Annotated in this window: 53 protein-coding genes and 1 pseudogene (2 of these 54 only partly in view); 19 read left to right on the forward strand and 35 right to left on the reverse strand. The window is 63.1% G+C overall.

From position 1 onward, the window contains the following. From EQZ23_RS06830 to EQZ23_RS06850, 5 genes are all read left to right on the forward strand, one after another. Positions 1-825, forward strand: the 3' portion of a protein-coding gene (locus tag EQZ23_RS06830; RefSeq protein ID WP_128453733.1) for a hypothetical protein. Its footprint begins 156 nt before the window's first position; only the last 825 of its 981 coding nucleotides appear in the window; its start codon lies off the left edge, out of view; it ends in the stop codon at positions 823-825. A 197-nt stretch (positions 826-1,022) separates the two neighbouring features. Next, positions 1,023-2,183, forward strand: coding sequence for a hypothetical protein (locus EQZ23_RS06835; RefSeq protein ID WP_128453734.1), 1,161 nt, complete (start codon positions 1,023-1,025; stop codon positions 2,181-2,183). 594 nt (positions 2,184-2,777) lie between these two features. Continuing rightward, positions 2,778-4,076 (forward strand): hypothetical protein, encoded by a 1,299-nt coding sequence (locus tag EQZ23_RS06840; RefSeq protein WP_128453735.1) that lies wholly within the window; start codon positions 2,778-2,780, stop codon positions 4,074-4,076. A 1-nt stretch (position 4,077) separates the two neighbouring features. Next, positions 4,078-6,480, forward strand: a complete 2,403-nt coding sequence (locus tag EQZ23_RS06845; protein ID WP_128453736.1) for a hypothetical protein — start codon at positions 4,078-4,080, stop codon at positions 6,478-6,480. Next, positions 6,477-7,088 (forward strand): hypothetical protein, encoded by a 612-nt coding sequence (locus EQZ23_RS06850; RefSeq protein ID WP_128453737.1) that lies wholly within the window; start codon positions 6,477-6,479, stop codon positions 7,086-7,088. Before EQZ23_RS06845 ends, EQZ23_RS06850 begins: the two co-directional genes overlap by 4 nt. Positions 7,089-7,112: 24 nt before the next feature. Here the strand turns inward: EQZ23_RS06850 and EQZ23_RS06855 are convergent, their stop codons facing one another. Next, positions 7,113-7,583 (reverse strand): hypothetical protein, encoded by a 471-nt coding sequence (locus EQZ23_RS06855; protein ID WP_164913402.1) that lies wholly within the window; start codon positions 7,581-7,583, stop codon positions 7,113-7,115. On the opposite strand from EQZ23_RS06855, the gene EQZ23_RS06860 reads away from it, so the two are divergent. From EQZ23_RS06860 to EQZ23_RS06870, 3 genes are all read left to right on the forward strand, one after another. Beyond that, positions 7,582-7,923, forward strand: a complete 342-nt coding sequence (locus tag EQZ23_RS06860; protein ID WP_128453739.1) for a hypothetical protein — start codon at positions 7,582-7,584, stop codon at positions 7,921-7,923. The genes EQZ23_RS06855 and EQZ23_RS06860 overlap by 2 nt on opposite strands. A gap of 192 nt (positions 7,924-8,115) precedes the next feature. Continuing rightward, a complete protein-coding gene (locus EQZ23_RS06865; protein ID WP_128453740.1) occupies positions 8,116-8,718 on the forward strand; it encodes a hypothetical protein in 603 nt (200 codons plus the stop codon). Between the two features lie 78 nt (positions 8,719-8,796). Next, positions 8,797-9,450 carry a hypothetical protein gene (locus tag EQZ23_RS06870; RefSeq protein WP_128453741.1) on the forward strand — a complete coding sequence of 218 codons (654 nt, stop codon included), beginning with the start codon at positions 8,797-8,799 and terminating at the stop codon, positions 9,448-9,450. Here EQZ23_RS06870 and EQZ23_RS06875 read toward each other — a convergent pair. The 7 genes from EQZ23_RS06875 to EQZ23_RS06905 form a co-directional block, all read right to left on the reverse strand. Beyond that, positions 9,447-10,166, reverse strand: coding sequence for a hypothetical protein (locus EQZ23_RS06875; RefSeq protein WP_128453742.1), 720 nt, complete (start codon positions 10,164-10,166; stop codon positions 9,447-9,449). The two genes, EQZ23_RS06870 and EQZ23_RS06875, sit on opposite strands and share 4 nt — an antisense overlap. Beyond that, positions 10,163-10,903: a hypothetical protein gene (locus tag EQZ23_RS06880; RefSeq protein WP_128453743.1), complete on the reverse strand. Its 741-nt coding sequence runs from the start codon at positions 10,901-10,903 to the stop codon at positions 10,163-10,165. Before EQZ23_RS06880 ends, EQZ23_RS06875 begins: the two co-directional genes overlap by 4 nt. Before the next feature lie 26 nt (positions 10,904-10,929). Beyond that, a complete protein-coding gene (locus EQZ23_RS06885) occupies positions 10,930-11,622 on the reverse strand; it encodes a hypothetical protein (RefSeq protein ID WP_128453744.1) in 693 nt (230 codons plus the stop codon). Beyond that, the gene (locus EQZ23_RS06890) at positions 11,622-12,395 is read right to left on the reverse strand and encodes a hypothetical protein (protein WP_128453745.1); all 774 of its coding nucleotides are present in this window, start codon (positions 12,393-12,395) and stop codon (positions 11,622-11,624) included. Before EQZ23_RS06890 ends, EQZ23_RS06885 begins: the two co-directional genes overlap by 1 nt. A gap of 2 nt (positions 12,396-12,397) precedes the next feature. After that, positions 12,398-13,204, reverse strand: a complete 807-nt coding sequence (locus tag EQZ23_RS06895) for a hypothetical protein (protein WP_128453746.1) — start codon at positions 13,202-13,204, stop codon at positions 12,398-12,400. Positions 13,205-13,453: 249 nt separating this feature from the next. Then, positions 13,454-14,335, reverse strand: coding sequence for a 3'-5' exonuclease (locus tag EQZ23_RS06900; protein ID WP_128453747.1), 882 nt, complete (start codon positions 14,333-14,335; stop codon positions 13,454-13,456). 64 nt (positions 14,336-14,399) lie between these two features. Then, complete coding sequence (locus EQZ23_RS06905) at positions 14,400-15,164, reverse strand: hypothetical protein (RefSeq protein ID WP_240663392.1); 765 nt, start codon at positions 15,162-15,164, stop codon at positions 14,400-14,402. A gap of 629 nt (positions 15,165-15,793) precedes the next feature. Here EQZ23_RS06905 and EQZ23_RS06910 point away from each other — a divergent pair. The 7 genes from EQZ23_RS06910 (at position 15,794) to EQZ23_RS06940 (ending at position 26,352) form a co-directional block, all read left to right on the forward strand. Continuing rightward, the gene (locus EQZ23_RS06910) at positions 15,794-16,072 is read left to right on the forward strand and encodes a metalloregulator ArsR/SmtB family transcription factor (RefSeq protein WP_128453748.1); all 279 of its coding nucleotides are present in this window, start codon (positions 15,794-15,796) and stop codon (positions 16,070-16,072) included. 340 nt (positions 16,073-16,412) lie between these two features. Continuing rightward, positions 16,413-18,254 (forward strand): hypothetical protein, encoded by a 1,842-nt coding sequence (locus tag EQZ23_RS06915; protein ID WP_128453749.1) that lies wholly within the window; start codon positions 16,413-16,415, stop codon positions 18,252-18,254. Between the two features lie 649 nt (positions 18,255-18,903). Beyond that, positions 18,904-19,638 (forward strand): hypothetical protein, encoded by a 735-nt coding sequence (locus tag EQZ23_RS06920; protein ID WP_128453750.1) that lies wholly within the window; start codon positions 18,904-18,906, stop codon positions 19,636-19,638. A gap of 822 nt (positions 19,639-20,460) precedes the next feature. Then, a complete protein-coding gene (locus tag EQZ23_RS06925) occupies positions 20,461-22,698 on the forward strand; it encodes a TonB-dependent receptor plug domain-containing protein (protein WP_128453751.1) in 2,238 nt (745 codons plus the stop codon). A gap of 17 nt (positions 22,699-22,715) precedes the next feature. Then, positions 22,716-23,993 carry an MFS transporter gene (locus tag EQZ23_RS06930; protein WP_240663394.1) on the forward strand — a complete coding sequence of 426 codons (1,278 nt, stop codon included), beginning with the start codon at positions 22,716-22,718 and terminating at the stop codon, positions 23,991-23,993. Position 23,994: 1 nt separating this feature from the next. Beyond that, on the forward strand, positions 23,995-25,617 hold the full coding sequence (locus EQZ23_RS06935; RefSeq protein ID WP_128453753.1) for an AMP-binding protein: 1,623 nt from the start codon (positions 23,995-23,997) through the stop codon (positions 25,615-25,617). Between the two features lie 27 nt (positions 25,618-25,644). Further along, positions 25,645-26,352: a TetR family transcriptional regulator gene (locus EQZ23_RS06940; protein ID WP_240663396.1), complete on the forward strand. Its 708-nt coding sequence runs from the start codon at positions 25,645-25,647 to the stop codon at positions 26,350-26,352. Between the two features lie 285 nt (positions 26,353-26,637). Here EQZ23_RS06940 and EQZ23_RS06945 read toward each other — a convergent pair whose 3' ends face one another. The 11 genes and pseudogenes from EQZ23_RS06945 to EQZ23_RS06990 all read right to left on the reverse strand — a co-directional run bounded on the left by EQZ23_RS06945 (position 26,638) and on the right by EQZ23_RS06990 (position 38,537). Continuing rightward, the gene (locus EQZ23_RS06945) at positions 26,638-27,804 is read right to left on the reverse strand and encodes a DUF3089 domain-containing protein (protein WP_128453754.1); all 1,167 of its coding nucleotides are present in this window, start codon (positions 27,802-27,804) and stop codon (positions 26,638-26,640) included. Beyond that, positions 27,801-29,114, reverse strand: a complete 1,314-nt coding sequence (locus tag EQZ23_RS06950) for a family 1 glycosylhydrolase (protein WP_128453755.1) — start codon at positions 29,112-29,114, stop codon at positions 27,801-27,803. Before EQZ23_RS06950 ends, EQZ23_RS06945 begins: the two co-directional genes overlap by 4 nt. A gap of 41 nt (positions 29,115-29,155) precedes the next feature. Next, a complete protein-coding gene (locus tag EQZ23_RS06955) occupies positions 29,156-30,682 on the reverse strand; it encodes a carboxylesterase family protein (protein ID WP_164913403.1) in 1,527 nt (508 codons plus the stop codon). Between the two features lie 377 nt (positions 30,683-31,059). Then, positions 31,060-33,360, reverse strand: a complete 2,301-nt coding sequence (locus EQZ23_RS06960) for a TonB-dependent receptor (protein ID WP_128453757.1) — start codon at positions 33,358-33,360, stop codon at positions 31,060-31,062. Positions 33,361-34,056: 696 nt separating this feature from the next. Further along, a complete protein-coding gene (locus tag EQZ23_RS06965) occupies positions 34,057-34,254 on the reverse strand; it encodes a hypothetical protein (RefSeq protein WP_128453758.1) in 198 nt (65 codons plus the stop codon). Positions 34,255-34,550: 296 nt separating this feature from the next. Beyond that, positions 34,551-34,816: pseudogene (locus tag EQZ23_RS20230) on the reverse strand (DDE-type integrase/transposase/recombinase); the annotation flags it as partial. Continuing rightward, positions 34,779-34,949, reverse strand: coding sequence for a hypothetical protein (locus tag EQZ23_RS06970; RefSeq protein ID WP_206364200.1), 171 nt, complete (start codon positions 34,947-34,949; stop codon positions 34,779-34,781). The pseudogene EQZ23_RS20230 and the gene EQZ23_RS06970, both read right to left, overlap by 38 nt. 42 nt (positions 34,950-34,991) lie before the next feature. Further along, complete coding sequence (locus tag EQZ23_RS06975; protein WP_128453759.1) at positions 34,992-35,363, reverse strand: hypothetical protein; 372 nt, start codon at positions 35,361-35,363, stop codon at positions 34,992-34,994. Continuing rightward, positions 35,360-36,175 carry a hypothetical protein gene (locus EQZ23_RS06980; RefSeq protein ID WP_128453760.1) on the reverse strand — a complete coding sequence of 272 codons (816 nt, stop codon included), beginning with the start codon at positions 36,173-36,175 and terminating at the stop codon, positions 35,360-35,362. The genes EQZ23_RS06975 and EQZ23_RS06980 overlap by 4 nt, the downstream gene beginning before the upstream one ends. A 68-nt stretch (positions 36,176-36,243) precedes the next feature. Next, positions 36,244-36,972 (reverse strand): DNA/RNA non-specific endonuclease, encoded by a 729-nt coding sequence (locus tag EQZ23_RS06985; protein ID WP_128453761.1) that lies wholly within the window; start codon positions 36,970-36,972, stop codon positions 36,244-36,246. An 83-nt stretch (positions 36,973-37,055) separates the two neighbouring features. Beyond that, positions 37,056-38,537: a DUF2235 domain-containing protein gene (locus tag EQZ23_RS06990; RefSeq protein ID WP_206364201.1), complete on the reverse strand. Its 1,482-nt coding sequence runs from the start codon at positions 38,535-38,537 to the stop codon at positions 37,056-37,058. 317 nt (positions 38,538-38,854) lie between these two features. Here EQZ23_RS06990 and EQZ23_RS06995 point away from each other — a divergent pair, with 317 nt between their 5' ends. Both EQZ23_RS06995 and EQZ23_RS07000 read left to right on the forward strand, forming a co-directional pair. Beyond that, positions 38,855-39,793 carry a hypothetical protein gene (locus tag EQZ23_RS06995; RefSeq protein WP_128453762.1) on the forward strand — a complete coding sequence of 313 codons (939 nt, stop codon included), beginning with the start codon at positions 38,855-38,857 and terminating at the stop codon, positions 39,791-39,793. 442 nt (positions 39,794-40,235) lie between these two features. Then, complete coding sequence (locus tag EQZ23_RS07000) at positions 40,236-40,511, forward strand: hypothetical protein (RefSeq protein ID WP_128453763.1); 276 nt, start codon at positions 40,236-40,238, stop codon at positions 40,509-40,511. A gap of 222 nt (positions 40,512-40,733) precedes the next feature. Here EQZ23_RS07000 and EQZ23_RS07005 read toward each other — a convergent pair whose 3' ends face one another. The 13 genes from EQZ23_RS07005 to EQZ23_RS07065 form a co-directional block, all read right to left on the reverse strand. After that, entirely contained in the window at positions 40,734-41,705 is a 972-nt protein-coding gene (locus EQZ23_RS07005; protein WP_128453764.1) for a caspase family protein, read from the reverse strand. A 43-nt stretch (positions 41,706-41,748) separates the two neighbouring features. After that, on the reverse strand, positions 41,749-43,158 hold the full coding sequence (locus EQZ23_RS07010; protein ID WP_128453765.1) for an alkaline phosphatase family protein: 1,410 nt from the start codon (positions 43,156-43,158) through the stop codon (positions 41,749-41,751). A 191-nt stretch (positions 43,159-43,349) separates the two neighbouring features. After that, entirely contained in the window at positions 43,350-43,832 is a 483-nt protein-coding gene (locus EQZ23_RS07015) for a toll/interleukin-1 receptor domain-containing protein (RefSeq protein ID WP_128453766.1), read from the reverse strand. Positions 43,833-44,214: 382 nt separating this feature from the next. Then, complete coding sequence (locus EQZ23_RS07020) at positions 44,215-45,369, reverse strand: CHAT domain-containing protein (protein WP_128453767.1); 1,155 nt, start codon at positions 45,367-45,369, stop codon at positions 44,215-44,217. 43 nt (positions 45,370-45,412) lie between these two features. Continuing rightward, entirely contained in the window at positions 45,413-46,579 is a 1,167-nt protein-coding gene (locus EQZ23_RS07025) for a S8 family serine peptidase (RefSeq protein WP_164913404.1), read from the reverse strand. A 99-nt stretch (positions 46,580-46,678) separates the two neighbouring features. Beyond that, a complete protein-coding gene (locus EQZ23_RS07030; protein WP_128453768.1) occupies positions 46,679-47,068 on the reverse strand; it encodes a TIR domain-containing protein in 390 nt (129 codons plus the stop codon). Positions 47,069-47,206: 138 nt separating this feature from the next. Continuing rightward, positions 47,207-48,190, reverse strand: a complete 984-nt coding sequence (locus tag EQZ23_RS07035; protein ID WP_128453769.1) for a caspase family protein — start codon at positions 48,188-48,190, stop codon at positions 47,207-47,209. Positions 48,191-48,192: 2 nt separating this feature from the next. After that, the gene (locus EQZ23_RS07040; protein WP_128453770.1) at positions 48,193-48,564 is read right to left on the reverse strand and encodes a TIR domain-containing protein; all 372 of its coding nucleotides are present in this window, start codon (positions 48,562-48,564) and stop codon (positions 48,193-48,195) included. 101 nt (positions 48,565-48,665) lie between these two features. Next, positions 48,666-49,793, reverse strand: a complete 1,128-nt coding sequence (locus EQZ23_RS07045) for an MBL fold metallo-hydrolase (RefSeq protein ID WP_128453771.1) — start codon at positions 49,791-49,793, stop codon at positions 48,666-48,668. Positions 49,794-49,848: 55 nt separating this feature from the next. Next, positions 49,849-50,304, reverse strand: a complete 456-nt coding sequence (locus tag EQZ23_RS07050; protein ID WP_128453772.1) for a hypothetical protein — start codon at positions 50,302-50,304, stop codon at positions 49,849-49,851. Continuing rightward, entirely contained in the window at positions 50,282-50,719 is a 438-nt protein-coding gene (locus tag EQZ23_RS07055; RefSeq protein ID WP_128453773.1) for a hypothetical protein, read from the reverse strand. Before EQZ23_RS07055 ends, EQZ23_RS07050 begins: the two co-directional genes overlap by 23 nt. A gap of 44 nt (positions 50,720-50,763) precedes the next feature. Then, the gene (locus EQZ23_RS07060; RefSeq protein WP_128453774.1) at positions 50,764-51,135 is read right to left on the reverse strand and encodes a hypothetical protein; all 372 of its coding nucleotides are present in this window, start codon (positions 51,133-51,135) and stop codon (positions 50,764-50,766) included. A gap of 21 nt (positions 51,136-51,156) precedes the next feature. Continuing rightward, positions 51,157-51,630 (reverse strand): helix-turn-helix transcriptional regulator, encoded by a 474-nt coding sequence (locus EQZ23_RS07065; RefSeq protein WP_128453775.1) that lies wholly within the window; start codon positions 51,628-51,630, stop codon positions 51,157-51,159. Positions 51,631-51,835: 205 nt separating this feature from the next. Here EQZ23_RS07065 and EQZ23_RS07070 point away from each other — a divergent pair, with 205 nt between their 5' ends. Next, a complete protein-coding gene (locus EQZ23_RS07070; protein WP_164913405.1) occupies positions 51,836-52,648 on the forward strand; it encodes a C1 family peptidase in 813 nt (270 codons plus the stop codon). A 290-nt stretch (positions 52,649-52,938) separates the two neighbouring features. On the opposite strand, the gene EQZ23_RS07075 is transcribed toward EQZ23_RS07070, so the two are convergent. Continuing rightward, positions 52,939-55,326: a S8 family peptidase gene (locus EQZ23_RS07075; RefSeq protein WP_128453777.1), complete on the reverse strand. Its 2,388-nt coding sequence runs from the start codon at positions 55,324-55,326 to the stop codon at positions 52,939-52,941. Positions 55,327-55,382: 56 nt separating this feature from the next. Continuing rightward, complete coding sequence (locus EQZ23_RS07080; RefSeq protein WP_128453778.1) at positions 55,383-56,372, reverse strand: ATP-binding protein; 990 nt, start codon at positions 56,370-56,372, stop codon at positions 55,383-55,385. A gap of 119 nt (positions 56,373-56,491) precedes the next feature. On the opposite strand from EQZ23_RS07080, the gene EQZ23_RS07085 reads away from it, so the two are divergent. Further along, complete coding sequence (locus EQZ23_RS07085) at positions 56,492-56,749, forward strand: DUF6471 domain-containing protein (protein WP_128453779.1); 258 nt, start codon at positions 56,492-56,494, stop codon at positions 56,747-56,749. Positions 56,750-56,985: 236 nt separating this feature from the next. Here the strand turns inward: EQZ23_RS07085 and EQZ23_RS07090 are convergent, their stop codons facing one another. Next, on the reverse strand, positions 56,986-57,256 hold the 3' portion of the coding sequence (locus tag EQZ23_RS07090) for a hypothetical protein (RefSeq protein ID WP_128453780.1). The gene runs 56 nt beyond the window's last position; the window shows 271 of its 327 coding nt (coding positions 57-327); its start codon lies beyond the right edge, outside the window; it ends in the stop codon at positions 56,986-56,988.

A 57,256-nucleotide genomic window follows, 5' to 3' on the forward strand; every position in this document is an offset into this window, starting at 1 on the left:
CATATCCGTGCGGTCCCACTCTCCGAAGCCGACAAGTGCGAATTCAGGTTCGACATGCCGTTGCAATACAACACGCGTGAACCAGTCAGCATCTGGGTGGAACGTCTGCTGGAAGCCGCGGCTGCGTTCCGCGACCTCACTCAGCGGGAAGAATGGTCGCGATCTCTACGGCGACTGATCGACGACGCGATCGCGCCGGTCGCCGACGGGCTTCATCCCGCCCGCCTAATCGCGATCGGATTGAAAGTGTCCGACGTCTCTCCCGGCTACCAGATGCTGGCCGATATCGAGACGCTCGGCGAACATCTGAGGATGGGCATTCATCGCCATCGCGTCGACGACATTGGCGTGTTCGGGTCCGAGTTGGCGGATCTGGTCGCCGATCACGCGGAGCGCAAGCGACTGCGCATGCTCGCGGACGTCTGCGGGGCGATCGGCTGGATAGATGACGTTGCTTTGAACCTGGTTGACGCTTCGTCGATGTCGCGATCCGATCTTGTCGCTCGCCTCAACGATCGGCCGGCCATCGATTTCCACTTCGGTGGCGACGACGACGATGACTATGTTGGCGAGCTCGTCTGGGACGAAGGTGTGATCAGATGTCTCGTCGGCGAGTGGACAGCGGGATGGACCTTCGACCGTTCCGAATTCGTCCTGAGCGAGTGCGTGCTGCCGGAGACGCTGCTCGTCGCCTGGCATGGGCGTCGCTTCGGCGACCTGATCGAGCACCCGCTCATTCCGGGCGACGCGGTCGTCGTCCGTGCAGAGCTTACGGACGGTACGCTGCACGTCGACCTGGAGCTCGCTGAGCGGCTGTTGAAATGACGCGTCCATCGCGTGGACGGTATTCTCGCGCTCAGGCGCCGGCTTCGGCCACCATGCTGAAACCAGATATTTAGCGTCACGAGACTATGCCGCTTCTTCTCCCGGCAGTCCGCCACGCGGACACCACAGGCGCTTCGTCACCGAAATGATTTTGGCTTCGCGGGAAGTTCGGAACGACCTCAGGATAGGAAAATTGAATGGATTTCCAGAACGACATCGCAGCCGCAGCAGGCAAAGCGAACGACGCGCATGGACAGGCCGCCGACAGCGGATCGCGCGAAGCGACGCATACGGCGGAACATGCCGCCAATGGCGGTGAAGAGGCGAAGGAGTCGAACGGCGGGATCCTGAATGGCTTCACGAACCGGCAGTTCGTCGCTCTCGTCCGCGAGGAGCTTGCCGCGATTGGAAGGCCGGACATAGCGATCGAACGGTCCTGGATCGATGAGGACACGGAGGGCTGTCCCTTCCTTCTTCGCGTACCGGTCGGCACCGAACTCAATCTGCCGTTGAAGCCGATGGAAGGCTTCTTTCACACCCGTACTGCCGAAGACCGGGTCTGGCATGCGCGAGAGTTCGCCACGGCGTTGGCCAATCTGAAAACGGCCGAGAAAACGCTCGAAAAGTACGTCCGGGACATCCGGCGCTCCGCGAACGCGGCAGTCGCGAAGGTGCGTGCCGATGGCCTCGACATTTCGTTGGACGACGTCGGTCTCAAGGAGACATATGCGCACCACTTGACGGATCGCTCGTGGAAGGAGGCGGCTCTTCACGTCCTGGCGTGCGTATCGATCCGTCATACGTCGTTCTTCCTGCGAACCACGACATCCAGTTTCACCGTCGAAGAGCCTGGTCACGTCGAGGACGAACTCGCGCCGTTCGTCGAGGAGCAGCGTGAGTTCCAGGACCTGATCGCCGATATGGAGGCCAAGGGAGCCGATCTGGAAGTGGATGCGATCACGCTCGACCTGCTGGCGGTGCACGGTCTGGATGCTGCCAAGGTTCTGGAGCAGGTCTGGAAGACCCAGTGCGTGAACCTCAAAGTTCAGCACCTTGGCCGCGAAACGTCATTTTCACTGATCAGCTCGCGGGGTCGCGTCACTGCTTCCATCGCGCTGGATGGGGCCTACTGGAACGGCGAGTATCTCTGGTTCCAAGGTGAAGAGAGCACCAAGAGTCACGTGGATCTCGTCGGCAAGTCGCTCGGCGATCTCGTCTCGCACCCGACGTTCGCAGCGCGTCCGATCGTCGGGGTCGAGAACAGGCACATCGATCACATCGTCTTCGACCTGTCCGAAAAGATGCTGTTCGACGCAGACACCGGGCGGATCTGGCGTGACGAGCGCGACGCCGCTTGAGGTTTCAGCATAAGGGTGAATGCCACGACGCCAGCGGTGCCGACTGGCCGGTGTGGATTGGTGGTGGATCTGCGCTGGCTCGTTCGGACCGTCGCCGCTCGTTCGACGGCGGACAAGTCGCGGTCTATCCTGCGTGCCCGAACTATCAGCCTCACGAAGGCCATACGAATGGGCATCGCGTCTTGTCGGCGGGTTTTAGAATATGTCGCGGCGGGTAGACCCTCGGTTGTAAAATCAGCTGGAGGCGGCCGCGGGCCCCGGGGCGAAGAGCTATCTGGATGGTCCCGGCCCATAATTTCGGGGCCTGAAACGGGTCTCGAAAAGCAACAGTGACGGGGTTGCGACCCCGCCATGAGCGGGCCTCTCAAGCCGGGCCAGCCAGCTAAATGCGCTTCCGCACAATCATAAACTAAAATGCGGAAGCGTCTCTAGATCAATTCCGCTTAGTAAGCTGCGAGCCTCCAGTGGGTACGCAACCCCGCATGCTTCGTCGAGATGGAAATCTCGAATTTACACAATCCCGGTCCGACGGGCTCTTGCCATGAAAGCCTCAACCTCATACATGATGCGCTCATATCAAATTTCGGAATTCTTATGTACGAGGTCCATCACAAGCATCGGTATGATCGTAAGCCGATCGTCACGTTGAACCAGCGCTATCACGAGGCTTTGACGACCGCTGCCGCAATCGTGCTCGAGCCGTACGAGGACAGTACTGTCGAACAGACTCTGCCGGCGATAGAGGGCTGTCTCAACCTGTTCTTCGATCCCATGCCATTCAGCACGAACCCGATCGTCATGACCGACCTCGAACTCGGGACCCGGCTGATCAGGGAGAAGATCAAGTCGATCAAGGGAAAGCTCGCGCGGAAGGCCGTGATCGGGATGGGATCGACCATCTCCTTCGATGACGACCGAGCTAAAGCCCGACAGGTCGATCGGCTCATCGCGATCGGTCGCATGTTGATCGACGGAGTGCCGGCCAACGCGCGGTGCCACAACCCGTTCGTGCGCGAGGGTTACGTGCCGCAGCGTAGTTCAGCCGTAAAAAATGCCAGCGGGCGTATCGTATCCGATACCGGACGGCTCTATTCGGTTTCAATGCCGGCCTATGAGATCAACGTCTCCGGCGACCCCCATCTGGCGGAGAAGATAGACAAGGCGTTCAAGAGGTATTCGGACAAGCGCAGCGTGCACTTCGCTTGGAAGGCGAAACAGAGTCTCATCAGTCGGGGACGGGAGGCTTTCGAGGCCTCCATGCGCAGCCTCTACGAAGGCGCCATCAAGGCCGGCGAAGAGTGCTTTGGACGGGTCTGGCTGCTGCCCGACAAGCCGACGGGTGCGAAGGAACTCGTAAAACTGGCCGCCCTCACCGCAGATTTCACACCGTCCTTCTACGGCGACTACATGGACGGGATACGCAAAGAGATGGACCCGAACGGCTGGGGCCTGAAGGACTACGAGCGTGAATGCTGGGCGGGCAACGAAGAAGCCCTGAATGCGCCAATCTTCCTCAACACCTACGGCCGCCGGTTGACGATCGGCACGGGCACCGACGAGTTCAGGCGTGTTGTCCGCAAGGCCAAGATCAAATGCGGTGACCGCTACGCATGGATGCACCTCGGTCGGCACGACGTCGTGGTCACTGCGCTCGACGAGATCGAGGCCCTGGAACTGCCGGAATACCTGAAGGAGCAGCTGCGCGACGACCTCGCAACGTACATGGGGTGGCGCTCCGGACAGGACATGCTGAAAATATACGGCGCACGTCACTTCGCGGCCAGGGAGGCAGCCACGACAATGGCGTGGCAGGACGCCCGCCCGCAGAGCGGCGCACCGACCGCTTCGTTCGACATCGCGCCGGAACTCTCCGCGGCGTTCGCGGGTCGCTGAGATGTCGGGCAAGGCAAAAGGGGTCGTTCCCCCCAGGGCGCCGGACGGCCTGCCGGACATTCCGCACGCGCTTCTCGATCGTGCGTACGACGCGTCCAATTGGACGGATACGCTCCGACAACCCCCACCGGAGTGGAACCCGCTTCCCGATCGCGCGGTGTTCGAGGAAAGTGCGCGAGGGTTCGCCGGACGGTCCGGTCGGCCCGCGCAGGCAGTCTACGCCGCCATTCTCTTCGGCTTCATCAGCGGATACGTTCGGCTTGACCCGGGCAGGGACCGCCTTGCGTGGACGGTCCGGCTTTCCAACGCCGACGAGACAATGGACGATGTGATGTCACGTCTCGACGCGCTAAAGCCGGCCTTGCCGACGGTAGCGCTGCGGCGCTGGTACAACGATGCCCGGAAGAGCGCCGGGCATGCCAGCAAGCCGGTGCCGATGCACTGGATCGAAAGTTTGGCCGCCCAGCCCGAGTTCGACGGTGATACGGCGGACGGCGAGATCACCGCCTTGATCAGGTGCGACCCAGACGAGCCCTACCGGGTTAGCGCGCTGATGGACGAAATTCGCACCGGCCTCGTCCGGGGAGCGAAGGTCGATGCCGTCCAAGGCGACGTCCGCGCAGCGCTGCGACGTGCACTTGATACCACGGTCCCCACATTGAGGGACACCTTCGTCGACCCGCTGTCTGGCGACGAGTTCGAGGCTCCCACGGCGCAGCTCGCGGGGCGACTTCTTGCCATCGACGCAAATCACAGGTCGCTGGCAATAGCAGTCATGGCGGACGCGATGGCGAACGCCGAGCTCGCCTTCTACAGCCGTATCCCGCTCGCAATGCACAGGTTGTCAATCGTGCTCGAGCGGGTCCAGAAGGGTGACATCAGGGAGGTTCGCCGCCGCGTCAGGGCTTATCTCGACGGCCGCATCCTGCCCAAGGTGAGCCCCTCGTGCAGGGTTCGCGACATCTCCGAGCTAATGGCCGCAGAGCGCCGGATCGGCGAATGGATTGCAGAGCCGTCCACTTCGCCCGAGCTGAAGGAATGGCTGCGGGCCAACCGGCCGGACGTACCGAGGGACCGAACGTTTTTCAAAGCGTTGCTCAAGTTGCGGACTAGCCTCGATGCGTCCGGGCTGAAGCGCCGGCGCGAGCGCGCCGACGTCATCGCCGACAACTTCGATGGCATGCTCGTCGAGATCGCCGCTGTCACCGCGGACGCGAAGGAGATCTGGGAGACGGCTGAGAGCGCACACAAGAAAGCAGATCATGCAGACGAGCCGTTCTCGGTGGAGCTTAAACAACGCGATGCCGGATTTGGCGACACCGGCGACACCTTCTGCCTCGATTTGAATACCATGAACGTCCGGCGCCAGATCGAACTACTCAATGCTGTCGCGGTCCAGAAAAAAGAGGGTGAGGTCAAGAATTTCCTGCAGGCTGCGCTGAAGGGCAAGACGCGCTACGGCGACGGGTCTTTCCTTGAGCAGAGAGTGGTCATCGTCGATAGGACCAAACTCATGGTGGCCATAGAGGAGCACCAACAACTCGCGTTCCTCGAACCCTACGTATACGGATGCACCCTCCGCCCGCGGTTCCTGCCGGACCAGATGTTGCAGGAGAGGCGCGACTACATGGTGGCGACCGGCTTGCCCGGCCCGCGGCTGGCTCCCAACAACGTCATCGTCGGGGACTCGGGCGAAATGCGCAAACTCATGATCTGGTCGCTGGCGCTTAGAAACGAGGTCGTACTGCCGGTGACGTCGCTCTATCGCGGAATGGCTATCGCCAATTTCAACTACCGGCTGATGGCAGTCGGTCATATGCGCATCTCCACCGCCAGACAGGCGATCGACGACCAGTCGCGGGGTTGGACCACGGTCGGCGGGCGATCAGCGATGATCGGTATACCCAAGCTGCCGCACGAAGTGCGGATACTCCCCAGAAGCCGCAAGATCAGAGAGTTTCCCGTCGACGCGGCGACGATCACCGCATTCGTCGATGCCGTCGCGATCACGGTCCACGTCGAAGGCGGCGACACCGCCCATCCCAAGCGCGTGCGGATAGCACGGGTTCCGATCTACTATTTCATGCCTAAGGAATGCGGCGACGACCGCTACGTCTCGCAGTTCAATGGCCGCCTCATGGGCGTCTCCCACATCCGCTACTGCATCTCCTTCGCGTTCGGACGCCAAGTCCAGCCGCACGACCCCCGCCACGGTGGCGCGACGAAACGAGCCGACGAGGGGCACAAGCTCGAGGATATCGGGAACGCGATTGGCACCCGCTCGCACGTTCTCAAGCGGTACACGACGAGGGGCAAAGGCTCAGGCGGACCCGGGACGACCGACCGTTGGCTGCGAACGCGCGATGGGATGGCACAGCTCGGATCGGATAGGACGCGCAAGTGAGAAGAAAGACGACGGCAGAGGCGCCCGAACCGAAGCAACGACGTGGGCTTGACGTGTCGCGGTTCGGGGAAAGGCCGCCGCTGAAGGACAGGTCGGCTGGGAGCACCCGCAGCCAGCGCCATGACGCCTGGCGATCGTTCCGCATTGTCGTCGTCGCGACGCGGACACTCCTCCACTTCGGCCTGCCGGTCACGTCGCGGTCGATCGCTGCGGCAACCAGACTGCTCGCCGCCGACCGCAATGAACTCGAAAAGCACTTTCACGCACAGGGCAGGACCATGCTCGCGGTGGTCCCGGTGTCGGAGAAGACGGTGCTGCAGAACGACATGTGCGCGTGCGTGCTCGCAGCCTTCACGACCAGCGAGGCGCGCGTCCTGTCCCGGGCGAGACCGAGGGGCCACATTCCGAAGGGCTGGTACAAACGTCCCCGCATGTGGCTGATGGAGAAACTCGCGCAGACAACCGCCGAACGGGACGACTACAAGCGCCGCTACGAGGCGGCGGTACAGGCGCAGGTGCCTGTACCCGATGAGGATTCCCTCCTTGCGCGTCTCAGGCAGTATGCGGAGGCCGAGGCGTCCGCCAAGGGCATCATTCTACCCTCGTAGAGACAACGAACGAAAGGGTAGGCATCATTCACCTTTGCCCGCCCATGGCGTCCTACTTGCAGCGCCCGAGGCAACGGCAACGTCCAGCGCGGACGCCACACGAGCCGCGCCGTCCAGGTCGAGCACGCCGTCCGCCACTGCGGACCGCAGCCGATCTTTGAATTCATTGGAGGCCACGAGCCGCCGCCGCCGTTCTTCGATCCTGCGTGACCAGGCAGTCTGCACCTTGCGTGGCAACGGGGTTGACGAGCTCCAATCCTCGATGCCCCTGCGGCCGGTGAAGACGTGGCCGCACGACCGATGCGCCGCATCGAGCATCTCGACCCGCACCGCGCCGTCCATGGAGCGAACCAGCACCCCAAGCGCGGCATCGCGCGCAGCGACGACGCCGCCTGGCGGCTCCATCCACCGGATGATGCGCGCCTCGCCGGCTTGCTCAATCCAGTGGAGGCGATAGCTTAGTGGCTTAGACTTGGGCATGGTGGGGTACTCCATGATTGACGGGACTAACGAGCGCCGGGCGAGGGTCGTCGCTTGGCAATGCGAGGCGCTGAGAAACTTCGTCGCGGCGCTCGCCGCGGAACCGGCGGGCCCCCCGTCGCCCTGGCTGCGGGAACAGTTCTGGATGCTCGAGCCCGGGACACGCCATCCGGTTATCGACGATAACGAGGCTGGCGCGCTCTTCCTCGATCTCATCCACCCGCTCTCCATCGCGCACGGCGGACCACGCACAGCCGCGTCCGGGTCCGATGCGATCGTCGCGTCGGCCGCGATCGGCGGCGGCGACGGGGCACGCTTGGCACGACTGCTCGAGCTGATCGACATGATGGACTAGGCGAACTCCGCGCGTCTGGGGATCGACCGTCCCGTGCCACCGCAATGGACCAACAGAACGTTCCAGGCAGAGCATCTTCCTGAAATGGCAGGGCATCTTCCCGATCCCGCATGGAACACGGTCCGTCCAAGCCGCGAGTGCGGCGGGCGCTGCGGGATTCACAACTGACTGATCGCGTGGTAGCCCGATGCCGTGAGCCTGGAACCCCATCTGACCAAGCCGATCGGCCTGGACCATGACGACGCGAACGCGCTGTTTTCCCATATCTTCGGGATAGGGAAGGCGGAAGGGTCGCCGGTCGCCTTCCGGCTCAAGTATCTCCAGAAGATCGGCTTCGCGCTGGAGCAACGCAGCGGCCGCGGTCGACGCACCGTCCACGCGCTGCCCGCCGTGCTCAAGCTCGCGTTCGCGCTCGCGCTCATCGACCTCGAAGTGCCCGCCGGCCGGGCGGCGGCCACCGTCGACGCGAACTGGGCGGCGATCTCGGCGGTGCTCGACGGTGCCTGGAGCATGGTGCGAGCAGCCGGGCGGCCTGACGGTCCGGCCCAGACAGTGTTCGGCTTCACCGCACGCGGCCTGGCGACCGACGAGGGGCCGCTCTCGATGGCGTTGACCTCGGGGGCGGATCTGACGGCCGCGCTGATGGCGGCCGACCCGCGCAGTGCGCCCCGGTTGATCATGAATCCCGTCTGGCTCGTCATCAAGGTGGTCGACGGGCTGAAGGTCGCGAACCGCTACCGCGACGACGAGATCGGAGCGGCGTTCGACGCGCTTGCCGCTGGATTGAAGAAGTAGGGCCGGACCACGTCGGCCCGTCGCGAAGGCGCGAAGCGAGGGGAAAAGGGTTCCCCCGCGTGCCCGCGGAGAAGACCAGTGGAGATCATCATAAGCGCCGCCGACCCGGCGGCAACCGCCGAGCTCGTTGCGCGCGCGACTTACGGGAAGTCGTTCGCGCCGCCATGCCGCCGCCATCCCGGTCGCTGGCGCGGAGGTCCCGGCAACGGCATCAGCATCGTCGCCGTGGGCCCGGAGATGCCGCCCGAAGGTGTCTATCTGGCATTGCCCGAAGGCCGCCTGGCCCGGCTGCCAGAACTGTCGCCGGTCGGGGACGGTACATGGCGAGTCCTCGTCGCCGGTACCTCCATTCCCTGCGCGCCCAGCCTCCCGGACGTCCGATTGCGAGCCGACGCGGGTAAGGAATACTACGTCGAGCCGCTGCTCGAGCAACGAGCGGCCAGGATCAGGGACGTCATGGAGCGGCTCGGCGTCGCAAACGCACGCGCCGTCGGACCGGCCTTCGTCAACGAGTTCATCGACGCGTCCCGACGCACCGACCACGGCTTCCTTCTGGTAGTCGACGGGCACGAAGACACGGACCTGCGCACGCTCGACGTGATCCTCGCCGAAGGCGACGCCGGCGACCGCATGCGCGCGCGGCTGTCGCATGGAATGGACGATCGAGCGATCGCCGCCATGGAACAGGACGCCTGGTGGCTCGACGAGGTGCTGACCGGGCAAGGGCGCTAGATCCCGGCGGCCCGGGCTATCTCGAGTCCCTGCCGGGCGATCGGTCGCAGATGATTGCCGCCACCGCTGGGGGATAGCAGGAATGCCGCCAAGTCACGCCAGCACAGGGCAAGCCATTGCGAATCGCGCCGGCGCAGCGCCTCCAGGTGCAGGAACGCGAGGGCGGTGCGTACGACGTCGAACGAGCCCTTCACCTCGAGCGGGTCGATCCGACGCCCACGCCCGCCAGGCTGCAGCCCGGCGACGATGCCGAGAGAGGCGCTGAGGTCGGTGAGCGATGGACCGATCGGCGAACCGCGCCTGGCCGTCCGCAGCATCGTGTCGACGTGGCGTTCGCGGCCAATGTCCTGCCAGCGCTGGATTTCAGGGCAGTCGTGCATCCACCGCGCCATGCAGCGCCGAAGGCACAGCGGCAGGTCATGCGACACGCCATTGTGCGTCACGAGCAGGCCGCACTCGCCAAGGTCGGTGAGGGCCGCTTCGATCAGCGACAGGATCGAGCGTTCGTCATCGGTGGTCAGACCGACCAGTGAAGCGTCGGAGATCCCACCGTCACCTAGCGAGAAGCCGAGCAGCGATACCGAGGCGATCTCCTGCAGCAGGGCACGTTCGATCGACGCGCCGCCCCTGTTGTCCGGCAGAAGCGCGAGCGCCTCTCGGGACAGCCGGGACTCGAGGTCCAGAACGAGTACGCGAATCGCGGACCCGTCCGTCACAGCGCGAACTCCCGCAGCGCGCGCACGACCGCATGCAGATGCTCCGCGCTTTCGCTCGCCCATTCAAGCGGAGTCAGATCGTCGAGGGTCGAGGAGGGGCGGATAAGCCACGCGACGACCGCGGGCCAGGTGCGGTGCCGGTCGGACAGGAGGTCGAGCATCTCGACCGTCAGGCGCGCACGATCGTGCTGCGCCGGCGTCATGCTTCCGGCCGGCCGGCCGGTGCGGTAGATGAGCCATTGGCCGATATTCAGCCCCAGAAGGCCCTCGACCTCGCCACCAAGCAGCCCGGCATCGTCGACGTGGGACATGAGCCGGTCGACAACGAGCTTGATGTCGGTCGCCGCCGCCATCTTCCCGGAGTCGTCGGGCGACGGAGTACTCGAGATGCTGACACGTTGGCCGGGAGACCCACCGTCAGCGGCAAGCGTCACGATGCTTTCGTACTCCGACGTCCTGTCGCGGGAGCCGGCGTCGCCCACTCCCTCACGCCAAGGCCCATCGCCCGGCGATCCAACGCATTCGACGGAGTGGTCGTAGTCGCCGGCATGGGAGCTGCGATCACTAAGCGAGCATGGCCGGTCCGACATTAGGGACGACTTGTCGTTTCCGTAGACGCTGACTTCCCGGCCGGCGATAGAAGCGCCGTCGTGGATGCGCGGTACGGCGGGCACGTGCTTGGTCCCGGTCATGCCGACGACGATTTTCGGTGCGGCGCAGTTGGGTTTGCGAACCATAGTCTCTCTCCTTCAGTAGCGGGGGTCTAGAAGTTGTCGACGGAGCGGGACGCGGCCGGCGCTCCGAGCCCACCTTCGAACCGGGGCAGTTCGAACCTGACGAGTGGAACCCGGAACGACAGGATCGAGGATCCGGCCTGCGCGTCGGAGTCGACACGCAACACCCGGCACGGATATTCGGTAAACAGGGGGTGGTCGATGAGCTTGCGAAGGGGGCGCCCGGGCATGGCGATCGCCAGCGTCTCCGGAAGCGGTTCGCGCAGCGTCAGCGTCGCGGTCGTCCCGAACGCACTGAGCAGACAGGGGCCGATCGCCGCGGTGAAAGCCAACATCCCGGAGAACGGACGAACTGCGAAACCCCCAAGGGGATCGTCGACCGGGCGGATGATCACGCCGGGATCGCAGAATGCGCGGCGGAAGCGCCGTTCCTCGTGAAGGTTGGTCGAGCCCCTACGGATCGGGCGAAGTTGCGATACCCGCAGACGGTTCGGGGGGAAGTCGTAGAGCGGCGTGCGGGGCCAGCTCTCGGGCGGACGGGCCTGCGAAACAGCCGCGGCGATGGATATGCCTTCCATGGCCGCCAGGCCCAGCAGAAGCGGAGACGCACGTCGGACAGTGGCGTGCAGATGCTGAAGGAAAAGGTGGGTTCGCTCCGCCTCAACCCTTTCGATGAACTCGGCGATGCGGCCGTCAATCGCCACGGCATCGACCGGCGCCATCACCGCACCGCCTTGGCAGTCATGAGGGCGAGGAAGTGCTGGGTAAGGGCGGGCGCCCCCCTCGAGTAGGCGAGCGCACCCCAGTCGTCCCAACGATCGACGTGCTCGGCCAGCCAGCCGAAGAAGTCGTCGCGGTCGTGATCGTCTGCGAACGACTGCGACCACGTGACCCGGCGCGTGGGCATGCGTGCGCCGAGCCCGAGACCGGTCAACGTGACGAGATGCAGCTGCTGCACCTGCTCTCGCGCGAACACATGGCGGCGATGGGCCACACCGCGTTCCAAAGCCGCGAGCGACACCTGCCGGGCGTCGTCCGATGCCCGGAGCTCCGGATGTCTGATCGCTTCGATGATCGACCGCAGTGGCATGTCGATCCAGCCCGGCTCGCTGGTCGCCTGCAACATCAGCATGACGGAGCGACCAAGATCGGACAGCGGCGCCTCCAACGGCGTTGCGCCGGTCCCATCTTTGGTCATTCCGATGGAGGACAGCCAGCACATGTAGAAACGCCAGAACTCCATGTCTCCGGCGAACAGATCGAGCCTGTTTTCCGTGCCGCTAGACCAGCGCTGGTCGACAGCCGTCAGCACACGGAGCAGCAGCTCGTGCTGCTCCTGGAAGAAGTGGATCTCGGGAAAGCGCATCGCGCCCTGCCAGAAGGCATCGCGGACGCTACGCCACTGGCGGCCATCCTCGTCCTCGAGAACGCGACCGTTCGCGCGTAGCCACCAGCCCCAGGGAGCGGACGCGCCGCGATTCGTGCGCCACGGCATGATCAGCTCGCCCGGTCAGGGTCGAGACCGATCGGCGGCAGCGGCGGCCCCTGACGTCCCGGGATCGACACCCCGTCCTCGATCGCACGGAGCTGGGCCGCAAGATTCAGGATCTCGTTGCAGACATATCCGTCGTCCCGGTACTCGCCGCCAACTTCGTGGGCGAGGAACCGGCCGGTACGGGCATTGCGTCCCGGAACGACGTCGTACGCATGGTTACACTCGAACCCGAACCACCAGGCGTGAGGTTCCTCGACGCGGTACCCCGTCGCGTGGACCGTCGGCTCGTGCCGCGCGACCCGGGCCACGTGGCAGATGCGGTGCGCCTCGACCTCGATGCGTCGTTCGGGGGAGGGGCCGTCTTGGCAGATCCGCGCGTAGGTCAGGCCGCCATGCACCTCGATGCCGATGTCTGGTGGCACGGCCTTCGCATCGAAGCCATGGAGCGGATGCGACGGCGGCACGCCAACATATCCGTCAAGATATCCGCCTTCGGTCGCGCGCATCATTATGCACTCGTAACCCGACGCCTCGTCGCGCCACGCGACCTTGTCAGCTTCGGCGAGCCACGGCCCTTCGCCTTTCGGCTTGGCACCCTCTACGAAGTAGATCTCGTCGGCCTGAATGACGCGATCACGCGTCATGTACGGCTGGTCGACCACGAGGGTCGTTCCCCGATCGCGGTAGACGCGGATGTCCGGTCTGGCCATCCTGGCGATCTGACCGGCGCTCGGGACGACGGCTACGCGCCCGCTCGCCGTTTCGACGGTGATCTCCTGTGGCGTGGTGTAGGTTGGTTTTCGGGCCATGGACGCTCTCCTTCGGGGCTGGGGATTCGATTTCCTCGTCCGATGGGGAGGGGCGGCGTCGTTCCAGCCGCCACCTCGCCATCGGATCCGTCATGATCGCCGCGCCCCAGCGTCGCCGAGGCGCGGCGTCATAATGTCCCGCCCGTCGTCTCGATCGTCTTCCTCCGCATGTCCGTCCTCCTTTCCGTCAGTTGATGTTCGGTGTGTCGGTGTCGGCGACGCGACGACGCGGAGCCGTTGCGGATACCGTCACAGGAAGCGCGTGCGTGCGGTCACCCGTTCGAGATCCGGGCATATCGCCTTCGGATTGGCGTCCATCGAGTAGACGTGGCCTGCGAGCCAGAACTGCTCCTCCACGAGGCGGGCGTCCTCGATCTCGCGCCACCACACCTTGTCGTCGGAGGACCAGCGGTAGCCGCGCCCCTTGAGCAGATCCTTGACGCCGAAGTCGGCCCCTTTGGCTCGGACGATCCAGCCCGGCTGCGCACCGCGTTCGATCATCTCGGCGAGCGCGGTGCGATCGTCGGAATCACGATGGCGAAGGATCTGGATCATCGCATCGACGTCGGCGGACGCGCGGTGACCGCAGTGATAGTAGCCGGCCTGGACAAGCAGGTATCCGAGGACCTTGCCGTCGAAGCTCCTGGCCTTCCAATCGACCTGGGACATCGAGCAGCACCAGTTCAGGCCGCGAGCGCCGGGCAGGCGGTTTTCCACCCAGCGGCGATCAAAAAGGCTGTTGTGCGCCACGACGAAGCTGGCTGAGCGGAGCAGTCGGGTCGCCGCCTCCTCGTCGATCTCGCGCCCCTCGAGAACGGCGCCGGTGATCCCGGTGAGTGCCTGGATCTCGGGCGTGAGCGGCTCGCCCGGATCCTCGTGCCACTCGTGCGCCTCGTCGATGTCCGTGATGACACCGTTGCGGTCGTACCGGAAACGCCGAAGCGCCAGTTCGATGATCTTGCCCGTGTTCGCGTCGAGGCCCGTCGTCTCGACGTCGATGGCGACGCCCACGTAAGAGCCCGGGCCGTCGCCCTCGCCAGTCGAACCCTCCCGCATCCGTAGCGGATGCAGTACGCGCACGACTCCGTCTTCGACCGCGGCGTCGCGGTCGACTGCAAGCTGATTGCTCATCTGATGTTCCTTCAGCGGTCCAGTCGGCCAGTGTTTCCGGCGGCGGACCTGCTCGAGAGTGGCGTCAGGCCTGGATGCTCTGGTGGATGTTGACCTCGAAGGTCTTGGCGCCCGGCGATGCGCAGTCGCGCTGCATCTGGCGGATCACCTCGATGACCGCCGCCGGCACCAGTGCGATCACGAGCGGCGAAGCCTCGTGGAGTCCGAGACGGATCTCCGCCACTTCCGCCAACTCGGCACCGAGGCTGCGCGATAGCCGCTTACGCACCTCGACCGCACTGCGCGCGACCGATGCGTGGAACGCCTGGAACATGGTGTTGTCCCGCGTGTCGCAGATCGTCGCCGTGTACAGACGCAACCTGGTCGCGCGACTGGCGCGGCCACGGGCCGGGTTGCCGATGCCTCGCGGTCGATCGCCGTACAGATATTCAGCCTCGCGCTCGTCGAAGTCGTCGTCATCCTCCGCCATCAGCGCGTCGATCGCCGCGCGCTCCACGTCCAAGCCGAGACCGAGACCGTGTACCAGGATGCCGCGCAGGCAGGCATCGCGACTGAGGCACGCGTCGATCGCGGTGGCGCCGTCGAACACCTGTCTCGGCGCCAGCATCCACGACATGGGATCATGCTTCACGGACTCCCGCTCGAACCGGCCAGCGGTCTCCGATGCCACCAGCGCCACGCGACAGATCGCGCGACGGGTTGTCACGACGATCTGATCGTCAGGGGAGTCCGCGTCGAGCGGATCGAGCAGGGCGGCGGTCCGCCCCTCCTCGAACTGCGTGGCGCCGAGCTTTGTCGACGGTACGGTCTGGGCAACGATCACGTTCATAACAGTGCTCCACTACCGCCACGTTCCCTCTTGCCGTCACAGGCGGATTTGCGCCGGCAACAGTCATATAGACCACATCGATCGTCATTACAACACTTCGCGAAGCGTTGTAGCGTATTCGTGTCGCTCGTTCTGCCGCCAATGCGTGTAAGCAGTCCGGCGGCGTGGGATTTCGGGCGGACGGCCGACGTGATTTCGAACCGGGCGAAGTCGGTATTGGATCGGAGGGACAGATGGGGGGAACGAAGCTGTCCCGCTCATACCGCTCGGTCCGCCTTGCGACAGTGTACCGTCGCAGCCGGGACGGGCGATCCCAACAGACCTGACCTGAGAACCCTCCCGTCCATTCGATCTGCTACGGTACGGCGCATACCCGCCAGTCTTCTATGGTGTGGACGGGAGGAGACAACCTCCCTCGTTCTAAGGCTCCGATCGGCATATCGTCCCCATCGACCGCCTCGTCCCCACCGGGGGTGTGAAGGTGCAGGCAGCAGAGATCATGATGCATGGGAAGGAACCTAATTGCGATGATTCGCGAAACTATGTAGTGTTACCACTTCGGTAAGGACGTCTGCGTGAACCCTCTTGAAGGGGGAGCCAGTTCGCTTATCAGTGAAGGAGTGGAAAATATGAAGGCCATGCAGGTGATGTCCGCGCTCTCCCAGGCGACGCGCTTCGACGTCTACACCAGGCTGGTCGAAGCATTGCCCGCAGGCGTAGCATCCGGGGACCTCGCCGCCACGACGAAGTCCGCGCCAAGCGCAATGAGTGCGCACCTGGCGATCCTCTCGCGCGCAGGGCTCGTCGCGTCCGAGAAGATCGGCAAGACGGTGATCTACAGCGCCGTCACCGCCCCGGTGGCCGAACTTTCCGATCTGCTGGTCTCCAAATTCACGCGAAACAGTTGAGCACGATGGTGTATGACTGGACCGGGATCGGAGCGGAGGACGAACCATCCTTCAAGATGAACGAAACCGTTCGGGTGGTCGTGGCGCGCCCTTGACCGGTCGCAGGATCGATCGCGGGCGGTTCCCATGCCTTCGGAGGCCGGGATAGCGGCAAATGGAACCATTGGAGTCCACGCCCCCTGACCGGCGGCAGAAACCGTCGGGTTGCGCCGAACCTCGTCCGAGGTCGGAAGCGGATCCCGCCGGTCCCCCCGGACCAAACCCTCTGGGCTACGCGGACCACTCCGCGTTCGCCGCGTTCGGCGCGGAGCTGGTGTACGGCGAACGGGCGGATGGGACCTTGGCGCACATCGGGGCGGTGGCAAGCGGCCTCGCCTGCGCCTGCAAGTGTCCGGCGTGCGGTCGCACCCTGATCGCGAAGAAAGGCAGGAGGACCGCTGCACATTTCAGCCATCACGGGAACGCGAGTGGTTGCGGGAACAACGCTGAAACCAATGCGCACATCTGGGCGAAGGACGTCTTGAACCGAGAGAAGCGGATCCTGCTCCCCGCGGTCCGCGCGTCCGTCGGCAAGGAAGTTCTCCAGACCTACGGGGAGCGCGTATTCCAATTCGAACATGCCGAACTCGAGAAGGGTCTCGGTGACATCGTCCCGGACGTGATCCTCACGACGAAGGACGGTAGGCAGGTGCTAATAGAGGTGATGGTGACGCATGCCTGCGGTCCGGAAAAGATCGCCAAGCTGCGTGACAGAGGGCTCGCGACCCTTGAGATCGACCTTTCCCGATGGCGCAAAAGCAGCGACAGACACGAAATCGAACAGGCGCTCATGAAGGGCGCGCCGCGCGAGTGGCTCTTCAACCGAAAGGCGGACGAGGCCCAGGCTCGTCTCGCGACCACGATCGCGGAACGGGCGGCAGGCGCGGCGAAGAAGGCGATCGAGGCGAAGGCCCGGGCGGAGGCTGCAGACAAGCTGCGCGAGGCGCAGGCACAGCGCAGACGCGAGGATGAGGCCGATCTGATCGTCCAGCTTGTCGAAGGCATTCAAAAAGGTGATGCCGCAAGCGGCGACCACGACGCGATCGCCAGGCGGGGACTGCTCGGTCTTCTGGTCGAGGACCAGAACGCCATGGGTTTCACCGTCGTCAACGAGCACTGGCAGGCCGCGATCATCGAGCGGATGATCGAGGTTCCCGTCGACGAGTTCGAACTGCCGGAGTTCGACGTGTCGAGCGTCCTGAGAAGCATCGACGACTGCATCGCGCCGGACATGCCGGAAGGCCTGGCGCTCGACGTCCGGGCCGCGCTGCCCCTGGAACTGCGCAGCCTCGACCTACCGAAGAACGCCGTTCAGTCCTTCCTCGATCATCTCTGCGATCACGACATGCTGCGATCCGGCCGGCGCGGCATGTTCATGCTTCCGGAGGCCCGGATCGCAGCGGTCGAGAAGGCCAATGCTGCATGGCAGATCAAGGACCGTCGCCGCCGTTCGTCTAAAGCCTCGATCGACGTTATCGTGGACGCCATTCCAGTCGAGGAGCACGGAGAGTTCTCTCTCGCATCATGGTGGACGGCACCCGTTCCAGGCTTCGATCTTACTCTCGAAGAGCTGATCGAAAGCGACCAGTCGACCTGGGAACCGTTCGAGACCGCTCTGTCTGCGATCCGCGGCATGGTCGAAGGCGGAACCTGGGTCCGCCAGACGCTGGGTCTGCCCCTTCAAGGCGAGCTCGGTCGAGCAGGACACCGCGTAGCGCAACAGAAGGAGCGCGAGGCAGAAGAACGCGAGGCGTCCATCACCCGTTCTGCCACCGCGTTGCTGGGGACGGATGGACCAGCCTGGGCGACCACGCCGGGCGCGGCGGGCAGCACGCCGACCCAACTGGCACGCGACGGCGCAGCCGGCCTGACCGAGGCGCTCCGCGTCCTCGACCTTCATCACTTCGCGCTCGCGGCGGCGGCTGCCGCGGACACACTAGCGACCGGCTATCGGCAGCAACTCTTGGCCGATGCCGAGAAGGGACTGGATCAGGCCACGGCGAAATCGTTCATGACGTATCACGACGTCGCGCTCGGAATGTCTCCCTGGGCGATCTGCAGAGACGCGGCTGGCCTTCGCAGAGCGCGTATCGAGCTCGCCAAATGGGTCGGCCGTGAACGGAAGAAGCACAATCGTCGCTGATCGGTGTCGCAGACGGCGACTGCTCGCGGTTTCCGACGTTCGGCTGCGCTAGCGACCGCGAGCCGAACCCATCGAGGGCAGCCGGAACGTCTTCCCTTCTACAGGGTGCCTGTCCATTCGCACGTCGTCCCACGGTTGCGCGGCGATAGCTTAGGCAGGACATGTCCTTATCGATGAGCCGGGCCTGGATCGCGTCACAGGACGATGATGGATGGATCGGGGATGCAGCGGCGCACATTGCCCTTATGCTCCCCCTCTTCAGGCCACTCCGTCCTAAAAGGACGAGCGTGGAGGACGAGAGTAGACACAGGCTGCCTGCAAGTTTATGGGGATATTCCGGCCTGGCGACTCGCGACGTCAACACCAAGAGACCGCCAGGTCCGGATTGTTAGACAGGCTACCTGTCCGGAGCGGATATGTATCGGCTCCACGCTTACGCGTGGATTCGTTTTAACACACCTGTCTCCGGGCATCAAGCCGATCCTTGGAGGCACTATGTCTAAGAGAAAAGGCGGGCCGGACATACGACGGTTCCCGCAAACCAGCGTCGTAAAGCGCAAGGGACTTCAGCGTCCACCAAAGCGTAACTGAAATACGGTCGTCGCCCTCGTGTTCGGGGGCGGCGGCCATTTCCGGAGATCCATGAACGATGACGAAGATCGATATCCTCGGGACGACGCCGTTGGTGTCCCTGGCGAGGGCTTTCGCGGCGGCGACCTCGGTTCCTGCCGGAAAGAGCATGTCCCGTGATGAAATCGCCGTCGCAATCGGTGCAAGACCTGGAACGGGAGCCGCGAACAACCGAGTGGTCGCGGCGCGCAAGTTCGGGCTCGTCGCGCGGGAACGCGGCGGCAAATACTTCCTTACTCCACTCGGCAAGCGTCTGTCGCAATCGCCCGACAGTGTGGAGCTGATGGTCGAAGCAATACGGAAAGTGCCAGTCTTCGAGGCACTTATGGATCGGCACCCGGAAAACCTGCATGCAGTCAAAGATGAGGAGCTGGTCCAGGACGCGATGTCGTTGGGGGCAACCCCCGAAGTCGCCGCACGGATCGTCAGGCTACTGAAAAGCTCCCTGGTATTCGCTTCGGGGGGCGAGCCAACCCCGTCGACGTCCACCGAGAACACCGGGGCGGCGAAGGAGGCCTCAATTAGCGATACTGTGGACGAAGGACAGGTGGGGCCGGCCAATGAGAAAACGTCCACGCTGCATGGAACGGGCGAGCACGATCGAAGCAGGACCGGACTCGCAGGTCACCCCCTCATCGAAGCCTTGTTGTCGCAGGCTCCGGCCCCGGGGTCGGATTGGGAAAAGGACGCTCGCGGTGACTGGATCGTCGCCTTGGACGCCATGCTGGCACTCATCTATCCTCCTCGACGGTGAAGCTGAAAAGGCAGTGCAGGCTCGTGTCAGGTGACCACATTCTGCTTCGTCAGATTGGCCAATGCTTGGGGACGGACAATTTCCGCACCCGGCGGAATGCTGGGTCAGGCCTCAAACCCACCTGCCTTGCGTAGTCCCGCGCCGACATCCCCGCCGGAGCTGCTGCGACCGACGGGGCGGGTTCAGCCAAGATGTCCAAATATCTTTCCGTGCGACGGCGTGACTGCACGGGCGCCTGACGTATTGATCTGGCCGAGATTGGGAGCCCCGAGCCTTCGTCGATACGTCTGGAAACGTGTCGACGTCTTGGAAGCCCCCGGGGCGAACGCGATCGGAACGACGCACAGTGCGACGTTGACCCCGAGCACCGTATCTCAATCCAGCTTTTCCAGTATCCGATCCACTAGCGACTTCGCCGCGATCCGGTTGGCCGAACACTGGTAGGTGGTCGATCATCTCCTGAGAGATGGCACGCCTTTCGTCAGGCAGGCGATCAAGGGGCGAGGGCGGTTGTTCGGTGCCCCTCCTGGCCATTTCTTAGAGTCAGGAGACAGTGTTTGCATCGGCGCCCGGCAAGTCCGCATCGCGCGCCCGGCAATGTGTCGATAAATTGCTTCATTTTCAGCACCTTGCCCGATGGCTTCATAAGGCTGAAAAACTCTCCCGCGGAATGCCCGAAAAACGGGGTTGGCGTCATTCTGCAACCTCTCAGCACGTCAGACCTGCATTAATTAATACTCTAATGAGTTTGACATCGGCGCGACGGGCATAGCATATGCTCGCTGACGCGACGCAGAGCGCGACCAGCAGAGAGGGTGACGAATGCGCAAGTTCCTACTGTCGGCGTCGGTGTGCGCCATGATGAGTGCCGGTACGGTCCACGCTCAGGATATCCCCGCGACGTCCGGCCAGACCACCGACCCTGCGGCTGCGGCTGAATCCAGCGATCAAGACCCTACCGATGGTGACATCGTCGTCACCGCCGAGCGTCGCTCGACAAGCCTGCAGCGCACGCCCGTCGCCGCTTCGGTGCTGACCGGTGAGGATTTGGTGCGCAAAGGCATTAACGGCGTCGAGCAGCTCCAGTTCGCGACGCCGTCGCTGACGGTCAACACGGCGGGGCAGGGCAACGCCTTCAACATCCGGGGCATCGGCAAGACCGAACAGTCGAGCTCGATCGGTGTTGGCGTCATCACCTATCGCGATGGCGTTGCCACGCTGCCCGGCTATTTCCAAACCGAGCCCTATTACGACATCGCAAGCGTCGAAGTGCTGCGCGGGCCGCAAGGGACCTTCGCCGGTGGCAACGCGACGGGGGGCGCGGTGTTCATCACCGAACAGAACCCGATGACCGATGCGGTAGGTGGCTACGCGCTGGCGCAATACGGCAACTACAACAACATCAAGCTGCAGGGCGCGCTGAATATCCCGAGCGGCGATACACTCGCGATCCGCTTCGCCGGCAACCTGGAACACCGCGATACGTTCTACAACGTGTCCGGCCCTTGGACGGGCAATCCGGGGGACCGCCGCGACTATAGCGCGCGCGCGAGCATCCTGTGGCAGCCGACATCGCAACTGCGCGTGCTGCTGAAGGGCGACTACAACAATATCAACTATGGCGGCATCCCCGCAGGTCGAGCGACCGACACTGGCGATCCACTCGACGTCGCGAACAACGCGCCGCTAGCCGGTGGGGACGAGTTCGGCCGCGTCGTGCTGAACGCCAGCTACACCACCGACGGTGGCGTCGTACTGCGCTCGATCAGCGGGTTCCAGCGCGGGACCACGCACGTGTCATCCGACGCCGACGGCACCGCAGCGTCCGGCACGCCGGCCAACCCCGCAGTCAACTTCCGCGCGAACATTACGGAAGAGATCTGGAGCCAGGAGCTCAATATCGTTTCGCCTGATACCGGCCCCTTCACTTGGGTGCTGGGCGGCTTCTATCAGCACGACAATATCGTCATTCCGGCCAATGGCGGCTATATCGTCGACAACACTCCCAATGCGATCAATCCGCTGGTGTTCGACACCACGCTCGAAGGCAGGAACCCCAAGACCGCGCTCGCCGGGTTCGGCCAGGTGGGCTACGAGATCACCCACGGCCTTCAGATCCAAGCCGGTGCGCGCTGGTCGCGGACGACGTCCGCGAACGATGCCGTCGCGCGGGCGACACTGCCGTTCCTCGCCAATCCGATCCTGACGTTGGTGCAGAACGATAAGACAATCGACAAGAAGGTGAACGGCAAGGTCGCGCTCAACTGGACGGTCGACCGCAACAATTTCTTATATGCCTTTGTCGCCACCGGCGCCAAGGCGGGCGGGCTCAACGGTCCGAACGTCAATGGCATCACGCCGCGCGCGTTCGATGCGGAGGACGTCACCGACTATGAGGTCGGCTACAAGGGCACTTTCCTCGATGGGCGGCTACGTACGCAGCTCGGTGCCTATTACAGCGAGTACGAGAAGTATCAGATCAGCATCGTCGATCCGGCGACACCGAGCATCTCTTCGATTTTCAACGTGCCCGGCAAGACAAAGCTGTATGGTGTCGAGCTGTCAGCGCAGGGCAGCTTCGGTCCGATCCGCGTCGATCTTGCGACATCGGTGTCGAACTCGAAGCTCGGGACCTTCTACGCGATTGATCCACGGCTCGGTACCGGGGCGGCGCTCGTCTGCAACCCCGCGATGGGACCCGCCTCGGCACGATGCATCGAGCTGACGGGCAGCGAGCAGGCCTATGCGCCCAAGTTCACCCTCAGCGCTGGCGCGCAATATGCGATCCCCCTAGGCGAAAGGGTGACGCTGACCCCCCGCGCCGATTATGCGCACATCGCATCGACCTTCGGTTCGCTATTCCAGAACACGGCTCTCGGTGACCGGCTCGAAGCTCGCAACATCGTCAACGCGCAACTGACGCTCGCGACTGGCGACTGGTCGGTCGCGGGCTTCTCGACCAACCTTGGCGACCAACATTATGTCGCCGCGATCAACGGCGTACGCCGCCTGGCCGGTGCGCCGCGTCAGTACGGCATCCGCGTCAGCCGGTCGTTCTGATGGCGGGGGAGGTCGAGATGGCCGCACGGCCGAGCCGCTACGCTTGGTTGGTGCTTGGCCTCCTGTGCTTCGTATATGTGCTGAACTTCCTCGACCGCCAGCTGCTGTCGATCCTGGCCAAGCCGATCCAAGACGAGTTGCATATCACTGACGGGCAGCTTGGCCGATTGGGCGGCCTGTATTTCGCCCTGTTCTACTGCATCCTCGGCGTGCCCGTGGCGTGGCTCGCCGATCGCGGCAACCGCGTGCGCGTGCTGACGATCGCTTGCGCGCTGTGGAGCGCGGCGACGATCGCCTGTGGCGTGTCGGTCAATTACGGCCAGCTGGCAGCGGCTCGAATGAGCGTCGGCATCGGCGAGGCGGGCGGTGTGCCGCCGTCCTATTCGGTGATCTCGGACTATTTTCCGCCACACCGGCGCGGACTGGCATTAGGACTGTTCAATCTCGGTCCGCCGCTCGGTCAGGCGCTGGGCGTCGCGTTCGGTGCCAAGATCGCGGCAGCGTATGACTGGCGCCTCGCCTTCATTCTGCTCGGCGCGGCCGGGCTGATCGCGGCGGCTGCGGTTTGGGCTTTCGTCCGTGAGCCGAAGCGCGGCGCGACCGATCTGCCCCGGCAGGTCGTCCAGGACGGCGAGGTGCCGACCTTCGGTTCGACGCTGAAGCTCTTTTCCACTCGCCCCACCCTCACTCTGGTTTCGCTCGCGGCGGGCGCCACGCAGTTCGTCACCTATGCCACGCTCGGTTTCACGACGCTGTTCCTGATGCGCGAGAAGGGCATGACGCTCGACCAGATCGCGATCTGGTACGCGCTCGTGCTGGCGATCGGGGTCAGTGCAGGCATCTATTTGTCGGCGCGACTCATCGATCGCCATGCCGCGGCTCAGCCGGAGATCTACGGCACGATGCCGGGCTATGCGCTGCTGCTCGCGGTGCCGTTCTTCGTCGGTTTCGTATGGGCTCCGAACTGGCCGCTAGCGATGGCGTGCCTGATCGGCCCGACCTTCCTCAACTATTTCTACCTGACCCCGGCGGTCGCGCTAGTCCAGAACGCAGTTGCGCCGCGGCAGCGCACGCTTGCGGGGGCGGTACTGCTGCTGATCATGAACCTGATCGGCCTTGGACTCGGACCTACATGGCTGGGCGCCGCGAGCGACTGGTTCAAGGCCAGCAACCCGGGCCATTCGCTTCAACTGGCCTTCTACACGCTGGTGCCGTTCTACTTCATCGCCATCGCGCTGCATTTCGCGCTCGCGCGTGCGCTGAAGCGTGAACGCATCCTAAACCCGACGGAATGACATGACCCCTGGATCGATGCAGCCATATGCGCTGACGCTCGACAAGTTCCTCGACCACGCCGCCAAATGGCATGGGTGTGCCGAGGTCGTGACCGGCGGCGACGGGACGTCCGAACGGGTCGACTATGCGGTTCTTCGGGCCCGCGCGAACCGGCTGTCGGGCGCATTCGCCGCGCTGGGTCTGCGACGGGGGGACAACCTCGCGACGCTCGCGTGGAACAGCCAGGCGCATATGGAATGCTGGTACGGCGCGGTCGGCATCGGCGTTGTCTGCCACACGCTGAACCCTCGGCTGTCGGCCGCGCATCTCGCCGGCATGATCCATCAGGCGCAGAACCGCGTGATTGCGGTCAGCCCAGGCCTAGCCCCGCTGGTCGAGGACCTCGTCGCCGCCTGCCCGACGCTCGCGCACGTCGTGTTGCTCGGCGAACCCGGCGCCGATCATCCGTCGCCGTCCTTAGATGGAGTCCGCATCTGGCGCTTGAACGAGTTGCTTGATACTCACGGCGCACCAATGCTTTGGGGCGACTTTGAAGAGACCGTGCCGGCCGGCCTCTGCTTCACCTCTGGGACCACTGGCGCACCTAAGGGCGTGACCTATACGCATCGCTCCAACTACCTCCAGACGCTGCACTTGCTGCAGGCGGACGTGATTGGGTTGCGGGCATCCGATAGGGTACTGGTCGCCGTACCTATGTTCCACGCCAATGGCTGGGGGCTGGCCTTCGCCGGCCCGGCGACCGGCGCGCGGCTCGTGTTGCCCGGCCGCAACCAGGATGGCGCCAGCCTCGCGCGCCTGATCGACGAGGAGAGCGTCACAGTTGCGGTCGGCGTTGCGACGGTGTGGCTCGGGCTCATCGATCACCTTGAGCGGACCAGTAGCGACCTCCCTTCCCTCCAACGCGTGATCCTCGGCGGATCGTCGGTCCCGCAGGCGCTGATGGACCGCATCGAGCAGCGATTGGGCGTCACCGTGCAGACCAGCTGGGGCATGACCGAGCTGTCGCCGCTCGGTACGATCATGCCTGGCGACGCACCCGTGCGCAGTTCCGCCAAATCCGGCAAGCCACCGATCGGCATCGATCTGCTGCTGACGGACGAAGCCGGCGTGCCGCTTCCCGAACAACGCGGGCAGGAAGGCCGCCTACATGTACGCGGCGCGAGCGTCGTGGAGCGTTATTTCGGCGCGGCCGATACCGCGCTAGACGTCAATGGCTGGTTCGACACCGGCGATCTCGCGACGATCGACGCCGGCGGCAATCTCAGCATCTCTGGCCGCACGAAGGACCTGATCAAGTCGGGCGGCGAATGGATCAATCCCGGCGAGATCGAGGCCATCATCGGCGCGCTGCCGGGCGTGGCGCTGGTGGCGGTCGTTGGGCGGGCGCATCCCAAATGGGGAGAGCGGCCGGTGCTGGTGGTGGAAGCCCGGAAGGGTGCCGACCTGACCGACGAAACGCTGCGCACCGCTCTCAAAGGCCGAATAGCGAGCTGGTGGCTGCCCGATGCGATCATTCGCGTAACCGCGATGCCATTGGCAATCACCGGTAAAATCGACAAGATGCGCTTGCGGGCGGAGCACGCGTCCGTCCATGCGGGCAAGGAGCCCGTAGAGGTGCGCTGAAGCCCTCCGCACGATTTGGGGAATTGCATGAAGGACCGCGCGGCGCGAGCGCCGAAACAGTCGACGACCAAGGCGGACCAGCGCGCCGCCATGATGGAGCAGATTTTCGACGCTGCCGAAGAACTATTCTCTCGCCATGGTCTTTACGGCGTGACGCTGAAGGAGGTCGCGCAGAAGGTTGGCGTTCATCAATCGCTCCTGCATTACTATTTCAAGGATAAGAAAGAGTTGTTCGACGCGGTGATCGCGAGGCGGGCGCCTGTGACGATCGAGCGGCGTCTGGCTGCACTCGATGCCTACGAAAAGCATGCGGCAGGCGCGATTACCGTCGAGGGCGCGTTGCACGCCTATCTCGACGTCGACCTCGAACTGCACGGGGGCGGCGACGAGGGCTGGCGGAATTACGGCCAGCTAGGTGCGCAGATGAGCAACACCGCCGAATGGGGCGCCGAACTGATGGATACGCACTTTGACGCGGTCGTCTTGCGGTTGATCGACCTGCTTCAGCAGGCCTTGCCGGACTGCCCTCGCGATGATCTGTTCTGGGGCTATCACTTCGTTACCGGCGGACTGATGCTGACGCTTGGCCGAACCGGTCGCATCGACAAGCTATCGGGCGGACTGTGCCGATCGGACGACTTCGAGGCGGTGAAGGAACGCATGGCGCGATTCATGGCGGCCGGTTTCCAAGCGACCTGCGCGGCGCGCGTGACGGAACTCCGAGGGCGAGAATGACGATTATGCTGCGGGCGATGGTAGGCTGATGGCGAATGCGTTCGGTCTGGCTATCGCGCCTGCCGCGGCAGAGTAGCGCGCGGGCGCGTTGGGGCGACCGTGGACCGAACCGTCGGCGGTACCGTCCAGCGTCGCGACCCAATCCGAACGTCTCTGCGCTGTTTACTAAGTACACTGTGGCTGGACGACGACCGCGTCCGCCCAATGTCGCGCGTCATCCGGTCATGCTGGAAACGGTGCGCACCGCGCCCGATGCGCTGTCCGTGCACTATAGAGGCTCGATGCTTAGCGGACGTCGTTGGCAGCCTGCCACGCAGCGACGCGATCGACCGCGTCGCGACGCAGTGCACCGTAGAACATGCCGTAATCGTTGAGATGATAGCTGCCAAAAATCAGGCTCAGCTTGTCCGAGAAGGCCGAGGTTTCGGACCACGGCACGTCCACTTCGAGCAGGGAGGCGCGGCAGACGGCGCCAGTCAGGTGCCGTGTCAGCGGCGGTAGTGATTTGGCGGCATGCCCGAAGGGCGCTGTCGGGAAGGGCAGGCTGCCGGGATTGGCTTCGGCCTGCGCCGCGCCTGCGCGCCGCCCGGTCAGCGGGTTGACGCAGACGGCATCGGGCTTGCCGTCGACGACGAGAGCGCCGCGCCACCAATAGGTCTTGCCGTCGACGATCATCCGCGCACCGCTGCGGCCGGTCTCGCTGGTATTGTAGGATAGCACGCAGCCAGTCTGACGCGCATCGTCGCAGACCGGCAGGCCAACCGCGCGCAGCGTATCGGGGACATAGCCGCCGATCAAATAGGCCGCGACCAACTGCCGCTTGAGCGGTGTCTTCAGGATTTCCTCCTGCAGAAGCCGGATCGCGTGCGCAGTGCCTTGGCTGTGCGACGCGATGATGAATGGGCGGCCGTGATTCTGATGCGCGACATAATTGCGGAAGGCGCGCGCAATATCGCCATAGGCGATCTCCATTGCGGCCGGCGTCTTCAGCGCCGCAAGCGTCGCCTGGCGATAGCGCGGCGCATAGAGGCGGCAACAACCATTGAACGCGCTCACCTGGCCGAGCAGAACTGCAGGATAGAGCGGCGCAGCGGTATCGGAGGCATCGAACCGCGCGTTCCACACCGGGCTGCCACTGAAGGTGGTCGGATGCACGAAGAACACGTCCGCCGGCGCGGCGCGTTCGTCGACTGCACGCATACCGGGCGGCGTGGAACGCTCGAGCCCGTCGCGTCCAGGAAAGGCCAGCCAAGCCGCACGCGCCGCATAATCCGGGGCCGGCGGTGGCGTGCTCGCCGCGAAGGGCGTTGCGGGACCGCGCATGCTGACGACGAAACCCCAGCCGCCGATCGCGGTGAACGTTGCCAGCAGCAGCACGACGACGGCGCCGAAACAGCCGAACCCGAGCCGGATCCAGCGGCGTTTCGGCGCCGACCGCCATGCAACGGTCACAGTCGGTTCGCTCGCGCGTGCGCCGCCAGCGTACGCGCGCTCGGCTTGAGGGTCCGCTTGAACGTCTTGCGATCGACCGCGACCAGCCCGAACTGCTTGGCATAGCCCGAGGTCCACTCGAAATTGTCGAGCAGCGACCAGTATAGGTAGCCCTTCACGTCGATCCCGTCAGCGATGCACTTGGCGACCTCGGCAACCGTGTCGTTGATGAATTTCACGCGAACCGCATCGTCGGTGGTGCCGATACCGGTCTCGGTCAGATAGATCGGTCGACCGATATGCTCTGCGGCGTAGCGTAGGCAGGCGCCGATCGCGTGCGGGTAATTCTCGTATCCCATGTCGGTGAGCGGAACGCTGCCGTCGGGCGGCAACAAGCCCTTGTCGCCGATGCGAAGCCGCGAATAGGTCTGCACCCCGACGAAATCGGATTGCCGCGCCGCTTCGATCCAGCCGCCGTACATGGTCTCCTCTGCCTGTGTGGCGCGATTGTTGGGGCCGACGCCTTGAATTTCCTGCATCGACAGCGTCACGCCCACCGGGAAGTTGCCGGGGCCGGCCTTGATCGCCGCCTGTCCCTTGATGTGCGCGTCGAGCATTACCCTGCTGATCTTCTCGGGATCGCCGAACAGCATCGCCGAGAATCGTGGCGAATTGGTGCGCCGCGCCGCCGCGGCGATCATCGCACGCGCGTTTTCGGCCGCAGCATCGCTCGCGAACCGTGGCAGGACCTTGCGCAGCAGGACTATGTTCGCCTCGTTGAAGGTCGAGGCCATGCCGATAAGCGGCCCGAGCTTCTCGGTCGCGCGCGCGCAGAAGCGTGCGAACAGGTCGGCGCCGTCCGCCACTTCGAAACCGCCGCGCATGGCGAACCACAATGGTACGGTGAAATGGTTGTAGGTGACGATCGGCAGCAGCTTGCGCGCGTGGCATGCCTCCAGCACACGTACATAGTGGTCGAGCACAGCCTCGGAAAACATGCCCTCGACCGGCTCGATACGCGCCCATTCGATGCCGAAGCGGTAGCAGTTGAGCCCGAGGCTCGCGGCGATATCTAGGTCCTCCTCGTAGCGATCATAGCTGTCGCAGCCATCGCCCGACGGATCCTTGAACGCGGTCGGCGTGATCGTTTCGAGCAGCCAGCTATCCGACGCGGTGTTGTTGCCCTCGCTCTGGTGCGCCGAGATCGCGGTGCCCCACAGGAAATCCTTCGGCGCCGCCCGCGCGGCGGTCGTCGTCGTGGCGGTACCGCCGACGGCGAGCAGGCCTGCGGCACCGGCAACGATCTGCCGCCTAGTTGGATTCACGCCCATCTTCATTCTCCCGTCATCATGCAGCATGGTTCGAAGTCCCATCACGGTGTTGGGGTCGCTGCCCATTTCTTCACGGCATCCGCCATCGCCACCGCCTTGGCACGCTCCTGGACCGGCTGGAGACGCCTGGCCTCCGTCTTCGCACCACCTAGTGCGAGGTAGGTGGTCGGCAGGCTCGTCGCGCCGGGCCAGCGCGGCGCACCGTCCCCGTTGGGATCGCCGGTCGTCGCGAAGCGGACCCAATAGTCGCCCGTCATCTTCGCGACGGCGGTATCCCGCGCATCCCAGCGATCCCCGACGGGCTTGGTGCCGAACACATATTGCATCTCCTCGCCATGCCCGGTCCCGGACGAACCCGCGCGCTGATCGATGGCCACCTGATCGAAATAATAGACGAACGCCTTGTTGCCGTTTGCCGCATGCCGATCGGCTATCGCGAAAGAGGGCAGTACGAACCCTGCATCCTCGGCGAGGTCGATAGCGGCGGTGGCGGCCGGTTTACCGGTCATCGCGACATAGCCTCGCAGCAACTCGGGGAAGTCGTTTCCGAGTAGCGTCTTCGCCGCCGCCTCTGTCATCCCGCCCAGCGTTGATTCGTTCGAATTGCCGCCGATGAGTAGCGGAATCCGCATCTCCTCGTTGTGGTAGAACGGATCGCCGGGGCTACGCGTGACGACCTTGCCGTCGATGAACGGGAAGGCGCGACCATTCTTCACCACGTCCGCCAGCGGGATCGCGCGAAGCTGCGCCGCAGTCACGGACTTGAGGCCCAGGCTGTCAGTCCACATCTCGCCGACCTTCTCGGCATTGAGCGCGCCGCCGCGGATCGGAAACAGCGCGCTGCTGCCCGATCCAGATTCCGAGACCGCCTTGTGGAACAGGCCCTCGGCGGCTGGCGACCCCATCAGGATCTGAATGCTGCCCGCACCAGCCGACTCGCCGAACACCGTCACGTTGCCGGCATCACCACCGAAACCGGCGATATTGCGCTTCACCCACTTGAGCGCCGCGATATTGTCCATGATGCCGTAATTGCCGAGTAGGCCGCTCGGATCTTCGCGGGTCAACGCCGGGTGCGCGAAGAAGCCGAGCCGGCCGAGACGGTAGTTGACCGTGACGATCACAGCGCCGCGCTGCGCCAGCGCCCCTCCGTCATACAGCGGCACGCTCGCTCCGCCATAGGTGAACCCGCCGCCGTGGATGAAGACCATCACCGGGTATTTGCCGGCGCGCGTGGGTCGCCAGACGTTGAGGAACAGGCAGTCCTCGCTCTGGGAACCGACCTGCGCCCATGGCTCCTTGTGCTCGGGCCCCTGTGGGCAGGCGGCACCGAAACCACGCGCTTCGCGCACGCCGCTCCATGGTATCGGCGGAAGTGGCGCCTTCCAGCGCAGGTTGCCGGCCGGTGGTGTGGCGAAGGGAATGCCTTTGAAGACCGTGAGCGGCCCTTCGAGCGTGCCCGCGACCGAGCCCGTCTCGATGCGTACGGGTGCAGACAGCGCCTGGGCCGATGCGCCACCGGCGAGCGCGCCAGCTAGCGCCATCGCAAGCAGGAAGCGAAACATCATGAAATCCATCTCCTTCGATATGCGTCCCGTCGAGCCCGCCCGCGATCCGTCGTCGCATCGCTAAAATACTGGCTCATAAACTAGTCAACGCGCGCTTCGACTTGCAGCGAGGGGCTGATCCGCGTCAGCCAGATCGCATCGATTCCTAGCCAACGGAACTCGTCCAAGAGCCGGATGATGCCGTTGAGATGGCCGATCCGTCGCCGCCCCCATCTTCGAAACTGCGCGAATGGATCCCGTAGAGGACGGCGCCGGATCACCAGGACGACGCGGGTCGGGCCCACGACTGCGTCTGGATTTGGGGGGACGCGCTGCCCAGCAGCAGCGCCACGCAGACGGATCGGACATGTCGGTAGGCGCCCATGCTATGATCCGGTTCAAAACCGGTAGGTTCCGCTCAGACCGATCGTCCGGACGGAATTATAGCCCCAGGACTGCTGGATGGAGGGTACGCGGCGTAGGACCGTATCGAACGAATCGTACGCGATGAAAGTCGGTATCCGCTTGTCCGTGCAGTTCTTGCAGAAGATCGAAACCTCGAACGCGTCCGACGTCCGCACGCCGATGCTTCCGCCCAGCATGTCGTACGCGCCCAGCCTCGTCAGCGGCGAGCCGTTCGACGAAAAGTTCACGGAAGAGCGGTGCGCCCAGTTTCCCTCGACGAACGGCGTCCAACGACCGATCGCCGGCGCCTCATAGACGACCTGCAGGCTTGATGAGAAACGGGCGGATGCCGGCGTGCGGAGACCTGCTGCATCGAAGGTGCCGTTGGGCAGGCAGTTCGGTTGGCCAAGATAGCAGGCTGCGCCCACGAAGGACCTGAACCGGGAATCGAGCCATGTCGCACCGGCGTTGAGCGTCACGCCGCGCAGCGGCCGGGCGTTGGCCGTGATCTCTACGCCCTGCGACCGGACCCGGCCGGCGTTCCGTGTCGCGACCACACCGCTTGCCACGTCGAGCGCCTGGACCTGGAAGCCCTTGAACAGCTCACGGAAGGCCGACAGGTTGAGCCGCAGGCGACGGTCGAACAGCGTCGACTTCAGGCCGAGTTCGATGTCGCCTACGGTTTCGGGGCCTATGACGAGATCCTGGCCGACCTGGGCGAACATCGTATTGAACGACGGTCCCTTATAACCGCGGCTGTAGGTCGCGTAGGCGGTGATGCCAGGCGTCACGTCATATTGCGTGCCGAGCTTCCAGCTGAAATCGGTGTTGCTGTATGTCTGGCGCGCAGGTGGCGTGCGCGGACCGAGCGTGATCTGGTAGGGAAAGCGGTTTTGACGCGTGTTAAGCGTGATGCGGTCATTGGTGACGCGGCCGCCAGCGATCAACTGGAGTTCCGGCGTCACGTGATATTGAAACTGGCCGAAGCCCGCGAGGCTGCGCAGCGTCTGGCGATACAGGCCGTCGCGGCCGACATAGTTCGGGACAGCAGTTCCTGCGGAGCCTTGCAGGATAACGTCCGCTTGGAGCTCCGAGTAGAAGCCGTAGGCGCCGATCTGCCCGTCGATGGGACCCCCAGGCGCCAAAGCAAGACGCAGCTCGTTCGAATATTGATCGTACTGCGATTGATTGGTGTTGATATTGAGAAGGTTCGCGGAGGTGCCGTCCGTATCCAGATTGAGATCGAGATCGAATCCGCGCCACGCGGCGATATTGCTCAGTGTCAAACGCTCGCCGATTTCCTGGCTGGCATTTATCGAGATGCCATAGGTATCGACGCTGCGCGACATGTCGGCATCCGCGCCATATCGCAAATTTTCCGGCCCCGGAACGACGCCGTCGCGCCCCGACAGAGCTGGCGCGATCGCACCGTTCGAAGGTGCGGCGCGGTAGGTGCGATCGAAGATGCCGCCGATGCCGCGTTCTCGGCTATAATCGCCGATCGCATAGATGCTCGTTCCATCGGTAGGCTCGTAGAGGATCTTCGCGCGGATTGCGGTGCGCGTCTGGTCCTGTTCGAGACGGTCGGGCGATCCCGCGACATGCTGCGCGATCGGGTTCTGCATCGAATGCAGCCCGTTCACGCGAATGGCCAGATCGCTGGAGAGCGGTAAATTGATCATTCCGCGCGCGATGATTCCGAAACCGTCACCGGGCACCGTGTCACGTTCGTTAAGTTCGATGTTCGCGCTGCCTTCGATGCGGCGCAGGTTCGGCCGGTTGCTTACGATGTTCAGCAGCCCGGCCGAGGCGTTGCGACCGAACAGCAATCCCTGCGGCCCCTGCAACACCTCGACCCTTGCAATGTCGTCGAGGATGCCGTTGCTCATGAACAGCGGCACACCAAGCGATACCTCGTCGACCGCGACCCCGACGCTGGAGTCGATGTTGGCGGAGAACACGGTGCTGCCGACCCCACGGATCGTGAAGGAGTTGTCGCCCCCCGTCTGAAAGCCGGGGACCGCCGCCGTCAGCTGCGTAAGATCGTAGATCTTGCGTGATTGGAGATCCTCTCCGCTGACCACAGCGATGGAAACCGGAACAGACCGCAGATCCTGGCGGACACGCTGCGCGGTTACGACGATCTCACCCACGGCCTGATCATCGGCCGGCGAGTTCGACGACGCGGCTTCGGCTCGATCGGAAGAGGGCGTTCGCTGGGCGTCTGCGCGCGATGGCTGCGCGACCGCCGCGGTGCCGGCCAAGAATAGAGCTGCCCAACGACCATTGATCATGATGTCCTCTCCCGCCGCGACGTCCGTCGCGTTCGTGTGCGCGTCGTTCCCGGCCAGTCGTAACAAAAGGCCTTCGCTTCGCTTGCATACGAGACGTGACAGATCGTGTTGGCGAGTCAAGACTAATTAATACATCAATGAACATTGTGGAGATCGCAAGGTTGCTGCCGCTTGACTGACGGCGACGCAGTCTCGACGGAACAGCGTCGGCTACGCGACAACGCGGGCGCGACAGCGATCATGGCACCGACCTCGCTTTTGGAGGTCGCCGAGGAACTGAAAGTCGAGACGGGCGACGCTCTGCTCATCAGGGCGCGAGTGGCTCTATCGGGCATGTCGAGGTAATCTCGCCAAGCTATCAGGTCCCGGAGCGCTGGCCATCGCGTTGGGGGAGGATGAGGTGAAGGCAGCGGGTGGTCTAAGCGCCGACGTCGCCATGGCCGGGAAGTCGTCGACGCCGGTACGGCTGCTTGGGCGCTCCGCCAGACAGGCTTACAAATTGCTCCCCTTCATTGCCGATCCAAGGCTGGAGGTCGCGATCCTGTCCGTTCGCGAGGTGGACGCATTGCATAGTCGCGAGCGGAAGAGACATCGTCGGTGATCGACATCCGCCTCGAACGTATCAGGCGGTGTTCGCCTGTCGGAATTCGTCCATAAGCCGGTCGATTGCGAGAGCTCGTTGCGAGGAAAAAGAGGCTAGAGCTTAAGGTTGCGTCGTTGCATTTCCGCCGCTGCGGCATCGCCAAGGGGCGTACGTGCACCACTGGGAAAGATGTCCGCCAGATCGAGCAGATCCTCGTCATTGAGTGCGGCGATCGACGCATGGATTGTGCCAAGGCAGGTCACAGCGCGGGCGCCCTCCTCAGTCATCCGTTTCAGACGTGTCTTCAGCATTTGCGCGCGATAGCAGGGCGCGCGGTCAAATGGCAGTGCTCGGCTCAGGCGCATGGAATAGGCGACTGGCCTGGGGTTCGCATCCACGGCTCATCGGCCAAATTTGTTTGTTCCGGGACCGGTACCGCTGAGCCATCCCTAAAATGGCTGCGTCCCGCGAGGCGCCGATCATCCGGAACGTCGTCCGAGTCGCTCGCAGTCTGTCTGAACCGACCCGGGCCAGCTAGCGCCTTGGTTTGTGAGTGACGCCGCCATATCGATGTTGGCTGCCACCGCATGATATCGATGTTCGGCTTCGGCCGGCGTTCATAAGGCGCCTTTGCGAGCGCATCCAGGACGAAGCTGTCATTTGCCGTCCTAATGACACACCATCCGATGATCCGGCGGGCATGGATTTGATGACGGAGGCGACGTAGACGAACCCCGCCCAAGTCGCGACGTAGGTCGAGTCCGAAACCCACAGCATGTTCGGCGCTGGCGCAAAGAACGCCTGGCTGACGTAAGTGTGCGCGCACGGCGCAGTTTCATCGCTGACGGTCGCGCGCACCGGCTTGTCCCGGATGGACCTGACGTTCCGCCGCCTCATAATCAGCCTCCGTGCCTCGATCCGCGACGATGCCCAAAAATTGCTGCCGGTAGTTTTTCCAGCCTTCGTTGCGGAAGCCGCGAACCTCGTTCGTAAGATCGAACATCATGTTGGTGTACTCGGGAGTGATGCTATCCCAAGCGGCCTCGCGTTACCGGCAGACCAGCCTGGCAATACGCACGGCCTCGTCCGCTGCATCAAGAACTGCGGCCACGCCTCTGACGACCTGCTCGAACCGCACGAGATTCTCGATCTCGCGTTCCACGCCCGGAATGGCCGCCGACACGGCATGAGCATGCTTTGCAATCTCCTGCGTCTGCGCAGCCAGCAGCACTCGGCCAGTTGCCGTCGCACGAGCGTTCACCTCTACTATCTGGTCCGAGATGGCGGCGATTGTCGCAGCAGTGGTCGCCGTGTCGATCAACGCCTCCAACCGGCGAACCAGTGCGATCAGGTCGCGATGCATGGCGGCGAGGTCTGGGTTCGTTGCAGCGCCTTCGTTATCGTTTCGGCCTTCCGTCATCTCCGCTCTCCTGCCTTTTCCATCGCGCGGTAGGTTGCCTCGGTGCGCGTAACGCGGTCGTTCACATCCTTGAGCACCTCATCGAATGGCCGACGCGATCCGGCCGCGGCCGCGGTGTGCGCGTCGGCGAGACCAAGCAGCGATGACCGCAGTCCGGCAATTGCGGCGAGTTGTGCGTCACGTTTGTCGACGCCGGCGAGATAGTCGGCGACGATTTGTCGCTGTCGGGAGTCCGATTTTTCGGTCGCAGCGACTGCGTAGGTCCGCTGGTACGCGGAGAGCGCGGCGGTCCAGTTTGACGCCACGGTGCCGCGAAGACCTTCCGCATCGCTGTTGCCGACCGCATCGGCCATTGCGACCAGCAGTCTTCGCACGTCCGGATCGGTGCGCCGGAGTATGTCGCGCGCACTCGATTGCGCCTTTAGATCGACCAGGGCACCTGCCAACGCTGCGAAGCCGGCACTGATACCGGGATCGAAGCCGGCGTCCGTCGATCCGGAATTCAGCTGAGTGCCGAGCTGTCTGAAAGCATCCGTCTGCATACCCCCACGGCCAGAGCCGGTGAGCGTGGCCAGCAGGTTGCCATACCGGGCTAGATCGCCGAGGGCCGTCCGCCATCGCGCGGCGACGTCCACTGGAACTGCAGGTGGGAAGCGTCGCTCTGTTAGACCAATCGTACCGGACCTGACGAACCGATCTACCTCGACCGAGCGGGCCAGGCGATTGGCTTCGGTGAAGGTCGCGCCCACGTCGGTCTGCAGTCCTGTCGCAGCGCGTCCGAAACCGTTGAGATCTACGGATGGCGTCGTCACGCATGCCGCCGTCAGCAGGACAGGTAGAAGGGCAGCCGTCGAGGTCCGCGTCGATAACCAGGTAACCCTCATTCCGCACATCCTAGGGCAGACGACAGTTCGGAAAAGGACCGATTTGCTAACCGGGGGAACAGCTCGAGCCGAGACCGGAGTTCCACATCATCGAGCGATACTGTCGTCGAGCAGTAATCGACGCTTCGCGGTGTTGCTGTGTCCATGACGAACGCGGCCAGTCTGCCGTCCTGCGTCACGACCACCTTCCAGTATCCAGAGGGGACGCGGTGGCGCTCGTCGCTTCTCGGCAGCGGCGCAAGGACGCGTTCGAACAGCGGGCCTGTTAGGACGTAGACCGCAATATTCTCCTTGCGGGCAAGGTCATTCTCCCTTGCCTCAAGCCTCTGCCACGCTCCCTGGTTTAGGGCGGACCCCTGAGGAGTGATGTTCGAGAGGATGTTTGTGTCGGCGGCAAAGGGGGTGCCGGACAGGCCCGCTAGTGGGGCTTGGTGTCCACGATCGATGCCCAGCGCGTGTGGCGCGCCCTCGTAGTCCTCCGGCTCGAGCGTCTCCTCAGGAAGCAGCCATGGGTCCGCTACCCATTTGCGTTCGCCGGACGGACCGATGGAGGCCGGTGTGACGCGATATGCCACCCAGTCGGCCATCTTGGTCAGATCGTTGGAGGCGAGCGTGTAGATTTCACGCACGATTATGTCGTCGACGCCGGCCGCTCCGAGCGGGCAACCGTGAAGGCAGTGGAACGTATGAAGCTCTGCCTGACCGGCGATGCTCGGCGTCGCCATCGCGACCCCGCATGCAGCCACAGCCAGCCATGACGCTCCGAGACACCGCAGCCGCCTGGCTTTCGACGATCGTCCATATCCTGTCACGAGTAGAAGTCCCGGAAGAGCTCGTGCCTCCGCAGGGCGTCAGGGCGGTAGGGCCCGTCGCATCCCTGGCGAGGCACGCTCTCGAGCGCGAAGCGTTCCGACACGCTGCTATGCATTGTGGCAGTGTCCTTCGGATCGCGCTCCTTACCCTTCCAAGTTAACGATCTGATGTATCGGCGAAGAAATCCGGGGGTGCGGCTTCGCACGGTGTCGGACATGCCCGCGATCTCGTCGTGTTGCACGCCGTTTGCGCCCGGGAAGATACGAATGCGGCTTCGGTCGACGATCAAAGGACCGGGAACGGAACTCGCTTCCTCAAGCATCCAGCCCAGCGCGATGTCCGAAAGCCTGGATTCGGCCTCCGGATAGCTGCCGCCGATATCCGAGTGGTTGCCAGCAAACCACATCTGTACGAATGGCTTGGGCTCGCCTTCGACTTCGGGACGGGCGTCAACGCCCTTGCCGGGTCCCCACGGCACGCGCGGAAAGTCCGCTCTGTTCTCATCTATCGCGATGGCATGTCGAGCGTAGACCACCTTCCGGCCAAGGAGCTTGTCATAGTCGCGCCCGCTCCACTGCGCCAAGTGGAACGTCCTGCGGCTTCCCGGCAAGGACGGCTTGAAAGTCTTTAGAGCGGTTCGGAAGTACATCCACCCGCCGCCAATCGCGATCAGCACGGTGGAGCCGACGAACGAGGTCAACCAGCCGGTGCCAACCAGCCAGTGGAGGAGAAACGCGGCAGCAGCGGCCGTTACCAACGTCAGCAGAGCAAGAGCGGCAGAAAGTACCAACCTCAACGGCCCCTTGGCGCCAAGCGATGCTACGGTGTCGAACACGCCAATGAAGTAGGGTGCGACGTTCGCCTCGCCATTGGCGTCCGACCCGTGTTCACTACGGAAGCGGCGGGCAAGTTCCTCTCGCTCGGCCTCGTACTTCCCCCGTGGATAACCCGCACCGTGCTCGGCCACCCGTATGACAGCGTGATCGGCGACTTCCCTTGCCCGAAGGCGGAAGCGGGGTAACTCTCCATCGGGGGTTTTGGTGGGAACGCCGCAGAGACGCAGCACCGTGGCCAAGCTGCGAGCGGTGTACGCGCCGCGGCTGAAGCCAAAGAGCCATACACGATCGCCCGGTCGGTAGTGATTGATGATAAACTCGTAGCAGTCCGCAATGTTGGTCGTAATCCCTCGGCCCGTCACTGACGACAGAAGCTTCGCCACCCACCGGCGGGCGGAAGTGAAGCCGGTCGCGCCGGCGTCCGTCCCCAAGCCCGGATCGTAGAACACGACCTGCTCCTGCGGATCGATCTCGTTGTCGGGACCCGACCTAGTGGCGCGGTACATCTTGAAGATGTTGCTCATCCGCTGCTCGGGCCGGACGCCGCCGTCCTGACCCGTGCCGTCGGAGAAGATCACGATGTTCTTCGTCACCAGTATGTGCCCCCAAAATATAGACGCCTGTTCATGCAGCCGGTCCATTGCCCTATGCAGCTGTACAATCCCGTAGCCACGAGCGCCGTCAACAACCTTCCGTCAAGCGAAGCATGATCGGGCATCGTTGAAGGCAATAGGCGTGCATAGCCTCGATTTGACTGGCAATCGTGTGGAACGTCAGGAAGCAACGGCCTCGAGATGCGTAATGATCATCAGTCGCTAGATGGCGTGACCCCCTCGGTTCAGGGAGCTTCGCCTGGATTTTTGGGAAAGTCTGCGCGGATTATCGATCAAGTCGTTGCCAACTTGACAGATGGAGACCCGGCGTTGAACGAGCGCGAGAGGCAAGGTAGTGCCCGTGGATGGGCTTTGGGATCACGACCGACAGGACGATAGCGGCGCTGTCCGTTGCGGCGACGCTACTGGTTGGTTGGATCACGTTGAACGCGACCGTAGACATGGCTGCCTGGGGTGGCATCCCCCCGAAGAGCCTCGAAGCAAACTACATCGGACCGACGGATCCGCTTAGCGACCTGTCCCCGCGCGATGCGGCGGTCGAGGTTCGAGTGCTGAGCGACGGCAAGCCGGTGCGCAAACTTCGCGTCGTGCAGGCTACGCTCGAGAACACTGGAGCGACTCCCATATTGCCGGCCGACATGGTGGAGCCCCTATCCATCCGAGCGGAGAAAAACTGGAAGATCGTTGGCATCGCCAATCAGCCGCTCCTGAAGGAGACGGCGCCACAACTCAAATGGACTCGCGTCGATGACGGCGTATTCAAGTCGGAGCCCGCGCTGATCAACCCTGGCGACATGGTCTGGGCCACCGTCTACCTGTCCTGGACGGGAGAGGGAGAGCCGCCTCCAACAACCGATCAGGCGGTTTCGTGGCTGGCTCGCATCGCGAACCTGCGGGGCATCGCGAACGACAAGAACACTTTGGAGGAGAGCATTCGGCGCAGTGGACCGATCGAGGTGCACCTGTGGGGATGGGGGGTGCCGTTCACCTTGGCATCCTTCGCGATCTACTGCTGGCTGACCGTGCTGCTGCTGGCACGGTTCGGCTTGATGCGACCTGACAGCCGTGCGGGTCTCGCCGCCGTGCCGCTTACAAGCCTTCTCAATATTGCCGCCGCAGAAGCGGGCGCGACATACGTGTTTGGCATCAATCCCATCATTACCGTGCCCACCAGCCACTGGGCAAACCTTCCGCCCATTTTCGCCAACAGCGCGATGATCGTCGGCCTTCTGATCATGGCGAAAGGACGCCCGTCCCTAGAGCGGGCGGACAGGATTGAGTAGCCGTCTGGCAAGCCACGCCTTTGCGCATAGCCTGCCCGCGCGAGCAAACTTCGACTATCGAATGAATAGCAAGATAAGACGAGCGCGAAAGCGGAGGCGCCTCAGTTCGCCAGCATAGACCCGTCATGCGGGAAGGGCAGATTCAGCTCGATGGCCGAAAGCTACGGGTGTCCTTGGGAACGTCTCGCAACGAAGCGCCGCCCGGGACGGCAGAGATTGCCGCAACCATTCGCAATGAGTGTCAAATATAGTCTGGCTCGGGTGCGGCCCCTTCCTCTTTTCCGCCTGGTTGACCTCGCTCATCGACATCCTGAGTCCCCGGCGTCGTTGAGGCTGCCCGCTTTGGTGACTACGCTCTAGCAGATAGCGCCGATCGCAAGCAGCCGTTGTCGGCCATGGCGATCAACGATACGTGACACTTGCTCGAGCACAGAGGGAAGACATGAACGAGGATGACGTAAAGGAGCGGCTGGAGGCGGCACTTGAGTCCCTGGCGCGGATCGAGCACGAGCGCTGGGCGCATTGGCAGCGGTATATGCACTCGAAATCTGAGCTGCGAGCCGACGGCTCGATGCTCGTCCCGGCAGAACTCGTTGCAAAGTGGTCCAAGCAGATCGATACGGCCTACGACGATCTGGATCTGGATGAGCAGCAGAGCGATCAGGACCAAGTCCGACGTTATCTTCCAACCGTGGTCAAGGCCATAACCCGCGATTGAGGCCTACGATTACTAGCCAGTCGCCCCCTGAATCTTGGACAGCTCCGTCCCAGGGGGCAACGACCGTGATGCATTGGCTTAGGCGGAACTGAGGCAGCACGGTACCATCTCGGGCGCCTAGATCAGCCGATCATCCGGTACGGGTGACGGTAGCGGCTGTTGGGACCGCGCTAGTTCGATCGGAACGGCGGCGCCGGCGTCCTGCGCAAGCCATCCCGGCTTCTACAACTGCCCTGCGTCCGCCAGTTCCCAGTAGAACCTGCCCAACGGTGTCAGCAGCACGGTCTCGAAAGCCAGCGCCGTGTCGTACATATCCAGTCCGGACTCGCATCTGAGCAGCTGAGCCACCTGGAGGCGTTTGAACGTCTGAAAAAGTGCGACATGCTCGGGGACTGCGTCAGGGTGTTTCCGTTCGTAGCTGGGCGCCAGCTTATAAACATCGTCGGATTGGGGGAAAAGCCCTGGCAGCTGGCGGAGGATATCGTCCGGGACCGCGGGATAACAACGTCGGATGGGTTCGAGGGATGCCGCGTGGGACTTGTAAATCGGCCGCTGGTCCAAGGCGCCCAGCACAGCCTCCGCGTAAGCGTAGACGGGGGCGGCCGAAACCCGACCGCGAACGTCCGCCGCGCCGCCGTCGAGAGCCCCCAGCACAAGGCGCGTAAAGGCTCCGTGGCCCACTGTCTCCACGGCCTTCTGGCGCGGGCGCGCAGCGGCGAGAATGGTCACGCCCTCCTGCAGACGGGCCTCGTCCTCGAGATTACCGACCATCTCGTCATCGTTTCCCGCCGCACCGGCGTAACAGCAGTCGAGCATGATAAGGACGTTGCGTCTGCTGGCGCGGGCGAACTGATTTGCACGAAGGACGAGTTCGCTCATCGGGAAGCCCGGATCGTGCTGTGTGCTTCCGTGCATCATCAGGTGGCCACCCCACGAGTTCGCTGTACCGTGGCCAGAAAAGTAGAACAGGACGTCAGCGTTGGGATTGTCGAAAAGCCGCTCCAGCGCATGCCTGACATGAGCGGCCTCAACAGCTCCGTCCTTTTCGCTCGTGAGTAACTCACACCTGTAGTTCGGGGAGCGGTCGTCGTTGCGGACGAGGGCGCCCTCGAGTGCTTCCGCATCCGACACGCAGCCGTAAAGCTGGGGCGCAGTCCGGTAGCGGTCAATACCCACGAGGAGGGCGCGACGCATATCAGGCGTTCAGTTGGGAAAGGTGATGGGCTGGAGGCAAATTCTACAACTCCTCCCCATTGCCGATATTGTCGCGGTGCACTGGCACCGGTGGCGCGTTCGTCGCCATGTAAGTCCGCATCTCGCTCCAGCCCGGCTGTGCCAAGAGCTCGGGGTGATCGGCGGCCATCTCCCGCATCACGGCATCGATGGCCGCCGCATTCGGCGTCTGTGGCGCGGCGGGCGCCTGCGGGACGGTGTGGACCATCGGCCCTGCTCCCCTAGTCCTCGGAGGCATTGAAGGCGGACGCCCCGCCCGTAGTTCGTCCAGCAGCGCGTTCGCGATGCGCCCCATCGCCGTCTGACGGGTGCTGACGGCCTCGGAGTAGTCGGTGCCATCGCCGAAGCGTTCCGCGATCAGGTGCAGGACGGAGGTATGGTCCAGCTGCTCGCTGAACACCTTTCCCGCTCCGACGTGCGGCGAGACGAGCAGAGCTGGCACTCTGGGACCAAGCGTTCGAAAGGTCACGTCGCCAACCGTGGTCTCGAGGTCCGGCGGCACCACGTGATCGAAGAAGCCGCCGTGTTCGTCGTAGGTCACGATCATGAGCATCTTCCGCCACCGCGCCTCGTTGCTCGACACGATCTCGTAGATCTCACGGATGAAGTCCTGCCCCCTGGAGATCGGTGCCGGCGGGTGGTCGTCATTCGGATCGGACATGGGCGCATCGGCGTATTCGGGCTCGATGAAGATCACGGAGGGCAGCGGATCGGCTGACTTCCAGTCACGGCGGAACGCCGAGAACCGACGGAACGGGCCTTTTCCGAGCGCGAGCGACTTTACGATCTTGAACGTCCATCGCCGCATCATGATGAAGAACGGCGCGAAGCCGCCCGAGACGTACACCCGCCACGGCACGCCGCGCTCCTCGAGCCAGTCGTAGACGAGCGGCTGGTCGGGAAGACCCGTGACGTTGTCCACCACGCGGGTCACGCCGGACATCGCCATCAGCCGGTTGGCCTGTGTGCCGAGTGGGAGCGGGGTGAACCAACGGTCGCACACGCAGAAGTTGCGCGCGAGAAAGTCGAACGTTGGCACGTCCTCGGCGACGTAGTGCCCCATCACGACGCCAGGATCTGCTGCCTGCTTGTGTGCCTGCATGTACGTCTCGACAAAGCCCCCCATTCGGTCCCGGCCGGGGCCCCTAGGGGCGGTGTCGATCTGGATGCTGATGGCTTCGCGTCCGTGCGGCGGGTCCTCCTTGATCGGCTGGGATCCGGGAATCTGTCGGATCGGGTACTCGGCGCCGCGGGCCAGGTTCGCCCACGGCCATTGCCAAGCCTTGTCGGATTTCAGCCCGTCCACTGGAAGACCCCGGGCGGTCTCGTCCAGACTCAGATAGCCGAGCATATGATCGAACGACCTGTTCTCGAGCATCACGAAGACGATCGTGTCGATATCCTTGATCGCCATTCCAATTCCCTTGGTCCTTGAGTGCCGCGTCCGCCGCTGCCTGAGCCTCCCGTCAGAGGCGGGGCAGCCCTTGCAACGATCTCTTCCTTCCATCGTACGGCTATCTGACATGGGTAGATCAAGCGAACACATCCCAAACTCACGTCAACAGTCCCGCACGCGGCATCATCGATCTCCGATTACGTCCCCTTTCAGCGCTGCCCGAGATCTGCGCGGAGGTTTGCGTAAAATTCGCCGGTGGATCGGATGCGGGCTACGCCTTCGTTGAGAATTCTACTCTTTTCCGTGAAACTCCGCTGTGCAAGTTTTGACGCTCGCGCGTAGGCATCGATGTCAGCATCGGTCCGCAGATATGGCCATTTGCGTAGGAATTCCGGCGGTAGACCCGTGCCGTTCGAGAAGGTCGCGAGCGGGAAGTCCTTTTCGGTCGCAACGCCGATTTCCCAAGGGACCCACTGAGAATGACGGGTCGTATCCGACACGATCGCGAGAAGCTGGGTGCACTTGCTCATCTGCGACTGGATGTGGGTGGCAAGGTCTTCGCCCCTCTGTCCGATGTACGGATCGATGACATCGAGGTAGCATGCAATCCCGTGATTTTCACGCAGGCGCTTCTCGATCCGTGCGGCAACTGCCGCGTCTGCCGACTGGTGGGAGAGAAACACCTTCACCATGCTAGATCACTCGTTCTTGAAGTTGTCGATTGAGGGCGCCGAAGTCAGCGTGCGTTGCCGGCAGAGATCCCAGACTCGAGCGACGGCCGAAATCCAGATCCAAACGATTGGGGTTCGGGCAACGTGCATTGCGGCGGGTCGTGCATTATCCCCTCGTGTGGCGCAATCAGGCTGCTGACAGGGAAGCAGCCGTTCTGAATGTATTCCGAGACGGACTTGGCCAGCGACGTGCTTAGCCCACCCTTGCCGCATAACCGCCCCAAGACGGGGCGCCCGATGCGTCTGCCTCTGCGAAGGCCGAACCATATGACCAGTCGGCGGTGGGCTGGCGCGAAGTGCCGATTGGTCGTTCAAAAGGTGGCCCGAGATCCCAGCCGGTCGGTCATCCCCCGGAATGAGGTCGGACTAGCTGTACCTGGTTGGGATCAACCCCCTCCGCCGCATGGACAACGATCACGTCCATCTCGTCCGGCAGTGCTTGAGCGATCATCGTGCGCGCTTGGCTCAAGGCGTTGCCGATGGTCTGCGCGGCGGCGATCGCGGTATAAAATTGAACCGCGAAGATGTGCGATGTCGAATCCCCGACGGTGTCGTTCGTCGCAATGACGATTGGCGCGACCTGCAGTATCCGGTCGACTCCGTCCATGGTGTGGCACGCGTTAAGGACGACCAGTGCAGGTGTCTGATCGGTCGCACCAAGTAGACTTGCGACCTTGTCATACCCGACGAGCTCGTCGCCGGGAGTGATCGGATCGGCCGTGTCGAAGAGCAGGCCTTCCCCCGCGTGGCCGGAGAAGTGGACAACGTGCGGTCGCAGTTCGTTCAGGCCGTCCACGAGATCCTGAACCGTGGCGGCGGGGCGATGCCTAAAATCGACAAGGTCGCGGTGCTCAGCGCCACGGAGAGCCCTCAAGACATTGTTGACCTCGGCGTCGACGCGCAACGCAGTCAAGTTCGGGGTGGCGGGACTGGCGGTAAGATACAGAACCCGCAGCTTCTCCGGCTGAGGCTCCCTGACGTGAACGTGGTGCACGGTGCCGCTAGCCAAGCGACCGATCTCCCTTGCGCGGTCTCTATCTGCTTGGTGGCGCTTCGCAGCGTCCCGGTCGCGCTTAGCCTGTTCGGTTTTCTCCTTTCGACGTCGGGCGTCGTCCGCGCGATCCCGCTTATCCTGATCTGCCTTCCCTTTATTACGTGCCGCGGTTGCAGCGCGCTCGTCGTTCGCCGTCTCGGAGCGCTCGGCCGTCCGCAGGCTCTGCTCCTTACTGGCCTGCCGCGTCATCAGGATGGACAACTTGTTCTGCAGGGCGCCGATGCGTTTCTCGGCGGCTGCGACCTTCTTGTCCTCCGCGTCAGCCTGTCGGACATGCATATCCCGTGTCGACGCTGACGACGCCTTCGCCGCCGACGCCCGCTTTTGGGACGCCGCGGTGCGTGCGGTTCGCGCCTTGTCCTCCTCGCCCCCTATGTCGGACCGGACCTTGCCCACATCCTTGGTGATCTGCGCAAGATCGCGCTTGTACTGGTCAGATTGCATCTGCTTACTCCACGGCCTCGTCTGCTTGTCGGAATTGCGGCTTTCAGGGTGCGGTGACGAGGCCCTGCCCGACGTCGACCTCTGCGTATTCCTCCCCGAACGCGTCTCGGCGCGCGTTCTGGATGAGGGCGGCACGGACGTTCAGAGGAGTTGGCGTTCTGCCGCCCTTGCCAATCGCCTCCCACCACAGTGCAGCAATTCCGGCGGTATGAGGGCACGCCATGCTGGTGCCGCTGAGCGAATGCAGGCCACCGCCCGTACGCGCGGAAAGGATATCAACGCCTGGCGCGCTGACCATAGCCATGCTGTTGGAGAAGCCAGCGACAGTGAGCCGGTCTTCTCCGCGGCCAACCGCCGCGACGGAAATCACGTCGTCCGCTGCAGCGGGAATGGACGCCGCGATACGCCAGTCCGGATGTTCGTCGCGGCGGCTTTCGTTGCCGGAGGCCGCGACGACTAAGGCGCCGCCACCAAGTCCCCCTCTGGCCTTCGTGAGGTTCATAACCGCGTCAAATGCACGCAGGTTCACCCGGTAGGCCTCGAGCGCGTTCGACGTCGCGAGTTCGACCGGCCAATTGTCGTCTAACCAGCTCGCGACCATCCCAGGGAAGTCGAAACCCAAAGACATCGAAATAACGTTTGCGCCGCGCGAGAGCGCCCAGTTGATCCCGTCGACGATCATCTCGGAATCGCCTCCCCCGCTATCGCCAAGGACCTTGCCGATGAGCGCGCGATTGACACCTCGCGCGATGCCGATCCGAACCCCATCCACATCGCGTCCGAAAATAGTGCCGGCGCAATGGGTGCCGTGTCCTTGGCGGTCGCCGTCGCCGTCGCCGCTGAAGTCGCGCTGCTCGATATCGATGCCTGCGAACGCCGGGTGCGAGGCATCAAGGCCGGTATCCAAGACTGCTACCGAGACATCACTGCCCGTGTACTTTGACGCGAGCGCGCCGGTGGCGTCCAAACCCCATGCGTCAGCCGCTGCTGCTGCGCCTGCCTCGAACGGCTTGATCAGCTTGATCGCCATGGCCGGGGCGATCGCCTCGACGTCCGGCTCCGCCGCGATCGATGCCGCATCACGTTGCGTGAGACGTTCGTAGACGATCGACCCGGGGGGCGTCGCCTTGAACTGGTCGACGCCCCGAGTCCTCTCGCCGCCCCGGGCAGGAGACTGTTTCCGAAGTATCACGTATTTACGCAAAATCATTCTCCCGAGTAGTCAGCGCTGCCGAAGGTCTGACACTTTGCGATAGTGGGGGGGCTGATTACAGCAAGTGCTGGTACCAACGACGAGCACCGCTTCAGCCTAACGTCCGCCCGCGATTAGAAGCTTCAGGTTCGGCCATGTCCAGTCGTACATCTTGTCGGTAGCTGACGCTGCAGTCGGCCGAATGTTGGCCTTATCCTTGTATCCACCTAATAGAAAATAGGGCTTACCCTCGGCCTGCGCGATCTTGAGCTCGGCGCTAACGCCGATGGCCGTGTTTGTATGCAATCCGCAAATAACCACAACAAGGTCTACCGACCTGATCCGTGAGGTTACCTTGGCCTTCCAGTCCCCGTCTATATGAGTTTTAACAGACCAGTCCGCCAACTCGAACGGGCTGTCGGGTAGTCTGGACTGTCCGACAATTGCTTCCTTGAGAAACGAGTCGTGATCGTAATCGAAACTGATGAATACGCGCTTGTTAGCCATTGATTGTATCACCTGTGATGCCGCCCGAGACGCTGATCGTCAAAGGTTTTGAAACGACTATCGAACTCGACGCGGCTGTAACCCGATCCGGGGCCCTGCATCTCCGTTCAGACTTTCCGTTGATCGTCGTCGTCCAGCTCAGATATGCTCCTTCACGACCAGACGCCGGTAGTGCTCTCCGAGCACCGTCAACTTGCAGCCCCTGCTTTCAATCGCTGCGTGGTACATGTGCGTCGCCCCGACTGGCACCACGAGGTTCACCCGGTTCAGCTTCTGTAGTATGGCGAACCGGCGCGTATTCTCCTCGACCGGGTCGACAACAACGCCGTCGATCGGTCGATCTGGTTCGAACGTCGGGTCGAGCGGGAATTCGTGATCTCCGCTTGGGAACAGGGTCGCTATCGCCTTGAGGTCATCAATCGAGATTGGCGGATGAACCTGGCGGAGGGAAACGAAGCTGTTGACGTTGGTCCGGAACAGGGGTCGCTGTCGATCCCAAGATCCAAGAGATTGGTCGATGTGTGCGTAGACGCTGCCGGGAGTGATCTCGCCGAGCAGGTTTCCTGCCGCACCGTTTAACGCGTCGACCAGCAAATTCGTGAAGACGCCCCCTTCATCGGTCTCATGAGCATACTGCTTGGCCGAGGAGGCCGTGAGAATCGTCAATCCCTGACTAAGCTCCGCAAACCGCGCGTCATTAGCCGCAGTGCCGGCAACGCCCGAGTAGCAGCTGTCGAGCAGCAGAATCTTGTTGGTAACGGTCGAGTCGTTGGCAAGTTTAAGAACTTCGCCCAACGGTAGACCGTCGTCGCCGTCCGTTGTGTCCGTGCCGCAAAGGTAGCCGCCCGTGGCTTCTGCATGACCGTGACCGGCAAAGTACAAAAGCGCGATCTCCTCGTCACCGGCGAACAGCTCGCGGATTTCCTCCTTGAGCATTTTGCGGGAAACAACGTCATTGGGACCCGTCCCGGTCAGTAGCTTGGTCTGGAAATTCTTCGTACCGTCAGCGTGTCGGTCGAGGACCTGCTTGACGGCGTGTGCGTCGTCGACGCAGCCGGATAGCTGCGCCAAGTCCGTATAGTAGTCGATCCCTACTATCAGCGCCTTCCGGCCCTTTCCCATTGTCAAAGACCGTCAATGAAATCGGCGATGGTCTTCCAGCTCCAGGCCTTCGCGACGACCCCCGAAACAGCGGTTGAATCGTTGGAATAGGCCCAAATACCCAAGACAGGCACCCCTTCCTCCTTCGCGCACGCAATCTCCCATTTCTGACCGGAAGAGGTGAGCGAGTTCTTGCTGATCAAGGCGATGACTCCGTCAGACCGCCGGATCCGCGTACGCACTTTCGTCTTCCATTCCTCGGCGTACGCCTCCTTCACCGACATATCGATGTACTCGAACGGAGAAGTCGTGTGCAGCGATTGCCCCTTGAGCAAGTTCCGTTGACCCTCGTCCTCGATCGCGAACGCGACGAAAATCACCTTCTTGTCAGCCATTTCAGTATCCCCCTTATTTACTGCGTCTAGCTTGCGAGATCGGGCCGGGCCCTTTCCGTCGCAAGAGACCATTACATCCGATTTGAAATCATCTTCCCTTTTCAGTGGTCTTCAAGAAGGTCGATCGTGATCGAGCCTGGCTCCCCTGCCGGGAAATGGCATCGGTATGCATATTGGTCCGCGACTTTTGCAGCCGCCCATGGAGTGGTCCGGTCCGTCGCATAATTGAAGTACAGATCCTTTGTACCGGAGGGACCGAAATGCAGGAATTGGGCGATCGACTGGGGATCAGGGTGCTGATGAATTTTACCATTCGTCGAGATTGCCATGCGGCGACAGTCGAGAAGTTCGATTAGGCGCTTCGAGGTGTTCTTGACGCTTCCGTGATGCGACGCCTTCAGCACGTCCACACGGTAGCGGCCCCCTTCGGCAGCGGCGAACGGCTCGAGCGATGCCGCCAGAAGATCCGGATGCGCGTCGCCGCCGAACAGGATCCGGCGGCCTGCCCATTCGGCAATGAACGCGATGCTTGAACCGTTCGGCAGTTCGACGTCGGTGGCGACCGGCCCGATCAAATCCTCAACGATCAATGGATCGGCGACGGGCGGCTGCTTTGCAGCCATGCGAACCCCGCCCCGTCGGCGTAGGTCTTCCTGGCCCCGCCACTTCGTCCATTTGCCCCCCAGCGCAGCTAGATGACGCTCGTCTGGGGACAGCATCGTCACCTGCAGGCCCGCAATGTCGATCGCTCCGGACACAGATTCGGTCCGCGCGACTCCATCGGAGAATGATCTGTTGACCGGCCAGCCGAGTTCGGAGAGCCGTAGGGAGTAGGCGTCGCCCTGTTTCATGCTACGGGTTCCAGCAGAGACCATTTCACGGCGACCGTTGTACCAGACCTGCTGCGGCACGACCGGTGGAGCCGCGTCCCGAAGGTATTCCAACGCCCCCTCGATGTGATCGGCATCGATGTGGGTGAGAACGTAGAGCTCGAGCGTCCCGCCGGCTTCTCGAATACCGGCAAGGCGATCGCGGAGATGGGTGTACGCCGACGCCCTGCCGCCATCCACTACCATGTGGCTCAGCCGGTCACTGTCACTCCAGGACAGAAGAAGACAGTCGCCGTCCCCCGCAGGTAGCATCTCAAGCCGAAAAGTGGGCAAATCGATCTCCTTCCCTGTACCTGTCGATGTCCGGACCGGGAGGCTAGCACCGATCGCGATCAGCAAGCATTCGCCCTGTAGCAAAGCACCCGACCCACTCGCCTTCTCGTCCGCGCAGGGATCAGGTCACGCTCGGTTCCTGGTGCCAAGTTGCTTCGAGCCACGCCTCCACCTGATCCGTCGCGTTGTCACTGAGTATCAGCCAACTCCGCCGCCTGTCCCGAACGTCGCGACGACGCGCGACGATGCCGGAGGCCAACAGACGTCTAACGTATCGAAGGCCGGTCGTACTCGGCACGCCTGCGGCGATGCAGGCGTCCATTATGCTGACCTCCTCCCCTGAAAGGCGCGCACAATAAAGGTCCAGCATCACGTCCCATGCCGGCTCACGAAACACGTCCGCCTTGAACGCGGTGCGTCGAAGCCCACGTTGATGAATGTAACGCCGTGCCAGATCCAGCGACCGTCGTCTGGCGACCGCATTGCCGTCCGCTCCAGCAGGCAGCGAATCTTGCTCGGAGCCGAAGTCGACCAAAGCATCTTCGCGGCTTCGCTCACTTCCGGTCGGCTCGTCCATTTTCAAGAATGCCACCCCAATCCAGCAGCACTCCGATAAGGAGAACGATCAGCTTCACTGGCGACCACACACTCTCCAACACGAAGTAGGCACGGGCATCGAATGACCCTAGAAACCAGACCGACCCGTGCGAAGCCACGGTCAGCAGGTGCAAACCCGCGAGCCAGATCGTCCAGTACCGGCGGCTGGCCATCGCAACCGCGATAAGGCCGGTCAGCAGGGCGAGATCGACCATGAACACCGGCAGGTGCGGACTTGCCCAGGACTGTTGTGCAGCACGCGCATAGTGCGTTCCGACAAGCGCCAAAACGTATAGCAATGCCACGCTCCGGCCGTCCCTGCCGCCCAGAAGGGCGGCTGCGCCGCAACTGACCGCGACCAGTATGAGGAACATCGTCCCGATCATGGTGCTCACGCGTCGCGTTCAGCGACCAAGGGGCCGCAATGACGGAGCGTCGATCAGAGGGCAGCTGCGGTCTCGACCGATTCCGACCGTCCAATCGGAACGACGAAGCTCTGTGGAAAGCCGTCCGCGCATCCTTCGAGCCGTTCCTCGACCCCCTTCGAGCGGGCAATGGCGTGCAACGCGCCAATCGATTCCGCCATCGCCTTGCGACTTGCCAGGATACCCTGAACGCTCTGGTCGAATGAAGCATAGAGCCGCTGGGTCGTGCCGACGCGGACCGGATGCGCTTTCGCAGCCTGAAGCGTGGTGACGAAAAGCTGTGTCTGAGCGAGAAGAGCATCGTCGATCGCGGTTAGCGCGGTGCGCGTGTCCGCGACGATCACGTCGGCGACGGTCTCGCAGGTGGGAATGCCTCGGATCTTCAAATGAGCCCCCTTGCGCCGGTCTCATCTGCCCATCAGCCACACGAGACCGCTGCCCAACAGGACCAGCGCCGTGAAGAATGAGAGAGCGAGAGCGGCGACTTTCAGTATCGAGATTGCGATCTCGACGCGATTGAACCGATGCAGGCCTCCTCCAATCGGAGGGACAGCAAGCAGCCACCGTGATGCGGCGACAACCCGACCACGCAGCAATCCAATCGGCCCGACAAGCCGTGACGATCTGGATACAGATGGCTGTACAGAATTCAGTTCGACACCGTTCTCGATCGACAGAAACGCCGCCGCCGCCTCGTCGCGGCCGCGCACGCCGAGTTGCTGCGCAGCGCGGGAAAGGTAGTTATCTACGGAAGACGGCGCGAGGCCCAGCCGGTCCGCGATGACCTTCGAGCTGGTCACTCCGGCGGCAACCAATCTCAGACATTCTATCTGACGCTCCGACAGCCCAGCGGCGATACCGTGATTCTCGAATTTTCTCATCTCGGCCGCCCTACGATGCACAAAGGCATCCGGATATACTCGAACATCGATGCAGCGATGACGGCATTGTGCGCGGCCCGCATCGACAAGAAATCACGGATGCCATTTTGGAAGCTTCTCGTCGGGACGGGGCCGACGACACACGGATATCATGTCCCTTGCGCAGATGCAGGCGCCGCGACATGCTTCTCTCCGAAGGAAGACCATGCTGACCATCCACGAAATCGAACAGGCCATCGCTGAGAAGGCGCACGGGAGCTGGGCCGCGGGGGAGACCGCCGTCTGGCATCGGTTGGGATCGGGCGGAGGCAGCGGCCTGTTCGGCCTTCGGATCACCGACAACCAGGGCGCGTTGAAAGCGGCGGCTGACGACTTCGACACATTGGCCGCGCCACCGCCCCCTGCCGCAGTCGACTGGCGGTGCCAAGACGGTGGACGATTGGCACCGGTACGCGATCAGGGCCTCGACTGTGGCGCTTGCGTTGCCTTTGCAACCGCGGCCGTGGTTGAGGCGCGACACTGGATTGACGCGGGCTCGTCTGTCGAGCTCTCCGAGGCCGAGCTGTTCCACTGCAATGGCGGCTCATGCGACGACGGCTGGGGCCTCGCGGCGGGGTTCGATTCGGCTACAAGGGGGATGGCGCTGCTTGCCGACGCTCCTTGGGTCGATGATCCTACCTGCACGAGCGCCAAGATGGTCGTCACGGTGTCCAGTTATACGGAACTGACGGACTTCGACGCACGGCGGCGGGCAGTCGCTCAAGGGCCGGTCGTAGCCGGGATGGAAGTTTACGAGGACTTGGCAAGCTACGTCGGCGGGATCTATCAGCAGGTCGCTGGCACCTACAGAGGCGACCACGCGGTCTGCATTGTGGGATACGACGACGCCGATCAATGCTGGATCGTTCGCAACAGCTGGGGCACGGGATGGGGCGAGGGGGGCTACTTTAGGATCGCGTACGGCCAATGCCGCATCGATGACCTGCCGTTCTACTCATGCGACACACGAGCGGTCTGAGCGCGCATGCAGCGCGTTCCTGAAGGTGGATCCATCGAAGTTGTTCCCGCGGAGACGTTCGTCATCGAGCGTCGCGGACGGGATAGCTCCGGCCTGCGCACCACCGTCGAAGTTCCCGACGGCGTCGAACATCTGACTACGGGTAAACCGACAAAGGAGGGTTTCGGCGGAAAACCGCGTATCGAGGAAACCTTCCGATGCTCGCGTCGAGGCGCCTTTGAGATTAGGTTCGTGAGCGGCCGGCCTTGGCAGAGCGCGACGCGAGTAATCACCACGAAGGCGACCTGCACCTAGATCTCGATCTCGGCCGCGATCTCAGTCGCGATCTCCGTGTAGATGTCCGCTTCGGGCGTTCGAATCCCCACCGTCAGAGAATAGCGTGCCTGCTGCTCGGCGCGTTCGACATCCCCGCCCCACCATCCCTTTCGAGGGAAGACCATGATCGAACTCACACGAGCCAGATCACCTGCAGGCATGGTCAGTCGGTCATGCTTCAGGCATCCCTTCCTTCCGTCACGAAGGGGGCCGCCACGCTCCATCGAACCAAAAGTCCAGCGCAGGGTCGGCGCGCTCGAGCGCGTAGCGCTCGCGTGCGAGCCGTTGATTCGCGCAACCGCCTCGTCGTCGCTTTCGTCCGGACGTTTTACGTCGAAGTCGAACCCGTGCGACGCATACAGGTCGTAATCGCCACGCAACGCAGCGCCTGGATTCGGCTCTACGAAGTAGGACAGCGTGATGCGCAGTTCCGCTTCGACGTCGTCCAACTCCTCAAGGACGGCCTGATGCCATGGAAGCTCGTGGCGACGCATGTACCCGAGTATCGTCCCTGTGCCGGCCACGTTGGATCGAAGCGGAAGTAGCGAACCCTGCGTGATGAAGGTGAGCGAGTCCTCGGCGTTCTGCATCGCCCGCGCGAGATTGGGGCGCCCGTAGCCGTAGCGTTCCAAAAGTGCGGCTTCGAAACTCTTCGTCGGGGTCACCGCGGCGCGCGCGCGCGCCAACATCGCGGGCGTATGCTCGCTGGAGTGAGCGATGAGGCCCCTGATCGTCTCCGGCCAGAGTGACGGGTATTCGCCCTGCAGCCGCGCGCACATGCCCGCGACGGAGGCGGTGGCTGCACTGGTCATGCCCGTCAGCGAAAGAGGCGCGGTGAGTTCGGAATTTGTCGTCAGCAGGCAAAGGTCGGCATAGTTCGACAGATCGTTGCTGACGATGTCGTACATCTGGTTGCCGCCCTCGAACACGACGTCGGGCTTCATCGGAGGTTTATGGCTTCTCTCCCAAGCGCAAGAGGTGCGAGACCACGGTGATAAGTCTCCAGACGGTGCCAGGGGAGCGTGCGTTCCAGGTACGGTCGCAAGATCGGTGCAAGCTGCAACGGTCAGCGAGTTCCACGACTGCGCTGGCGTCAGTAAACCTGTTGTCTCGTTCAGCGCTAGATAGTCGTCGAAAAGGAAGGGTGGTTCGACGTTGCCCGCAGCTACGCAGAAAAGCCTTTCCCAACCGACCTCGGCTGCGAGCTTATCCAATTCGCTCGACAACGCAGCGACCCCACCGTCCGCGCCTTCTCCCGGTGCGCTCATCGCCAAGCAGAACGTACGAACCCTCTCATCCTCGTCCTCAACGAGATTTACTGCAACCTTCAGGCGCTCGGCCGGTAGTCGTTCGTCGTCAATTCCGGCGGGCAGCTGCACCTTCACGGATTCGAGGCGTATCGTAAGGTTGGCGGTGCCGCCGGTTACAAGTCCGGGAAGGTCATCGAACAGTGCGAGACCGGCCATTTTCGTTCCGTGGCCGTGCCAATCCTCGCCATTTCCGTCGTTGACGCTCGCGACCGTGTCGAATGAGCCTGCGAGCAGTGGATGCGCCGACCGAACGCCGGTATCGAGCAGGCACACCGCCGGTGCGTCCTCTCCCGCCACCGTGATGCGACCCGCTGCCGCCTGGACGGCCGCAGCTTGGACTCCTTGCGGGATGTGGATCAGTTCGCTGACGAGGGAAGAGGCAGGCCTCAGTTGCGAAATGGCGCCGCTTCTCGCGAGCAACTCCAGCTCTTCGAGGGTCGCCTCTACGGACAGGACGCGCACCTGACCGAACCGTATCGATCGCCCTGAGCGCAAATCAAGATTAACAAGAACCTCGCGAAATCTTGCCTCGGCTGCACGCGGCACCCAAATTTCCCATCGGATCGGATCGCCGTCTTCCGGAAGAGGCTGGTCGGATGCCCAGAGATCGGCAACACCCGTGATCGCCAATTTAGAACGCGCCTCGAAAAAGTCGAAGTTTACAGGGCGGCGGGCACCGTCGTCGTAGCTGATGTACCGCTCCGCAGCGGCTTCGAAGCTTGCAAGAGTGTCAGAGTGAAGGGCAACGTTCAGACGGGCGCCCCGGCCGAACCCGACCGACGAAAGCACGTCGTTGCGCCGACCCGGTACCGAGCGGGCCACCCCCCACGCCGTACCCGCCTTTACCGTCATTGGTATGCGCGTCTGATCGACATCATCGAGACGTTGGGCCTGCGCGATGACCCCCCGCAACTCCTTCAATATCCGCTGCCTGTTTGCTTCCCGGTTTGGCACGTCCTGAGGATGGTTTGGCTTGCCGCCCTGCGATTTGACGGAAAACGCGTAGCGAACGCCGTTTGGCGGAATCACGATATGAGGACGTTCGACTGACATCGTCGAGGTCTAGGCCAACGCAGACTTCGCGCAAAGACGATACGTTTCCGTTTTGACTATTTCGCTCGGGTCGCGCCGCGGCGATCCTTGATCGCGTGGACGAGGATCGACGTGGTGAGCACTGCGTCGTTGTTCAGGACCGCGGCGCGTGCGGCATCCTCGGCCGACCTGATCATCTCGGCCTGACTCATGCCATTTGCGGCCTGCTCGACGGGTAGCCAGTCGATGCTTCTTAAGTCGAACGGCATCAACGCCTTCAGAAACACCTCGTGAATCCGTTCGATGGGAAGCAGTCCATACTCGATTGCGCCATCGAAGCGGCGGAACATCGCCGGGTCCAGCAGTTCCGGATGATTGGTCGCGGCGATGATGAGCGCGTCGCCATCATCCTCGTCGAGCATCTGCAGGATCGAGTTCAACGTCCGGCGAGCCTCACCGACGTCGTTCCCCATAAGTCGCTTGGTCGCAAGCGCATCCACTTCGTCAAAGAAGTAGACGCCACGCGTCGTCCGCATTGCCTCAAAGACCAACCTGATCTTGGACGATGTCTCGCCCATGTATTTCGTTATCACCCCGTCCAGCAGGATCGTGAACAACGGCAGTCCGAGTTCACCGGCTATCGCCGAAGCGGTCAGTGTCTTTCCGGTTCCCGGAGGACCCGTCAGCAGGAACTTTCTGCGCGGCTTGAGACCGTGTTGCGCAAGCTTGGCACGATGACGCTGCTCCTCAACGATCCGCAGAAGACGTTGCAGAACATCGTCTTCCAAGACCATGTTCTCAAGCCGGGTGAGCGGATAATGCGCGGACACCAGGCCCGCTAGTTCGCCTTTCGGCCGGACAACCGGTATTGGCCCGCCACGAAGCTCGACAACCTTTTCGGACCGTTCTCGCGCGTCGTGGATCATTAAACGGATCTGATCCGCTAGCGTACGATGCCCTCGCTGCGCGGCATCCGCAGCCAGCTGAAGCGCGACCGTCTGGAAGCGTGAGTCGTCACGCTCCGAAAAGGACCGCACCAGTGCCAACAACTGTGCCTGTGTAGCCAATAGCCTTCCTTCAATTGTCGCGCCTTAGAACCCTCATCGAGAGTGTCAAAGACTCCTTGCTTTGTAAGGTCGTGATAGCATACCAGTGACGACATATCCATGTCATATATGACATAATAGTGTTTGTTTCGATCTTGAGTGATATATTGAGAGAACATGGTTCGGACTGGGAGAAGCGGGCTTCGCGGCTTGTCCGTGCGCGTCTTGCTCTAGCCGGCGTAAATCAGCAGCAGCTTGCCGAGCGTTTGTCGAAGGGGGGGCAGCCGGTGACCGCCCAGAGCATCAGAAGCAAGATTGCGCGGGGTACGTTCAGCGCAGCCTTTCTGCTCGAGGTGCTCGCTGCACTGGGCTCAAAAAGCATCGATGTCCCAGACTGAACTCGCAAAGTTAGTCACGCGACGTCGGCGCCCGAATGCCGTCCAACGGCGGACGATCATCAACCGCCCCCGCGTATTGGCCGAACAATCGCAACTGCCGGACGATGCCATCGAACCCTGCGGTGCTGTCTTGAACGCGCCCTAATTCGCGATGCGTGCCGTCCGCGCTCCAGAACATGCCCCGCGGCCATCGTCGCGGACAGCCCGCCATCAGACCTGCCCGGCGCGGACGGCCGTCAGTGGTCGGTATCGTCCGACGCTACCGCGCCCATGGTCATCGCCAAGAGCGATGCACCGCGCTGTTCGTGATCGAGCTTCAGAAGTCGAACCCAGTGGGCAATGTGCTTGCCGGCTGCCTCAACGCCTTTGCGCTGCAACTGCGGGGTCGTCAGGTTCGTGTCGTTCTGGATGACGGAGGCTATCGACAACGCGAAGAAGTCGATGATGTCGTCGGCGATCAGCGCTCCGTCCGCTGAGTTCGCCGCCAGGTACTGCATGACGATCGGC

Origin of the sequence: Sphingomonas sp. UV9 (genome assembly GCF_004101245.1) — a bacterium.
GTDB lineage: Bacteria > Pseudomonadota > Alphaproteobacteria > Sphingomonadales > Sphingomonadaceae > Sphingomonas.

Bases quoted from the DNA above. Each gene is read 5' to 3' on its own strand.
- EQZ23_RS06835 (WP_128453734.1), top strand. From the start codon at position 1,023: ATGGATTTCCAGAACGACATCGCAGCCGCAGCAGGCAAAGCGAACGAC.
- EQZ23_RS06840 (WP_128453735.1), top strand. From the start codon at position 2,778: ATGTACGAGGTCCATCACAAGCATCGGTATGATCGTAAGCCGATCGTC.
- EQZ23_RS06845 (WP_128453736.1), top strand. From the start codon at position 4,078: ATGTCGGGCAAGGCAAAAGGGGTCGTTCCCCCCAGGGCGCCGGACGGC.
- EQZ23_RS06860 (WP_128453739.1), top strand. From the start codon at position 7,582: ATGATTGACGGGACTAACGAGCGCCGGGCGAGGGTCGTCGCTTGGCAA.
- EQZ23_RS06855 (WP_164913402.1), bottom strand. From the start codon at position 7,583: ATGGAGTACCCCACCATGCCCAAGTCTAAGCCACTAAGCTATCGCCTC.
- EQZ23_RS06880 (WP_128453743.1), bottom strand. From the start codon at position 10,903: ATGGTTCGCAAACCCAACTGCGCCGCACCGAAAATCGTCGTCGGCATG.
- EQZ23_RS06885 (WP_128453744.1), bottom strand. From the start codon at position 11,622: ATGGCGCCGGTCGATGCCGTGGCGATTGACGGCCGCATCGCCGAGTTC.
- EQZ23_RS06890 (WP_128453745.1), bottom strand. From the start codon at position 12,395: ATGCCGTGGCGCACGAATCGCGGCGCGTCCGCTCCCTGGGGCTGGTGG.
- EQZ23_RS06895 (WP_128453746.1), bottom strand. From the start codon at position 13,204: ATGGCCCGAAAACCAACCTACACCACGCCACAGGAGATCACCGTCGAA.
- EQZ23_RS06900 (WP_128453747.1), bottom strand. From the start codon at position 14,335: ATGAGCAATCAGCTTGCAGTCGACCGCGACGCCGCGGTCGAAGACGGA.
- EQZ23_RS06905 (WP_240663392.1), bottom strand. From the start codon at position 15,164: ATGAACGTGATCGTTGCCCAGACCGTACCGTCGACAAAGCTCGGCGCC.
- EQZ23_RS06910 (WP_128453748.1), top strand. From the start codon at position 15,794: ATGAAGGCCATGCAGGTGATGTCCGCGCTCTCCCAGGCGACGCGCTTC.
- EQZ23_RS06920 (WP_128453750.1), top strand. From the start codon at position 18,904: ATGACGAAGATCGATATCCTCGGGACGACGCCGTTGGTGTCCCTGGCG.
- EQZ23_RS06925 (WP_128453751.1), top strand. From the start codon at position 20,461: ATGCGCAAGTTCCTACTGTCGGCGTCGGTGTGCGCCATGATGAGTGCC.
- EQZ23_RS06930 (WP_240663394.1), top strand. From the start codon at position 22,716: ATGGCCGCACGGCCGAGCCGCTACGCTTGGTTGGTGCTTGGCCTCCTG.
- EQZ23_RS06935 (WP_128453753.1), top strand. From the start codon at position 23,995: ATGACCCCTGGATCGATGCAGCCATATGCGCTGACGCTCGACAAGTTC.
- EQZ23_RS06940 (WP_240663396.1), top strand. From the start codon at position 25,645: ATGAAGGACCGCGCGGCGCGAGCGCCGAAACAGTCGACGACCAAGGCG.
- EQZ23_RS06950 (WP_128453755.1), bottom strand. From the start codon at position 29,114: ATGGGCGTGAATCCAACTAGGCGGCAGATCGTTGCCGGTGCCGCAGGC.
- EQZ23_RS06955 (WP_164913403.1), bottom strand. From the start codon at position 30,682: ATGATGTTTCGCTTCCTGCTTGCGATGGCGCTAGCTGGCGCGCTCGCC.
- EQZ23_RS06960 (WP_128453757.1), bottom strand. From the start codon at position 33,360: ATGATCAATGGTCGTTGGGCAGCTCTATTCTTGGCCGGCACCGCGGCG.
- EQZ23_RS06965 (WP_128453758.1), bottom strand. From the start codon at position 34,254: ATGCTGAAGACACGTCTGAAACGGATGACTGAGGAGGGCGCCCGCGCT.
- EQZ23_RS06970 (WP_206364200.1), bottom strand. From the start codon at position 34,949: ATGATGTTCGATCTTACGAACGAGGTTCGCGGCTTCCGCAACGAAGGC.
- EQZ23_RS06975 (WP_128453759.1), bottom strand. From the start codon at position 35,363: ATGACGGAAGGCCGAAACGATAACGAAGGCGCTGCAACGAACCCAGAC.
- EQZ23_RS06985 (WP_128453761.1), bottom strand. From the start codon at position 36,972: ATGGCGACGCCGAGCATCGCCGGTCAGGCAGAGCTTCATACGTTCCAC.
- EQZ23_RS06990 (WP_206364201.1), bottom strand. From the start codon at position 38,537: ATGGACCGGCTGCATGAACAGGCGTCTATATTTTGGGGGCACATACTG.
- EQZ23_RS06995 (WP_128453762.1), top strand. From the start codon at position 38,855: ATGGGCTTTGGGATCACGACCGACAGGACGATAGCGGCGCTGTCCGTT.
- EQZ23_RS07000 (WP_128453763.1), top strand. From the start codon at position 40,236: ATGAACGAGGATGACGTAAAGGAGCGGCTGGAGGCGGCACTTGAGTCC.
- EQZ23_RS07005 (WP_128453764.1), bottom strand. From the start codon at position 41,705: ATGCGTCGCGCCCTCCTCGTGGGTATTGACCGCTACCGGACTGCGCCC.
- EQZ23_RS07010 (WP_128453765.1), bottom strand. From the start codon at position 43,158: ATGGCGATCAAGGATATCGACACGATCGTCTTCGTGATGCTCGAGAAC.
- EQZ23_RS07015 (WP_128453766.1), bottom strand. From the start codon at position 43,832: ATGGTGAAGGTGTTTCTCTCCCACCAGTCGGCAGACGCGGCAGTTGCC.
- EQZ23_RS07020 (WP_128453767.1), bottom strand. From the start codon at position 45,369: ATGCAATCTGACCAGTACAAGCGCGATCTTGCGCAGATCACCAAGGAT.
- EQZ23_RS07025 (WP_164913404.1), bottom strand. From the start codon at position 46,579: ATGATTTTGCGTAAATACGTGATACTTCGGAAACAGTCTCCTGCCCGG.
- EQZ23_RS07030 (WP_128453768.1), bottom strand. From the start codon at position 47,068: ATGGCTAACAAGCGCGTATTCATCAGTTTCGATTACGATCACGACTCG.
- EQZ23_RS07035 (WP_128453769.1), bottom strand. From the start codon at position 48,190: ATGGGAAAGGGCCGGAAGGCGCTGATAGTAGGGATCGACTACTATACG.
- EQZ23_RS07040 (WP_128453770.1), bottom strand. From the start codon at position 48,564: ATGGCTGACAAGAAGGTGATTTTCGTCGCGTTCGCGATCGAGGACGAG.
- EQZ23_RS07050 (WP_128453772.1), bottom strand. From the start codon at position 50,304: ATGGACGAGCCGACCGGAAGTGAGCGAAGCCGCGAAGATGCTTTGGTC.
- EQZ23_RS07065 (WP_128453775.1), bottom strand. From the start codon at position 51,630: ATGAGAAAATTCGAGAATCACGGTATCGCCGCTGGGCTGTCGGAGCGT.
- EQZ23_RS07070 (WP_164913405.1), top strand. From the start codon at position 51,836: ATGCTGACCATCCACGAAATCGAACAGGCCATCGCTGAGAAGGCGCAC.
- EQZ23_RS07075 (WP_128453777.1), bottom strand. From the start codon at position 55,326: ATGTCAGTCGAACGTCCTCATATCGTGATTCCGCCAAACGGCGTTCGC.